The sequence below is a fragment of the Vibrio rumoiensis 1S-45 genome (assembly GCF_000286955.2).
Taxonomy (GTDB): Bacteria; Pseudomonadota; Gammaproteobacteria; order Enterobacterales; family Vibrionaceae; genus Vibrio; species Vibrio rumoiensis_A.
In genome coordinates this window covers 1-41,798 of sequence record NZ_AJYK02000093.1, presented here as the reverse complement: position 1 = coordinate 41,798, position 41,798 = coordinate 1, and the positions used below count along the sequence as shown (strand labels likewise).

The following is a 41,798-nucleotide window of genomic DNA, read 5'->3' as shown; positions in this document are numbered from 1 at the left end:
CCGGATAACTCGTCCCTCGTTTCCGGAATGACGATTTTGAGTGACGCTTGATTTGTGCTTTTTTGGGGGAGGGATTTTTTTAGGGCATAGACGCTTTAGAAATAGTAGCAGTATTGACTGCGATCACTGCCATTTTAGTATGAAGCTTTATTACTTGGCATATCAGAGAAAAAATAAGGCCCCTGTCGAGCCTTATATTATGTTGTCAATTTTAATCCCACTCAGGTGCGAAATCTGGATTCGCAAGACGATGATTACGATCGAGCGTGGCGATCTGTTTCATGTCATTTTCAGTGAGTGTCACTTTTGAATATTCTAAGTTACTCGCTAGGTTCTTTTCCTTGGTGTTGGAAGGAATGGTGACAAACCCTTGTTGAATAATCCAAGCGAGTACCACTTGAGCTGGTGTCGCTTGATGATTTTTTGCAATGGCACAAATAACGTCATCTTTTAGCACATCACCGTAAGCAAAAGGCATGTAGGCGGTGACTAAGATATTGTGTTGCTGACAAAACTCAACCACGGCTCGATTTTGCAAGTAAGGATGAATCTCCACTTGGTTCGTGAAAATCTTACCGTCACCTAAAATCTCAATGGCCTGCGTCATTTGCGCATTAGTGAAGTTAGACACCCCAATGTGACGGGCTAAGCCGAGATCCTGCGCTTTTTTCAGCTCAGTTAGGTATTCCGTCATAGAAACGGATTCATCTTTTAATGGCCAGTGGATCAAAAGCAGATCCACATACTCCGTTTGTAGCTTGTGTAAACTCTCTTTTAAACTTGGTAAAAAATCGGCTTGGGCAAATTTATCCATCCAAATCTTTGTGGTTAAAAAGAGCTCTGAACGATCAAGTTGGCTATCAGTGATAGCTTGACCCACTTCGGCTTCGTTACCATAAATTTGCGCGGTATCGATATGGCGATAACCAAGTTTTAGAGCCATCTCAACCGATTGATAAGCATCTTGACCTTTGAGGCGAAATGTACCCGCGCCTAGTGTTGGGATTTGCATGTTTTCTATATTTGACATTATTGATGTCCTATAACGGTATAAATTGTATTAGGTTTAGCATTGAATGACGTATTTCAGTGCTTTTCTTTGATGTTCAAATTCATTAATAGCAAGATCAAGTTTTGCAAAATCCATCATATGAATTGGATTTGGTATAATTTGTTGGTTCGAGATTTGCTTCATAAGTTCAGTCCCCATTGAAGTTAACTCTTGCCAATCGCTATCTAGTCCTTCTTGATGTAAGGCACCTAGTGCTATTTCATGCAACGAGATACAACGTTCAAAGGCTGACAGAGGTTGCTCTTCTAATCTGCCTAAAATTGAAACGAGATGTCCGTTGGCTTGCAAGGTTGGTGCGAGTTGCTTAGCGGTTTCTCGTGAACGAGTGTCTATAACGGCGAAAAATGTTCTGTCGCTAAATGTTTCGTCCATTGAGAAGCATTGTTGAGCACCAAGCTCTTCAAGTTGTGGGTGGCGATTTGGATTTGCCGTTGCAACAACGTTGAATCCTTTGTGTTTTAATAACTGAATTAAATAACGCCCCACAGCACCAGAGGCACCGCTTACCAAAACAGTCCTATTTGGTTTGATTGGCAGTTTATCGACAGCCTGCCAAGCAGTGAGCAATGGACAAGGTAGGCTCGCTGCAACTTCAAAGCTTATTTTGTTTGGGAGCGGGATTGTCACCTTTGCTTTAATGTTAATGTGCTTGGCAAAGCTACCGTTCAAATGCAGGTTTTGATGATAAGCCACACGAGTGCCAATAAGGTGAGAAAGCTCACTTGAACCGACAGCGGTTACCATTCCTGCGCCATCAACGCCCGCTACTTGTCCATCACTTAACACACCGTTGTTAATGACTTTGAAATCAACGGGATTAAGACCAATGGCATGATTTTCAATTTGAACTTCATCACTCGCTAAAGGCTCAAGCGCTTTGTCAGATAGCTTTAACTGATTGGTTTTAGATTCCACACACCAAGCTTGGGTGTTGATTACGATATTGTGTTTGTTCATTGGATCCCCTTAAGCTTCAGAATACACAGGGTAGTCGGTTAACCCTTGCTCAGCGCCACCAAACAACGTATCTGGATTATGCTCGGCGAGTGGGTACTGATTTTTGATTCGAGTGACTAAATCTGGGTTTGCCACAAATGGACGACCAAACGCCACCATATCGGCAAAGCCTTGCTCTAACGCTTGCTGGGCTTTTTCTGGATTATATTTACCCGCTAGAATGATGGTTTGATCAAAAGCCTGACGTAGGTTTTGTTTAAATGAGATTGGAGTATCTGGAGCGTCATCCCAATCCACTTCTGCGATGTGGATGTAGCCAATACCTTTGCTATTAAGTAATTTCGCCGCTTCGATATAAGTCGCTTCAGGATCAGAATCTACTGTGCCATTTAAGCAAGTGAATGGGGCAAGGCGAACACCGACGCGCTCTTTACCCACGACTGAAACCAGTTGATCGACCACTTCACCTAGGAAACGCAGGCGGTTTTCAGTACTGCCACCGTATTCATCATCGCGAAGGTTAGCTTCTGAATCGATAAATTGATTCACTAAGTAGCCGTTTGCCGCGTGCAATTCAACACCATCAAATCCAGCTTCTAGGGCATTTAACGCCGCTTGATAATATTCACCTTTCACATGCTCGATGTCGTCGTGAGTCATGGCTCTTGGTAATACGGTATCGACAAAGTTTGGTTGGTCTTCTTCATCAATGAATACTTTTACGCCTTTAGCGGCTTGTTCGCTGGACGAAATAGGTTGTACACCGCCAGTATTACTTGGATGAGTGACTCGACCTACATGCCAAAGTTGAGCGAATATTTTACCGCCTTTTGCGTGTACAGCATCAGTGACGAGTTTCCAGCCTTGAATTTGCTCAGGAGAATAAATACCCGGAGTCCAAGCATAACCTTGACCTAGTTGAGAGATTTGCGTGCCTTCAGCAATGATCAGTCCCGCTTCTGCACGTTGCGCGTAATATTCCGCCATCATGGCATTAGCGCAGCCATTTTTTGCACGAGAGCGTGTCATTGGAGGCATGACGATACGGTTGTTTAAGGTTAAACCACCGAATTGGATTGGCGTAAAAAGAGACGTTGACATAGGGTTCCTACTATTTGTTTTCTTATGAATACAAGCATGGTATCAGAGCCTTATCTTTTCACTAACATCAAAAGATACAAATTACTTTTGAATAATATGCAATAAATGTATTCTCTTATTACGGTATATGAAAGAGCATTCGTAAATGATTAAAACAGAAGATTTAATGGCTTTTCTGGCGGTGGCAGAAAGTGAGAGTTTTTCAAAGGCTTCGGTAAAGGAAGGGATTCAAATTGCTACCTTATCAAGAGCGATAGCCAGATTGGAAAAGCAACTCGATACCACCTTGTTTAATCGCACCACTCGAAAGTTAGTCATGACCGAAGAAGGTGTCGTTTTTAAAGGGTATGTGCAAAAGGCTTTAAATACCCTTGAGCTTGGTCAGCAACATTTATTGTCCCATCAAACCGAGCCCGTTGGTAAATTGCGTGTTGATTCTGCTTTTCCATTTATGATTAATCAGCTTGCTCAGGTTCTGCCTGAATTTAAACAGCAATACCCTAAAGTGGAATTAGAACTCACAACCAATGATACCGTCGTGGACTTGCTTGAAAATAAGGTTGACGTAGCAATTCGTATCGGTGATTTAAAGGATTCTACTTTGCATGCAAGAGCCTTAGGGCAAAGTCCATTAGTGTTGGTGGCAAGTCCAGATTATTTGCAAGCGAATGGTACGCCAACGCATAGTGGTCAACTGTCAGAACATAGTCTTATTGGCTTCTCACACGCTTCTCACTTGAATAACTGGTACTTAAAAGAGCCCAATAATGCGATTAATTTTGAATTAAAAGCCAGTAGTGGAGAGGTCATAAAACAGCTGTGCGTTAATGGAATGGGGATTACCGCTTTATCTTATTACATGATTCACCGTGAATTGAACGATGGTTCGTTAGTCGAAGTGTTACCTAATGCAATACACCACCCAAACCGAAGGGAATCGATTCAAGCGGTGTATTATAAGCAAAGTGCGTTAGCATCAAGAATTTCGCTATTTCTAGATTTCATTCAAGATAAGCTCATTTTAGAGCCGTAAATTGCAACAATATCTAAAATTAAAAGGGTTACTGTGTCGCCGCTTTAGCAAAGTTCGCTAAGGCGTTAGACACTTTATTTAATACTTCGTCACAACCTTGGATCTGGTGGCGTGAAGCTAAATATTTAGGGTCGTTATAAGTTAACCAAACTTTGCCACTTTCATCTTCTGAAATCAGTGCTTTTTGTGGTAGATCAATGGCGGCGGATTGTTGGCAAACCATAAGTGGAGAACCTACTTTAGGATTACCAAAAATGATCACTTTCGTTGGACGCAATTCAATATCGACTTTCTTTGCGCCAGCTGCGTGATCAACCTGCGCAAAAACCGTCATTCCTTTTGAGTTTAACGCCTTAACGAGTTTATCGGATGTCTCTTGCACGCTATGTTGACTTTGCACTTGTACCAGTCCGTTGTCTGCATTTGCCCAAGCGAGAACTGGGCTTAATAGTGCCAAGGTGCTGAGTATCACGGTTGTCCATTTTTTCATGCTCTATTCCTTAATATCCGGTAGTTAATGCGCTTGGCGTTCTTGGATCCGACGATCCAAAGAAGCCTTTATCCGTATGCATAATTGATTGAGTGCTACCCATTGCACTTTTTTCGACGACGTTTTGTCCTTTCGCTTGCAGTAGTTTGATTGTGTCTTGATTCAAGCCTTTTTCAATACGTAGTTCGTCAGGCAACCATTGATGATGAACACGTACCGCATGGGTCGCTTCGGCGATATTCATATTATGATCAATCACATTCATGATGATTTGTAGAGTAGTCGTAATAATTCGGCTACCTCCTGGGCTACCAGTTGCCAGAATAGGCTTACCGTTTTTAAATACTAGCGTCGGGCTCATGGAAGAAAGTGGACGTTTACCGCCTTCGACCGCATTCGCTTCACCACCAATCAATCCATAACCATTCGGTACACCGGGCTTGGCAGAAAAGTCATCCATCTCGTTATTGAGTAAGATCCCAGTGCCATTGGCGACCATACCCGTACCGTAAGAAAAGTTTAAGGTGTAGGTGTTAGAAATCACGTTGCCATCTTTATCCATGACAGAGAAGTGGGTCGTCTGGTCACTTTCATAAGGCATCGGCTGACCATGTTTAATCTCTTTGGCTGGGCGCGCTTTGTCTTGTGAGATTTGTTGCTGCAAACTATGAGCGTAGTCTTTGTTGGTTAAACCTTTCATGGGTACTTTTACAAAGTCAGGATCGCCCAAGTATTCTGCGCGGTCTGCATAAGCGAGTTTCATTGCTTCAGCCATCACATGTATGGTCTCGGCGGTGTTATGTCCCATTTCACCGATGCGGTAGTTTTCCAAAATATTTAAGATTTGAATAATATGAATCCCGCCCGATGATGGTGGTGGCATAGAGGCAATGCTGTAACCGCGATAACTTCCCATTACCGGTTCACGTATCACAGCTTTATAACTCGCTAAATCTTCGACTGTCATTAAGCCGCCTGCCGCAGTCACTGAATCGGCAATCGCTTTGGCGGTTTTACCTTTATAAAAACCATCACGGCCATTTTCTGCAATGAGTTTAAGGGAATTAGCGAGATCGTTTTGAATCAGTTTATCGCCAATTTGGTAGTCGGATTGACCGCCATCTTTAAAAAATACAGGTTTGCTGCTATCCCATTTTTGTAGCCGTTCTTTGGCACTTTGTAGCGAGGTATATAAATCAGGGGTAACGATAATGCCTTGTTCTGCTAATTTGATTGCCGGAGCCATTACGGTTTTTAAGTCCATGCTGCCGTAGTTTTCGAGAGCCGTGATTAGGCCCGCTACGGTACCCGGTACGCCAACCGCTAAACCATGAAAACGCGACAGTTCTTCAACCGCATTGCCATCTTCATCAAGGTACATATCTTTGTACGCTTTTGAGGGACCCATTTCACGATAATCTAAGGCAAAGGTGCGTTTCTTTTTAGCATCGTAAATCATCATAAAACCACCGCCGCCAATGTTGCCGGCGCGGGGTAAGGTAACGGCGAGCGCAAAACCAACGGCCACGCCAGCATCGACGGCATTACCACCTTTTTTTAAGATATCGACACCGACTTTGGAAGCAATCGCTTCTTGGCTGGCCACCATGCCATTTTCTGCCCAAACGGGATGATGAATACTCTCACTGGAATAAATAGCGGGGGCTTGTGCTGCAACATAGAAAGGGGGAAGTAGAAAAGAAACACAAAGTAAAACATTTGATGTGAATCGCATGTATTTTGGCATAAAACGACCTCTTGTTTGAAACGAAAGTAGGCTTTAGATGCATGACTGGGGAATCATACAGCTAAAGCCAAACGAGTAATGTAATACCAATTGCTTGATTGGTATAACAAGCTGAGCAGCCAAGTAATGAAAGTAAACAAGAGTGCAGTTGGCTGTGCTTGTATTTCATCAGTGATTAAACCGACACTAATCAGTGTGGTAGATAAATGCCTATTTAGGTAGGGAAAAAATAGAAAAGAAGAATTTTCGTACAAACTTTATTGAGAAAATTCACGATAGTATTGCTGGAAGTAAACATTAAGTGCGATGGTTTCACTGAGTTCTAAACTTTGATCTTTTAGCGCTAAAGTGAGCTGATCGTTAAAATTTTGAGCGTGTTGGCAAAACGCGTTATCGCGTGGTAAGTGAGCGTTAATAGATAGTTGGCACGCTTGATTGAACTGGTATTGATTTTGCTTTAAAGGCTTCAGAGCTTGACGTTCAGTGAAAGTAGAATGGATGTGCCAAAGAACGCCCATTGAGAGTAAGACGGTCATCAATAAGAAAAAATATCGCTCATTGCGGCTGAGCGTAAATGCTGGTTTATTTTTATGTTTAGGTAGATATGTCGCCATAAGATCATCCTTAACCAACCGGCAAGCACCAATTACATAATCATAATCGGTATTAATGAGAAGCTTCTAGTTATTTGAACCATAGGTTCATTAGTAACATCATCGTTAATAATATGCCATGAGTGAACTCACGTTAATTATCTAAGCCTGAGATTAGTCTTTGAATTTGAGGTTAATGCGCAGTAAACCCCATCAAATGGATTAATTGTTCTGCCGTTCGAATAGCGTGTTGACGATTATCTAAGCCCATTTTTTGATACAAATTGCGAATGTGTGTTTTGATGGTGGTTGGGGCAACATCAAATTCAGACGCGATTTGGTCATTGCTAAAACCGGCATAAATTAAGCCTAAAACCTGCCACTCTCTTTGAGTAAGTGGGCTAGTGCGGATCAGTTCTGGTACATCGGGTAGCGTCAGCAGTTTTTCAACAAAAGCCTCATCAAAATGAACAGAGCGAGTACGTTCTTTGCTCGACATTAATTGCAATAGGCTTTGCGCGCGATGTTGTTCAAGCTCACCTAATTGCTTATTTTTTACTAAGGCTTTAAGCAAAGGGGTTACGTGTTGAGCATCACACAAGAAATTACCTATCATTCCTGTACTGTTAGTGAGTGATAGTGCATCACTAATGTGTTTCAGCGCAGATTCTTCATCATCTTTTTTAACGGCAAGTACGGCTTCTAATACTAAATTGCGGTTTCTGTCTGCTTTTAAATTTAATGAAGTAGATTGCTTTTGAAGTTTGCTCAATATGTGTTCTGCGCGAGTTAAATCGCCGATTAATAAAGAGGCTCTGGCAATATTTCGCCATTGCAACTGTTGGAAATGGTTGACGGCTGCGCGAGGTTCTTGGCTCTCTTGTAACCACTTTTGAATTGCTGGGTTGTCATTGGTAGCTTCCCAATATAATAGATTGGCAAAATCGGCATTGGCGCGCCAATCAATATGATAACGATTGTTCGCTTGCAGTTGATTGGTTATTTCTAAATAACGAGCCGCTTTATCTAATTCTCCTCGTGAAACTGCAATTCTTGCTAGCATGGAATAACAATGAAGCGATTTCGATTTTTCATAAGGCGACATGATTTCGATACCCGCATGAGCACATTGCTCTGCTTCGTCTAATCGATTCCAACACCATAAAATTTGCGCTTTGATGCGTAACATAAATTCATGTAAAGGAAGTTGGTGAAGGTGTTGTGCTTTGACTAATTGATCCGCTTTGTTCAGTAATTCAAAAGCCGCTTGTCCATAACCTCGGGCTAATTGAATTTCACTTTGTTGTAAAATTGCCCATAAGGCTTGGTGGTAAACACCATCTTCCAACGCCATTAATTCAGTTTTGTGCATCGTCTCGAACGCTTTATCCAACTCACCGATAACATGATAGACCTCGCCAATAACAGACGTTGCCACAATGCGGCTTCTGAAGCTGGTTTCGGGTAATTGTTGTAAGGCAAACTCTGCCGTTTCAAGTGCCAGTGCGGGGTTGTCTTGGTTGATCGCTACTTGAGCAGCGAGCGCTTTGAATTCACCAATTTGGCTATCGGTTAGCTCTATGTTTCGTTGAGAAAGTTCTTCTTCTGCTTCTAAAATAAGGTTGGAAACTTGATGGTAACGATGCTGACTTTGCGCTAACCATGCACGTAATAAACATAAACGTGGTGACGTAAATAAGGCTTCGTCACTTAAGGCATTAATGGCGGATTCAAGCACTTGCAGCTCGCCTAAATTAAACATTTGCCAACCGTGATTAGACAGAATTTCAACAAGCAAAGCTTCATCCCCACTTTTTTGAGCATGAGTTAACGCTGCTTGTGGGCGATTTTGTTTCAGCCAAGCATTCGCCGCATTGTGGTGAAGATTACTGCGTTGCCCTGGAATTTGCGTATATCGTTGGTGGCGTAAAAATTCAGCAAAAAGATTGTGGAAGCGAAACCAGTTATCTTCGCCTTCCATTGGTTGAATAAATAGCCCGAAGCGATTGAGTGAATCGAGCATGGCCAATGCGTCAGAACGTCCTGTTAACTCAGTGACTAATTCAGCATTAAACATATCCAATACAGAGCATTGCAATAAGAAGCTTTGCAGATCAGGGTTAAGCTGGTCGAACACTTCTTCTGCTAAGTAATCCCAAATATGGTCTTGATTGAAGTTGGCGATAGACACCGCAGAGTTTTCTAACGTGCCGGGATACTGCTGGGCATGTAAAGCGATCAGCTGCAGAGCAGAAGCCCAGCCTTCAACTTGGGCACGTAATGACTCTAAAACATTCGTTTCATAACGATTATTGGCGATACGTTTGTGGAAAAAACGTTCGGTTTCTTCTTGATCGAATGCCAGTAAAGCGTTGTCGACTTCCATCAATAAATCGCGCACACGTAAATTGGCAATATTGAGGGGAGGGTGCGTTCGACTGGTGACAACGAGCGTAATGCTATCAGGCATGTGTTTTAAAAAGAAACGCATACCGTCATGAAGCTCATCATTGGTGATTAGGTGATAATCATCGAGCACTAAATAGGTTTGTGTTTCATTAAATCCAAACTCGGCAAATAATTCGCTAAATAAGCTAGTGAGATTGGCAAATTGTCGACGCTCAGCAATGGCTTGGGTATTCGGACAAGCATTATTAGTCGCTTTATTAAAGGCTTGCAAAAAATAGTTGGCAAAGCGAAATGTATCATTGTCGTTTTCATCAATGTTAAACCAACCAAGGTTAGGGTGATTATTTAACCATTGTGCTGCCATGGTGGTTTTGCCATAACCGGCCGGAGAGCGAAATAAGACCAACTTATAATACGGAGCATGAATCAGCGCATCGAGTAGCCGTGAGCGAAGAATAGCATTGTGTAATCGCGCAGGGCGATTGAGTTTGGAAGGTATCCACATGGCGGCGTTGAATCTCTATTTAATAGGTAAGCGAATAATTATAAAAATAAAATGTGTTATACAGATCTTGGTTTTATATTTTTTTATCGTCTGTATTTTGTAAGAACCATCTTTAATAACATATCACGCAGTGACTAAACTGATGTGATCTGACTCTGGTTTATATAAGAAACCATGCGATAGATCTCGTTTTGTTTGAAGATTTCATCTCCTACGCCCTGCTCCTCCTCCCTTTTACATTAGAGAAGGGAGGATGTTAATACGGTGATAAATCGGCAAAATTGATATCAATCAGATGAACTCAATTCCCTCAGGAATATTGTCTATGGAGTATTCAATGCAAGAGTCAAATCGCCAATCAGAATCGGTACTAAAACAAGTTGCAAGCCAAGAAGGCATCGTTGATCGTTATATTAGCGCGTGGGGAGAAGAAGCCTACGTGAGTGATACAACTATTGAAGAATTGCTACAAGCGTTAGGCTACGATACGAAGGACGAACAGCAATTATTGAACCAAGCAGAACAGCGCCATAAAGTGGATGTGTTGCCTTGTGTCAAAGTGGTTCACGCGACTAACGATGTGCATATTGAATTGCATATTGCGCCATCGGCAAGAGTGAGTGAATTCTCATGGTTGCTGATCACCGAGCAAGGTGAACGGTTTGAAGGGTATCTAGAATCTCAAGTAATTGATGATAATCGTGAGACTTTAGGTTACTTAACGTTTTCATTACCTAACACTCTACCTTTAGGCTACCACCAGTTTTCATTGTTTCGTAAGCGCCGAAATAAGCCATTTGAAATGTCATTAATCGTTACACCACAGGCGTGTTTCAAGCAAGCTGAATTGAATGAAGGGAAGCGTTTATGGGGCCCGAGTATCCAACTATATTCGGTTACCTCTGAAAACAACTGGGGTATTGGTGATTTTACTGACTTGAAATATTTGGTTAGTAAGATTGCAGATGGTGGTGGAGATTTTGTTGGGCTAAATCCGATACATTCTTTATTTCCAGCCAATCCTGAAGGAGCAAGCCCTTACAGCCCATCATCACGTCGTTGGTTAAACGTGATGTATATTGATGTTCAAGCCGTCCCTGAATTTGAACTGTGTTCAAAAGCTCAATCGATCGTTAACAATGATGAGTTTCAGAAACGCTTAGAAGCAAACCGACAAAAAGCATGGGTGGATTACACGGAAGTGTCTGCATTGAAAATGGCAGTGCTACCAGCATTGTACGAAACCTTTGTTGAATTTGAATTGGTGAACGACTCGCCCCGCGGCCAAGATTTCCAACTATTTGTACAACAAGGTGGCGAAAGTTTACTTCATCAAGCCGCTTTTGATGCTTTGCACGCGCAACTAAAAGCAGAAGATGAGTCTGTGTGGGGCTGGCCGGTTTTTGCCAACGAATACCAACATTTTCATTCACCAGAAGTACAAAGCTTTATTAAGAATAATTTTAATAAAGTTCAATTATTTATGTATTTACAATGGGTGGCTGATCAACAGCTTACCCAAGTTCAAGCATTAGCCGAAGAAAAGCAAATGGTGGTTGGTCTATATCGAGATCTAGCTGTTGGTGTCTGTGATTCTGGGGCTGAAACCTGGGCCGATAATGGTGCACTTTGCCAAGATGTCAGCATTGGTGCACCGCCGGATATTTTCGGCCCACTTGGACAAAACTGGGGGCTGCCTCCATTCAACCCATATCAACTCAAAGCGATGGCTTACCAACCGTTTATTGATTTGCTGCGCGCTAATATGCGTCATTGTGGCGCATTGCGTATTGATCATGTGCTGGGTTTATTGCGTTTATGGTGGATACCAAAAGGTAAAACCGCAAAAAATGGGGCATACATCTATTATCCAGTGGATGATTTAATGTCGATATTGGCGCTAGAAAGTCACCGACATCAATGTTCGGTGATTGGGGAAGATTTAGGCACAGTACCAGACGAAATTGTAGAAAAATTAAATGATGCCGGTATTCACTCTTATAAAGTATTTTTCTTCGAAACTGAAGATGATGGTAAATACATTGCACCTGATAAATACAAGCAACAATCCATGACGGCTTTATGTACACACGACATGCCAACATTACGAGGGTTTTGGAATAGCGCCGATTTAACCTTAGGCAAAGAGATTGGTCTGTATCCTGATGAAGAGCAGTTGCAATTGTTATTTGAAGACAGAAACACACGACGTAACCACATTATTGAGACACTTGCTTCACATGACCGTTTACCTAAAGTTACTTATGATGATCAAGGTAATGTAATGATTAATCGTGCGTTAAGTGAGGCTATGCAAGTACATATGGCAAGCGGTTCGAGTGCGTTGCTGAGCTTACAGCTGGAAGATTGGCTTGAAATGGATACACCGGTAAATGTTCCTGGCACAATGAATGAATACCCCAATTGGCGTCGTAAGCTCGCTTCCACTCTGCAAGAAATGTTTGACCGTGAGGACATTCAAAAACTTGAAGAAAATTTAACCAAAGCGAGATTAAATCAATTGCAGTAACCATTCATTCCCCTCTGTACTTGAAGGTATCGGCTTGTTGACTGCGCTAATTCACCTTCTAATCATATAGTCTAACTATGTTTATGAGGCGACATTCATTTGTCGCTTCATTCAACTTGAATGACTTTTGATGATATATGCCACGGATCTACATCGAAGACATTAAATAATTATACCCTGAACATATTTTCTTCTTTCAAATGTTTTAAACGCTGTTCAACTTTGGTTCTAAAGTGATCTCTTAATAAACGCATAGCTGGAGTGATTGATTGTCGACTGGGACAAACAAACCAGATTTCAGTTGGGGTCAATTGATACTCTGGCATAACCGTCACTACCTTACCTGTAAGTAAATCTTCCGACATATCTAAAATGGATTTGGCTGAGAAACCGTATCCTTTTACGCACCACCGACGAACTAAATCACTATCATTGGCGGTACGGTTACTTCTTAATTTTACTTTATACTCGTTAGTTTCATTGGTGAAGTGCCAAGTATCGTGAACCATATCCGATAACTGATAGTGCAGGCCATTATGGTTAACCAAATCATTGGGGTGAGTAGGCGTGCCGTGTTTTTCTAAATAGTCTGGGGTTGCACAAAGCGCTCTTGGAATATCACAAATTTTAAAGCCATATAAATTCGCATCGGTTGGTGAGCCGTAGCGTACCGCCATATCAACAGAATCACGGTAAAAATCCACATTGCTGTCGCTGATGTGCGCTTTTAAGCTCAACCCAGGGTGTACATCCATGAATTCATCAATCCAAGGTATGATGACATTTCGCCCCAAATCGGATGAAACCGAAATTCGTAATTCACCTTCGATCTTCCCTAGGTCATGTTGCATATTTTGTTTGGCGTGAGCTAGCATTTGCATCGCTTCCTCACACTGAGGTATGTAGCGTTCCCCTGCATTAGAAAGTCTTAATTGCCTTGTAGTGCGAACAAATAATTCAGCGCCTAAGAAAGCTTCAACACGCTTTACTGCAGCACTTGCGGTGGCCGTGCGCATGTTTAAATGGGTGGCAGCCGCTGTGATACTTCGAAACTCGGCGACTTTCAAAATGACTTGAAGATCTTCTAATAGCATATTATCTAATTTTATTTGATAAACTTTCTAATATTCTACTGTTTATCGGCATAAGCGCAAAGGCTATTATTGATTTCGATTTTGAAATCATTGTAAAAATAATAATAGGAATGCCAATGAGTAAGTTAACGATTGTTGCTAACATTAAAGCCAAAGCTGATCAAATTGAATTAGTGAAAACAGAATTGCTTAAACTGATTGATATTACTCGTGCTGAAGAAGGGTGTATTCACTATGATTTGCACCAAGATAATCAAAACCCAGCACATTTTGTTTTTTATGAAAATTGGCAAAGTGAAGCCTTGCTGCAAGTGCATTTAGCCAATCAACACCTGACGGACTTTAGACAAGCTACAGAAGGGTGCATTGAAGAATTTACCCTAAATAAAATGACGCAGATTGGTTAATATAAGATCGCGTAGCCTTTGAAATAAAAACTATCTGCAATAAAAAACGAGATCGCAATGATCTCGTTTTTTGTTAGAAAAGCATCGGCTTTATGCTTAATTATTTGGAACTTTCGTGCCTAAATGCAGCCAAGTTTCGAGGACAGTATCAGGATTTAATGAGACCGAATCGATGCCTTGTTCCATTAACCATTGAGCTAAGTCATCGTGATCCGATGGGCCTTGACCACAAATTCCCACGTATTTTCCTGCTTTATTGGCCGCTTTAATTGCCATTGACAGCATGGCTTTCACTGCTGCATTACGCTCATCAAACATGTGGGCAATTTCACCTGAATCTCGGTCCAGACCAAGAGTTAATTGCGTCATATCATTAGAGCCAATCGAGAAGCCATCAAAGTATTTTAAGAAGTCTTCTGCCAAAATGGCATTAGATGGCAGTTCACACATCATAATGACTTTAAGGCCATCTTCGCCACGTTTGAGATCGAACTTCGCCAGTAAATCAATCACCGATGCCGCTTCTGTGGTGGTACGCACAAATGGGATCATGATTTCAACATTCTTTAATCCCATCTTGTTACGAACGCGTTTCATTGCTTCACATTCCAAAGCAAAACAATCTTGGAATTTAGGTGAAATGTAACGAGAAGCCCCACGGAAACCTAGCATTGGGTTTTCTTCGGTTGGTTCGTAGTTGATGCCGCCGACTAAGTTGCGGTATTCGTTTGATTTGAAATCCGACATACGAACAATCACACGTTTTGGCCAGAAAGCGGCCGCTAACGTCGAGATCCCTTCGGTCAGTTTCTCAATGTAGAACTCTACAGGATTAGCGTAACCGACAATGCGTTCATCGATTTCCGCTTTCAGTTCGTCTGATTGTTCATCGTAGTTAAGCAGGGCTTTCGGGTGAATACCGATCATCTTATTAATGATGAATTCTAAACGAGCAAGGCCAACCCCTTCGTTTGGAATACACGCAAAATCAAATGCGCGATCTGGGTTACCGACGTTCATCATCACTTTCAGTGGTAAGTCAGGTAAATCGGTTACTGAAGAACGTTTGATTTCAAAATCGAGCTCACCGTCATAAACAAATCCTGTCTCACCTTGTGAGCAAGAAACCGTAACAGACTGTCCATCTTTGAGTAGGCTGGTGGCATCGCCACAACCAACGACGGCAGGAATGCCAAGTTCACGCGCGATGATCGCCGCATGGCATGTACGGCCACCACGGTTTGTCACAATCGCAGCGGCTTTCTTCATTACTGGTTCCCAGTCAGGGTCAGTCATGTCCGCAACCAGTACATCACCGGCTTGCACTTGGTCCATTTCATCTAAGCTTTTTACAACGCGAACCACACCAGAGCCAATACGTTGACCAATGGCACGGCCTTCAATAAGGACTTTACTTGATGCTTGCTCGTTTAATTGGAAGCGTTCCATTACTTGCTGATCGTCACGAGAACGAACCGTTTCAGGACGCGCTTGTACAATCAGCAGCTCACCGGTAACACCATCTTTTGCCCACTCGATGTCCATTGGACGACCGTAGTGTTTTTCGATGATCATGGCTTGTTTCGCCAGTTCTTGAATTTCATCATCGTTTAAAGAGTATTGGCGACGTTCTTCATCGGTGGTATCGATTACTTCAACTTGAGTGCCAATTTCTTTACCATCGGCATAAATCATTTTGATCTGTTTTGAGCCGAAAGTACGACGGACTACCGCAGGATTACCTGCTTGTAGCGTTGGTTTATGTACGTAGAATTCATCAGGGTTCACTGCGCCTTGCACGACCATTTCGCCCAAGCCCCAAGATGAGGTGATGAACACAACTTGATCAAAGCCTGATTCAGTATCAAGGGTGAACATGACACCAGACGATGCTTTGTCTGAACGGACCATGCGTTGAATACCAGCAGACAGAGCCACGCCTTTATGGTCAAAACCTTGGTGTACGCGATAAGAGATCGCACGATCGTTGAAAAGAGAAGCAAAAACATGTTTCGCCGCTTCGATAACCGCATCAATGCCACGAACGTTTAAGAAAGTTTCTTGTTGACCGGCAAATGAGGCATCCGGTAAATCTTCTGCTGTTGCTGATGAGCGAACGGCCACAGGAAGCATGTCGTCGCCATTACCAAGTTGTTGATAATAATCTCGAATACCTTCTTCTAACTCTGGTGGGAAAGGAGCGTCCAATACCCATTGGCGAATGGTGGTGCCTGCTTTTTTTAATGCGTTGACATCATCGACATCCAATTCATCAAGTAGTTGATAAATTCGATCATTTAATTGGTTGGCTTCTAAAAATTGGTTAAAAGCAAAAGCGGTTGTGGCATAACCATTTGGCACTTTTACGCCAGCATTTGAAAGATTGGCAACCATCTCACCAAGAGATGCATTTTTGCCCCCGACTTTATCAACGTCGTTCATAGATAAAGCATCGTACCAAACCACATTCTGATCCACGGCATGTCTCCTAGACTTTATATTGGATTAAGTTTTGTTTCTTATACTATTAAATCGTGTTTCTCACTCGTAGAGTGTGGGCAAAGTCTCAATCAATTGCATTGCTGTAGCGAGAAATTCACGACTGATTCACAATGTAATTCACTTTAGCGACTTTACTGTAAATATTCTGTGAAATTATAGTTGTAAATATTTACAACTTTTAACTTACAGCACGCCATAAAGGATTCAACTTCTTATGCAGAGCAAAACAAATTTTCGTGATGTATTTTACATTTCTGATGGAACGGCAATCACTTCTGAGACATTAGGCCATGCGGTACTTGGGCAGTTTCCAATAGAAATTGCTCAAAAAACGTTACCATTTGTTGAAACGGTAGAGCGTGCGGAGCAAGTAAAAAACCTGATTAATCAAAAGGCTAGAGAATCTAATGTAAAACCATTGGTCTTCTTTTCTATTGTAGTACCAGAAGTTAAGTTGATCATTGAACAGGCCGATGCGAACTTTTACGATGTATTGAATTGCTTGGTGGAGCCTTTAAAGCACGATTTAGGCTTAGAGCCAAGCCCACAATTGCACCGTTCTCACAGTATTAAGAAAGATGCCGCCAGTTATCAAAATCGAATTGCGGCGGTTGAGTACACGTTGGCACATGATGATGGCGTGTCGTTAAATAACCTGGATCAAGCCGATATCATCTTGCTTGGTGTGTCTCGTTGTGGAAAAACACCCACCAGTTTGTATCTTGCAATGCAGTTTGGTATTCGAGCAGTAAACTACCCATTTATCGAAGATGATATGGCGTCATTAAAGCTACCAAAAGAGATAGAACCCTATCGTTTCAAGACATTTGGCCTCACAATCGATACTGAACGCTTAATGGCGATTCGACACGAACGTTATGCAAATAGCGATTATGCGAGCCAAGAACAGTGTGAAAAAGAGCTCAATCGAGTGGAATCTTTGTTTCGACGTGAAGCAATACCATACTTAAATACCACTACATTATCGGTAGAAGAAATTTCGACAAGGCTTTTAGAATTGAGTGGATTGAAGCGATCTATGTGGTAATAAAAATGTTCAATAGATAATTTTCATCAAAAATTAACAAGGTGTGATGGCGTGTTTTTTTGTTGGAAAAGACGACAAATGATGTAAGGCTAAAGCTAAAATACACCTAAGTAACATTTTAATGCTGCTGAGGTGTTTACCTAATTATTCTTCGTTCAATAAGCCATCCATTTAATTTTTTTCGTTAAAGTTATCAATTACGAGCACATTTATTTTTTGGCAGTTATAATCACGTTTTACTTGAGACTGACGTTGCTATGATCGACCTACTGCTCCATTTAAAACCTGATGCGCTGTCCACAACTCAATTTTTTTTGCTGATTGGATTAAGTGGCTTCACTTCCATGCTTAACACCATTATTGGTGTGGGAGGGGGCGCGACCTTAATTGCGTTTATGATCACTATGATGCCTGCTGCTGCGGTTATTCCTGTTCATGCGATTGTACAATTGGGATCGAATGCTGGGCGAGCGGTGTTAATGCGTCGTCATATTCAAAAGCAATACCTTGGTTGGTTTTTTGTGGGTAGCGTGGTTGGTGCGATCATTGGCGGTAATATTGCTTTAAATCTTCCAACAAAATATTTAGAGCTTATTTTAGCTGTGTTTATTTTGATCAGCAGCTGGGTGCCGATTAATTTGAGTTTTAAAGGTAGAAAAGGGCTGCTTGGAATTGGTGCATTTACGGCTTTTTTAACCATGTTTGTCGGGGCTACTGGGCCATTTTTGATTGCGACGGTTAAAAACCTTCTTCCTGATCGCCGTGAGCTAGGCGCGACCATGGCATGTTTCATGTCGATTCAACATGTGATTAAAGCGGTAATTTTTGGTTTACTTGGTTTTGCTTATCAGCAATGGCTAGGGGTAATCGGATTAATGATCCTCGTAGGCTTTGGCGGAACCTATATTGGTAAGCATGTCTTAGATAAAGTATCCAATAAGCACTTCCATGTTGTGCTCAAAGTTGCGTTAACCGTGATCGCTTTGAATTTGATTTGGAGCTTTTTTACGGCTTAATAAACCGATGATTTGGCTTGTGGAATAGGAAAAACTTTATCGTACGCCAAATTATAAACAAACGCATACACTAAGTAGAAGACCACCATGCCTAGGTCTAGAATTAGAGCATCAATAAGGCTAATCCCTAACCACCAAGCCAAGATAGGTAAGGTGATGAAGAGCAAGCCGAATTCAAATACGATAGCATGTATAATGCGTATTAAAGTGGTCTTATGAAGTTGCCCGGTATGCTTCAACATGGCTTGATCAAATAAGATGTTGTAGAAATAATTCCACACCGTCGCAATGATGGAAAACACCACTGCTAACACGCCTATTTTCCCCATATCCATATTGAATAGTTTACTAATACCAAAGATCAAAATAACTAATCCTATTAGTTCAAAGCCAATGGTGTGCCTTAACCGGTCTAATTTACTGCGCATTTTTCCTCACTGTATTCATTTCTATTCTCTAAGAATCGCTATGATTCCGTTTTCTTAATATCGCTATTATTAATGTTTATTTAGATATATGGTAGTTAGTAACCATCTATAAAAACGATAGTTGGCTTTGGTGACAGAGGGAGATTACATGCGCTTTTCTATTGAACAATTACAAGCTTTTGTCGTGTCGGCTGAGCAAGGGTCGTTTTCTGCGGCGGCTCGTCATTTGGGCAAAGCACAATCGGTGGTGAGTACCGCTGTTTCGAATCTTGAAGCTGATCTGAATTTAAGCCTGTTTGACCGAACCACTCGTTCACCTAAATTAACGGTGCACGGGGAAGTCTTGTTGGTCAAAGCCAAGCGAATATTGAATGAATGCGGCATCTTCTTATCTGCTGCTGATGCTTATCAGGTAGGTATAGAAGAGAAAATTACGTTAGTGGTTGAATCAATGGCGATGACGCATTCTGTTGCAGAAGCCTTAGCCCAATTTGAACAAGCTTATCCATTGGTGGAAATTGAAATACTGCACGTTAATGAAGGTGAAGTTTTAGAGTTTATTCGCGATGGACGCGCTCAACTCGCCATCATGCAGCAATTAGAATTTCTTTATCCTGGGGAAATTGAAGTCCACGGTTTAGGCTTGTTGGAGTTTTGGTGTGTGACAGGAATGTCTCATCCTTTAGCGCGTGAACAACAGGTTACTTGGCAAATGTTAGAGCGGCATCGTCAATTTATAATTTCTGGGCGTTATGGAAAAGATGCGCCACGTTGGCGAGTGTCTGATCAAGTGTGGCGAACAGAAAGCGCTTACTCAACCATTCCATTACTACAACGAGGATTGGGTTGGGCTTCCTTACCTGCTGATTTGGTGCGTGATCTTGTTGGATCTCAGCAACTTAAACGCTTAGATCTGGCCTTTGAATCTCAGCCTTGGCAGCAGGGCATTGATATTATTTGGTCAACCCAACATTCGCAAGGTCAAGCAACGAAAACATTATTAGAGGAGTTAAAGCGAATTACTCTGTAATTTGAAAAGTTGCATCAAGAGACATCCGTTATTTCTGAAAATAGAAAACGTATATTCACATAGTGAATGTTAAAAAGATTCTATATGATGAAGAAATAACAAAAATGATGACAAGGAAGCGTCATATACCATGAATGATCATACCCAGCTTGAACCGACTCCATCACCGCAACCGACATCTTGGTTTAATATCGGCCATATTTCTGCCGGATTTAGTGCGGTACTGATTGGCTACACCAGTTCGGTGGTGATTATTATTCAAGCGGCAACCGCAGCGGGAGCCTCTGCTTTGCAAATTGCCAGTTGGTTGTTGGTGTTAGGTGTGACGGTTGGTGTGAGTTCGATTGCTTATTCTTGGTATTACAAAATGCCGGTTTTGATGTCGTGGTCAACGCCGGGCGCAGCCATGTTAATTGCCGCAGTTGCTCAATATACCTTGCCACAAGTTATTGGCGCTTTTGTTATTTCTGGTTTCTTGTTGCTGCTCACTGGGCTTATCACACCGCTGAGTCGGTTGTTAGAAAATATTCCCACGCCATTGGCGACCTCGATGCTTGGCGCTATTTTAATTCCATTTTGTTTGAAAGCATTTACCCCAGTGACCACTAGCCCTGTTATTTTTGCCATCATGATTGTGACCTTTTTTATTGCTAAACGATATTTACCTCGTTACGCCATGATGCTTTTGCTGGTGGTTGGGATCGCGGCCGCTATATTCAGTGGGGCGTTTTCAGGCCAAGACATATCGCTAAATATCGCGGAACCAATATGGGTCACCCCAGAATTTGATTGGATGGCGATGGTCAATTTAAGCATTCCGCTTTATATCATTACCATGCTGTCTCAAAACTTACCCGGCTTTGCCATGCTCAGAAGTTATCAATATGAGCTGCCCGCGAAATCTTTATTTATTGGGACCGGTCTATTAAATATGCTGACTGCCCCTTTTGGTGGGTTTAGCCTTAATTTAGCGGCAATTTCAGCGGCAATGTGTATGAATGATGATGTTGATACTGATAAAAACCAACGTTACAAGGCATCAATGTGGGCTGGGGTGATTTTTATCCTTGCTGGATTATGGGCAACGGCGGTGGTGGCGATTTTCTTAGCATTACCGAAAGAAGTTTCACAAATTCTCGCAGGTTTGGCATTACTCGGAACCCTATTGATGTGTTTGCAAACAGCCTTTGATAATGCAGAGTATCGAGAGTCTTCACTTTATACTTTTTTAGTCACCTTATCTGGCATTACTTTGTTTGGTATTGGTTCCACTTTGTGGGGGCTAATGGCAGGTTTAGTACACCAAAAACTAATGCATAAGAAGAAGGGATAAAGCATGGTAATTCGATCATTAATCTGCGGTTTTAGTCTTTTCGTTTGTTTTAGCGTCAGCGCGACCACTGTGATTAATGTGACGGATTTTAATCAAGATAAAATCAAACGTTGGGAATCAAAATCCATCTTAGACGAGACTCATTATAACGTTGAAGAATATAAAAATCGGATTGCTTTAAAAGCGGTAAGTGACCATTCTGCTTCAGGTTTGATTTTAAAAGAGAAAATCGATTTATTGAAAACACCTAATATTAGTTGGAGTTGGCTCACGAGTAATACGCTTCCATCCCTTGATGAAACGACCAAAAAAGGTGATGACTATGTTGCGCGGGTATATGTTGTTATCGATGGTGGAATGATGATGTGGAACACCAAATCATTAAGCTACGTATGGTCAAGTAATCAGAGCCAAGGACAAGTGTGGGATAATGCTTTTACTGGTTCTAACGTTCAAATGATTGCGGTACGTGGCAAACAAGCAAAAATACAACATTGGTATGACGAAAAACGCAATGTGTACCAAGATTTGATCCAATATTTTGGTGATAAAGGCAGCGATAAAGCAAACCAAAAAGCTTATCGATACATCGACATTATCGCCATCATGACCGACACCGATAATAGTGGCGGTAAAGTAGAATCTTACTATGGCGATATTGTGTTTAGTAGGGAGTGATTGATTTAGGTTGCTTACTGCTAAGCAAAAAACATCCGCCACCATATCCCCGGTAAGCTGGTAAATCCGGTGGTGTAGTATTCAAGCTTTCCATTTTTAAAAACCATCAAGGTTGGTGTGACTTGCAAAGACCAATCACTGGATAGGCGGTGGTTGTTATCGTTAATTGTCTCGAATTGATATTCTTTATATTGTAAATATTGCTGTAGTTTTTGATCCTCACCAGAGCGCACCGCAACACTCACCACAGGGTAGTATTTCGATATTTGATTGACTGCCGGGCTGACGAAGTTACAAACAGAACACCATGTTGCCCAGAAATACACAAGCACGGCCTTGTCTTGACTCAGGGTTGCAATATCAACCGACTTACCTTGTAAGGTGATGCCTTGCAGTGGAGGCAAGTTATCGCGTGGAATGTCTTTGCCGCGCCATAAATCCATTGCAGTGGTAATGACGATGGCAAACAGCAGCCACAGCATTAATTGCTTTAACCAACCCAATAACTTTTTAGAACGTGATTTTGTTACTTTGTCAGTACTCATGTTTTGACTCGCTTATTTGGTGTTGATTAAGGTTTTGACGATGCTTTTTTAATGGCATTTAACACCAGATCGCTGGAGAGGATCTCGGGAAACTGAATGCCTTGAGGCGCGCTCGGGCCATAAACAATATTAAATGGCACACCAAAACGGTTATGGCTTTGTAGATATTGAGTCACTGATTTGGAAGGTTTGGTCCAATCCCCTTTTAATAACACGATGTTTTCTTGTTGCAGCGCACTATAAACAGGATCTTGTAGAAGAACGCCGACTTTATTCGCTTTACAAGTGATGCACCAATCGGCAGTCACATCGACAAAAACGGTCTTTCCTTGGGCAACGTACTGGCTGATGTGATCTTGATTAAGGGGGGTCCAAGTGAGCTCTTCTGGTAAAGGTTTTGCCCATTGATTCATTGTGCTTATTGCAATGATTGCGGAGAGTAAAACGCTGAGACCAATAAAACTGGCGACCGCGCTTGCCCCGTGTTTTTTCCCCATCAAAACCATAAAGGCCAATAGAGTGACGATGGCGATGATCCAAAGATAGCTTGCAGCCACAAAGTTGGCTAACAAAGTGATGAGCCATAAACTGGTCAGTAATAACAGAGCTGAGAAAAACACTTTGACGATGCTCATCCAGCGACCGGGCTTTGGCAAGTAACTAGCAATACGAGGGAAGGCGGCAACGATAAGCCAAGGAAAGGCCATACCGACTGCTAAAGCAGTAAAGATCACAAATAAGCTTAAAGTATCCGCACCAAGGGCAAAGGCAACCGCTGTACCCAAGAAGGGGGCGCTGCATGGCGTGGCTAATAACGTTGCAAACATACCTTGTAAAAAGTGCCCACGGTTATGGTTTCCGCCAGTGGTGGCCAATTTAGTTTGCATGTTGGCAGGGAGGTTGATTTCAAATGCACCTAACATGTTAAACGCAAATAAAGTGGTAACCATCGCCATAAACCCAATGAACCAAGGGCTTTGGAACTGTATGCCCCAACCGATAGCTTGACCGGTGAACTTGAGCACTAAAATGAACGCTGCCAATAACCAGAATGAAGTCAAGATGCCTAAAGCGGATGCAAGGAATTGTTGGCGAATTTGGTTGCGCTGCAAGTTGGGAGCCGCAATCACAGAATTCAGCTTCATCCCTAACACCGGTAACACACAAGGCATGATGTTTAATATCAACCCACCCAAGAAAGCCAGTAATATCATGCTCAATAAATTAGGACTGGTTAAAGTGATCAATGTTGGCACAACCGTGGCTGAATATTCTACGGCACGTTCTTTATCGAAAATGGTCACATTTAACGATTTATTGAGTAAATCTGGCTTGCCAAGCCAACTCTCACCACTAAAAACGGCCACCCATTGCTGGCTGTTTGTGTCGCCTTGGTTTGCGCTTTCATCTGCGTTTTGAGCTAAGCGAATCAATTTAAAACTGGTGTCGGGTTCGCCATCAATAATAATAGTCGGCTGTTGCCAATGGGGGTCATTAAGCCTCACTTCAAGTTGGCCTTTGCTATCATCCCACCCAAGTGTCACAGCCGGTTTTTGATTCTTTATGTCTTTTACTTTTAGGGGAACCAAAGATTCCGCTTTGTTATAAGCAAACATCGCATCAGGATCGGCTTGCAATGCATTCGCCGTAAAATCTAGGTTGATCTCATAGTCAGTAAGTACACAAACCGTGGTGCAAGTCGATAAAGTAAGCGTGCCGCGAAGTTGAGTTGGGGCTGAAATATCCTCCACATGAATGGTCAATGGAAAAACAGTATCGCCTTTGTATCCGTGGGTTTGCAGCCCTAATAAAGAAAAGGATTGTGGGATAGGCCATTGCCAATCGACGTGCTTTAAGTTGGTTGAATGATCCCATTTTATATTGGGTGCGATGCCTGCTTGACCGGGACTGCGCCAATAGGTTTTCCAGTCACCTTCAAGTTTTACTTCGAGTACCGCAGGTAAGGTTTTTGCAGCAGAATTGACTTCCCCTGTCAGTATTAAACGCGCTTTGGCGGGGGGATGGTTGTCATTGGTAAGCCAGCCGGTTGAAGCGGCTAATACAGAACTACTCGTATAGATCAGAATGAAGAAAGCGAAAGTACTGAGAATGTATTTTTTGATGGATAAAGTAATGATAGTCGACCCCTTTATTAGATGGTTTCATCATACGGTGGCAAAAAGAGAAGACCAGAGAAATGTAGATATTATTCATAAATAGATACAATCATTTAATGTTGAGGTGGTAATGATTTATGTATGAATGAATAACCAATGGCTTATTGTTACTCGTGTTTCAATAAGCCATTGTTCTTGATGGTGAAATTGCGCTTAATAATAAGGGCTAAGTTAACGCTACAGCGCTATAAAGAACTCACTGCCGCAAGGTGCTTTTCGTGTTTAAAGCTTAAATCCCCCCAATCGATAATATTGTCATTGTCAGACAGTTCATACACTTTATGTTGTGCTAAATGATTAATGATCTTGGCTGCTCGCCAAGCGGCTAAGCTGAGCTGTGGTTCGGCTATACCGTGGTTATCTGTGCCTGAATTTACAATGTAAATATTGTTTTTCCCCATACCTTTCCATTGCAAACAATAATCAGAAGAAAGAGCCATTCGATCATGTTCATCGGTGTGCATCTGAGGTTTAATCGATTCTAAACATTTTGGTAGATCATGGTTGAATCCAGTACAAAGTATGACGACATCAGCGGTTATCGTTTGCCTTTGTTTGCTGAGTCCGTGTTCAATATCTAATTGGTATTGTCCGTTTTGCTTACGACTTGAGATTAACGTTTGGTGAGGGCTTATTTTCCACCAACTTGGATTTCTCAGCACATATTTATCGTGATAGAGCGAACGGTAGATATTTTGCAAACAATCTGACGTGACACCGTCACTTGCAAGCTTTTGATGAGAAACTTCTTTCTGCTTGTTGGCACTGTCCAGTTGATAGAATTGATCCACATAGTCAGGCATGAAGTATTGATCGGTAAAGCAGCCTTCATCCAATTGTTCGATATTGGCTCGTCGTGTAATCCATTCAATGTGTGCGGGTTTGCCGAAATGTTGATCAAAGCTGTGTTGAAATATATCTGCGCCTGTTTGTCCACCACCGATAATTGCAACGCGTTTTCCAGTAAGATCGGGTGCTCGTAATGCTAATTCACTCGCATGAAAACAGGTGTCTGATACTAGCCCTTGAATACAATCGGGTACATGAGGCTGCATTCCTGTGCCAATGACAAGGTGTTGGCTGGTAAAGGTTTCGTTCTCGGTAGTCACACTGAAGTGATCGTCATGGAATTCGATGTTTTGTACATCACAATCAAATTGGGCATTCGGTAATTGGTGCGCTGTCCAAGCCAGATAATCAGAGAACTCAAGGCGAGAAATGACAGATTGACCAGAGGCACAAAATGGATAGAACTTTCGTTGAGTCACCAAATAATTTAAAAAACTATAAGGGCTCGTTGGGTCAACGGCTGTCACTAGATCTTTTAAGAATGAGGTCTGCATTTTCGCATCACTGAGTAATAGTCCCGGATGCCAACTGAAGTACGCTTTTCTTTCTAAAAATCGGGTACTCAGTTCGGTTTTTACTTTATCGGCGAGTGCAGCAATGCTTAAATTAAATGGACCTAATCCTATGCCGATACAATCAAGTCTTTGGCTATCATTGGCGCTATGGTTTGTTGGGCTAGTCATCATGTTATCCCTACGTTTATGTTTATTCATTAAAAGATGATGTTGCTAAAGAAAGCACCACGTTCACATTGCAATAATGCGGCTCTCTTGTGAGGAAAATCGAATTCAAATTGTTTTTGCATCCCAATGCGCTCGGTGAGTTTCACCACGCGGTGGTTTTTTGCGTTAGGCTCGCCATGTAAGCGCATGGTTTTTGGTTCACTTAAATAGCAGTAATGTAAGATGGATTTTCCCCACGCATCAAAGAAAGTGCCGCCTCGATAATCGAAATTACCCACGAGAATATGCACACCACGGTCATAATCTTGGTAATCGTAATATGGGCCTAAACGATCTTCTGGTGTCCAGTACACTTCAAAGTAACCAAAAGGCACACCATCAAATTCACCGATGACGGCAAATTGATGCGGATCTTGTTCCAGCTTGGCTAGATATTCTCGGTGCATAGATAAACTGCCTTCCAATTCCCAAATAGGGTGAATAAGAGGGTGGTTATGCCATTGATGGAATATTTCAAGATCACGATCAGCATCGATCACTCGGAAGGTTAATGTGCGTTTTAAGTGATAGCAGTAACGTTGAAATACTTGACCCACTGGCTTTTGAGGACGAAGCGGGTGTGAGATGCCATTGGTGGCGGTTTGTGCTTGATAGGGAATGTCAGTTTGTTCAAGGTGCCAAATAGGGGAAGCTTGCAAAAAAACCTCACGTTGCATACTTCCATCATTAGCAATGTGTTGTTGAGCAAAGCTAGGCCAAGTAATACTGGTTACTTTGTCGGTTTTAAAAGCATAAAAAGCATGCTCTAAAGCGCTCCACCACAATAACGGATCTTCAATGTTGGCATCAAAATAGATGTTGTCATCACGCGTGACGACATCAAACTCGGCTTGCTTTTGTCCAAATTCATACACAGTGAAGCTTTGGTGTGCAGGCTGTACTAGGGCAGAGTTATCTTCAATACTTGCATTCAGTTCTATGCATACATTGCGCTCGGTTGTAATCGGTTTATGTACTCTTTTTTTATCATTCTCATCGAAGAATGGATTCGAAATATCGCAGTAAATCTTACTTGGATCAGGCAAAGTAGCTTCGTTGAAATCGGAAAGAAAACATAAGAAATTGCGCTTCCAATATAAGGTTGGTGAATCAAGTAAGTAGTCGTAAAAGCTTGAGTCTTTAGGGTGCGCTTGGCGTAAAGCCGAAAACTTATGTTGGCAAATACGCCAAAGTAGCTGCTCTTTAATGCCATGATCGGCGGCAATAGCGGTAATCGTGTTTAATAGCGTATTGCCAATTAAGTAGTAGGCAAGGTAAGGGTTCACCTTGTTTTTTTGCACAAAGTATTCAGGCTTCAGACCATTAAACACCGATGAAAAACGGTTTAAAGCGATATCGGTGAGCCCAATTCCCTGACAATCACGATACTTCATGCCAATAGGTAGGTTGTCTGAAACCTCTAATAAAATGTTTTGCTGGTGGGCGAGTAACACAATGCCATAGTCACTGCGAGCAATGCATAATGGTTCAATGACGTTATCTAAAAAGTGCGATAACCATTGGTTGGCAGCATCAATAATAGAAATGTTTTTCTGCAAAGAATACTGTTTAACCCAAGTACCAATTTGACAGCTATTGTCGATGTTCTGATTTACGGTCGCTAATAAATAGGTATTCGCTGCTTTGTCTGATTGTGGTTTGGTGTGAGCGGAATTGTAAAAAACATTCTCCCTTAAACACACTAAAGGTAAATCAAGACATTCCCCTTGTTGATTTTGAATGGAACACCACACAGGTTCTTGCAAAAATTCGGTTGTGGGCATGCGTTGAAGCATTTCCTTGCCAGTGTTTGAATCGAGTAACTGGCTAAATTGAATGCCGCGTTTTGCTTCTTTTTCAGTTAATAAACGCAATGAATTGGTGAGTTTGACGGGTAAGGATACTTTCAACATCCAATTGAGTTTCGGATGATAAATGGCACGGCTTGATGACGTGGCCGTCCAACCTTGCGTGCTGAGCTGGCAATCGATCACATGTTCTGCTAAATGTTTTGCCTCTTTACTTTCTCGCCATGCTTGAGCTTGCAATGGATGCATGGGTAAGGCTAACCAACCTTGCTCAATTGAGTTGGGAATTGCCATTAATTCTTCATTACTTTCAGCGCAATCAAGCACAAGTGAATCCATCAATAGCTGTTTCATGGTAGAGAAAACGTCATGCTGTACGCCTTGTGAAACCACGTAATCTGGATGAACTGCAAACCATTCAATTGAAAACGATTGGCTAAATTCGGGCAGATAAGCGTGTTGCTCTTTACGGCTGAGCGGTTCACAGCTTTTTGGCGCAGGATGCATACTATGCCCACCAATTAAGGCTTGTTCTGAAGCAATAAACCCTGAGCTTTGAGAGATGAGTTTATCGGAAAGTGCTTGTTGAGCATGGCGAATGTAACTATCTGACTCTCCCACACGGTTAAAAAAGCGATCTTGAGATGCAGAATCTAAATCAGAGAAATAGTGGTCCACTAACAATTGTATCGCTGTTGGAAAATCAATACGTTGTTCAGGCCGTAAGTCAATGCGCCCGTTGCTCTCTGTATTTTGGGTTTCTAGTTGGAATATTTCTCCTTGGTAACGATGCCGACCAAGTTGTGAATGAAAACTTAGTGGAAGTGCCAATTGTGTGGATTTTACAGGAATAAATAATGTGTTGTGCTTAACCGTACAAGCATCAGTTTCCATCGCAAAGCTATTGAAAAAACTTTGAAGGCTAAGGGGATGATGCTGTGGAAAGGGGCGGTCTGGTTGCATGTTTCTTCCTTCTGAAAATAAGGTGATATTGATGGATCAAGAATTTGAATTTGATTAAGTATGTGAGATCGCTAGCCCATATTTACGCCGTAGCAAAACAGCGAATAAGATTAATGTGGTGATAAAAGCGATGAGTAAATACGCAATGTTGAGTTGGAAATAGAGAACGATCGAGGCGCAGCCAGTACCTAGAAGGTGGCCTGTGGAATGAGACTGAGCCAATAAACCACTTAACTTCCCGGTGTGGGATGGATTGGTGTCGATGGAAAGCAGTTGTTTGGAATACCAAGCAGGCAAATTAGACAGAGCAACCGTTAAAGTCATACTGAGCGCAAGCAATACGACTAAATGATAGCCGGGCAAGCTTAACAAAGTGGCAGTAATGAATAATGCCCAAACGGTGCTTCCCCAAATAAGTCTTGGGTAAGCCATCATGATTGGTATTAACCATAATTGATTAAACGCCATCATGACGCTAATACCCACCATTATGCTGGCAAGATAACGAGACACTTCTTGTTCGTTTAAACCCAGCTTTGATAAGTACGGAATCAGCATCAGTTGATAAACAGCCACAAGCAAGGTCGTTAAACTTGCGGTGATAAACGTTAAATAATGGCGCTTTGCTAATGTCCACATCGCGGTAGGAGTTACCGTTAGTTCACGGTTACGATTTAGATTACTTTGGTGTTTTTCTTCATATTTCATGCAGCCTTTAGCAAGCCATTTTACGAACAGTAAGCTTAAGAATATGGGGATAATGGTAAGCAATAACACATGAGATAAAGCTAGCGGTAAGAACACGAATGTTGGTCCTAATAGCCTTCCTAACGTTGCGATACCACTGAGTTGAGACAACTTATTTAAGGCCGCGGGTTCTTGACGTGCCATGTAAGTTTGCCCAATGGGCATAAAAGCACTGCTGAATAAACCTAAGCCTAAACGACTCAGTGAAGCCAACCATAGTTGTGGTTGCTCAAAATGAAATAGCGCGCTGATGAAAGCAATATGACAAGCAATATACCCAATGGAAGCAATAGCGTAAGCCGAAGTTAAGCTTATTTTTTGCAGATACTTTCCCCATAACCCAGAGCCAATCCAATAACTAATTAAATTAACATTTAAAGCAATCGCTAAAATTCCTAACTCATTGCCTTGAGGATCAATCCCAAAGAGCGTTGCAATTTGAGGAAGTAGGGCGATCAAAAGTGTTTGATTTATCCCTAGTGTCAATAAAGAACCAAATAACCACATAAAACCAACAAGAAATACGAATGATAATAATTATCATTATAGTTATTGATCTTTAGGGTGGATGTCAATACATTAGACGAAATGCTGACATTTATTTCGTGCTACAAGTTTTGATTATGGCGCTTTTTATATTCATCAAATTGTTAAATATTTAGGGGGAAGGGTGAATCAACAACATTGGGAACAAGCAAACCGTAAATTGGTGGCGAAAACCTTAAGTGAGCTCCATTTTGAGCAGTTATTAACGTTTCAAGTTGAACCGTCAAATGAGCAGAACACACTACAGGGTTACCAATTGGACTGTGAAAAATATGATTGGCACTTCAAGGCGAGCACCAGTGTGTGGGGGATGTTGGTGGTTAAACCTGATTCGATTCAATCAAGTCATGGCTCGATCCCATTGCTTAATGACTTGTTGCTTGATTTGCAAAGCACGCTTGATATTAGTGATTTGAACTTAGCGGGGTTAATCGAAGAAACACAACAAACCCTGTGGAGCGAAATAAAAAGTTTAGAGTCCAGTGTCGGCATAACCGCGCAAGATATAGTGCAGATGGATGAAGTTTCGCGTCAACAGTATTTGCAGTCTCACCCTAAATTAATCGCAAACAAAGGACGACTGGGGTGGGGTGAGCAAGAATTAGCCAAGTATGCCCCTGAATCAGGCTCTTCTTTCGGATTACACTTTCTGGCCGTGGATAAACAAATTTCGATTTCTGGCATTAAAAGCGGCTTATCTCTTCAGTCATTATTTTCATCATTTACATCTGAATCAGAATGGCAACGGCTCATAGATAAATTACCAGACGGCGGGTTAGAACGATTTGATATCATTCTGGTTCATCCTTGGCAGCTGCAACGTTATTTAAAAAGTCAGTTTTTACAGTATTTCGTAGAAGGTAAATTAATCGACCTTGGTGTAACCGAAATGCAATGGTTGGCTCAGCAATCCATTCGTACCTTAACGGCGGTCGATCCGACTGTAAATGTGGATATTAAAACGGCACTCACCATTCTTAATACTTCTTGTTATCGAGGGATCCCAGGGCAATATATTGCACATGGCGCACGTATTTCGGCATGGCTTGCCAATTTGGTGAAAAGCGATGCATTGCTTCAATCGCATGGTTTGCATGTTCAACAAGAAATCGGTGGTGTGTATTGTCCTCACCCTTATCAATCTAAGTTTGATGGCGCTTACCGTTACAACGAAATGCTAGGTTGTATTTGGCGTGAGCGAGCAGAATCCATTTTGCCTTCTCATCAAAGACCATTATCAATGGCGACATTAATGCAAGCCGACGATCAAGGCGTTTCATGCATAGAAGCATTGATTGAGGTGTCTGGTAGAGCGCCGCAAGATTGGCTAAAAGCCATGTTTAAACATGTTGTGGTACCGATTTATCATTTGATGGTGAAATATGGGGTTGGTATTGTGGCACATGGACAAAATGTCACCCTTGTATTGCAAGACAACTTTCCTGTTGGCTGCATGATCAAAGATTTTCATGGAGATTTACGCTTAATTGACCAACCTTTTGAAGAATTAGACTCTTTGGATCGAGACATTCAAGATAATCTAGTTCGCCTGCCTGCTCATTACCTGATCCATGATTTATTAACCGGACATTTTGTGACGGTTCTTCGCTTTGTTTCACCGTGGCTTACCAATGTTGGTGTGTCTGAAACCCAATTTTACCGCTATCTGAATCAAGCTCTTCAAGAATATCAAAGCGAAAATCCTGAATTGGCTCCCCGCTTTAAGTTACTTAACTTGCTCACAGAAAAGATCGATAAAGTTTGCCTGAATAAAGTGCGTTTTAAAATTGGCTTAGGTGATAGCAGTGAAAGACCGCTACCAGAGCTTGCCGATCCGATTGCCAATCCACTATTGCTTTAAGGGGGATCTACCGGAATAGCGAATGGGTGAGTGATTTTTAGCATGGTGATAATAAAAGAGTAATAAAATAACACATTGGTATTGATACTGGTTATGATAATCATTACTATTTACGAAATTTTATATAAGTTCAATTTAGGTTGTTATTTTTATGTTCAAGTTAACGAACGTTGAGTTCGGCACTCAAGACAAAACGATTTTAAGTTCGACCTCGGTTGAATTTGAAACGGGTAAGGTGACGAGTTTACTTGGGCATAATGGCAGCGGTAAGTCGACGTTAATTAAAATGTTGGCCAGACAACAAGCCACCACTAAAGGCTTGATTGAGTTGGGCGGTCAGAATATTGACGCGCTTTCAGCGAAAGAATTTGCGCTTAAAGTGGCGTATTTACCGCAACACCCACCGGTGACCGATGGGGTGAAAGTTCGGGAGTTAGTGCGTTTTGGTCGTTACCCGTGGAAAGGTTTATTTGGACGTTATAGCTCACAAGATGATCATTATATTGACCAAGCGATTGAGCAAGTGGGGCTCACCAATATGCAAGATCGCTTTGTGGCGACCTTATCCGGTGGTGAAAGGCAACGTGCTTGGGTGGCGATGTTATTGGCGCAACGCAGCGAATGTATTTTACTTGATGAGCCAACCTCGGCACTGGATGTGGCGCATCAATATGAATTGTTGGCGCTTATCCGTGAGTTAAATCAAAGCCTCGATCTGACTGTGATTATGGTGTTGCACGATATCAATATGGCTGCACGTTTTAGCGATCATATTGTGGCGCTTCATTCTGGAAAAGTTTTAGCCAGCGGTTCACCTGATGATCTGATGCAACAAGATGTTTTGCATTCGATTTATGGTATTGATTTGGATTTATTTATTCACCCCAAAACCGGTCAATCGATCAGCTACATACGCTAGTTCGGTATTTCACATTCATCAATTTACCTTTATCAGTTGGAAAGCATTCACATGGAAGTAGGGTTAGTGGCAATCAAAAGCGTATTGAATCGATTCATTATGGTGATGAGTTTGATGATGCTCAGTTTAAGCAGTCATGCGCAAGTGTTTAAGCATGAAATGGGCGAAGTAGATCTGCCTAAAACGCCCGTTAAAGTGGTGGCATTGGATTGGGTATTAACGGAGCATTTATTAGCACTAGGAGTGACGCCTTACGGTGTCGCAGATGTGAAAGGCTATCAAGGATGGGTAGTTGAACCTGCATTACCTGAATCGGTGATCAGTGTGGGATCTCGCCGCGAACCAAACTTAGAGCTGTTAGCGCAGATAAAGCCTGATTTGATCGTGATGAGCGATGCCATGAGCCCGGCTTATGAAAAGCTCAATGCGATTGCACCAACGATGGTGTTGAGTGTGTATACGGATGCTCATCAACCACTTGAAGCGGCTAAGCAACAATTACTGACTTTAGGTAAGGTGCTCAATCGAAGCGCACAAGCTGAAAAAGTGATTGCTGATTTCGATCAAACCATACAAACCAATAAACAAGCTTTAGCCGCCGCCAAACAACCTGCTTCACCTTTGTTATTTATCCGCTTTATTGGCGACAAGCATATCCGAGTGCACGGTAATCAATCTTTGGCTGGCGAAACCATTAGCGCTATGGGGCTTACCAATGCTTGGATTCAAGAGGGAAATACCTGGGGATTTAGTTCAACCACGATTCAGCAACTGGCGCCTTTGCAAAATGCTCAAGTATTTTACTTTGGCCCTTTAAGCGAAGACGACAACAAGGTGTTAACCACCAATCCGATTTGGAATGTCATGGGGTTTGTCAGAGAGCATCGAGTACATGAACTGCCAGCGGTTTGGACCTTTGGTGGGGTGAAAGCGGCTCAAAGGTTGAGTGAACTAGTGACTAAACAGTTGTTGATCTCTGAGTCAGGTCAAGAATAACCATGGATTTAGCAGCTCACGTTGTAAAACCTATTCGTATCCGGTTAAACGCTGTGTTTTTCATTGCGTTAGCCGCTGTGCTTTGCGTGTTTTTGATGCAATACAGTTTGCCTTATCCGTTGCCAATGTCGCAATGGGGGAGTGCTATTTTTGCCCCTGATATGAACAGCTATCAGCAAGTGATTGTGCATTATAGCTTTTTTCCTCGCTTAACCATGGCGCTGCTATGTGGCGCAGGGCTTGCAATGGCTGGGTGCGTTATGCAAACCGTGTTAAGAAACCCATTAGCCTCCCCAACCACGTTAGGGGTGGCATCTGGGGCACAATTAGGCATTGCGATAGCTTTATTATTACCCTTACAAAGTTGGACGGCATGGTCACCAATATTAAGTGGGCTTGCTTCTTATTTAACGCCGCAATGGTTCGCGTTTATCGGTGGGTTATTCGCGACGGGGTTAGTGTTTTTATTAACGGCGAAAAAGGGTTTTGCGCCTTTGCAAATGGTGTTAGCAGGAATGGTGGTGACACTATTTCTGGGTGCATTAAACATGGTGCTGATTTTATTTAATGAACAACAACTGACCGGCTTATTTATTTGGGGAGCGGGCGCGCTCGATCAAAATGATTGGCAAGGCGTTGCCATGTTGTGGCCTCAGTTATTGGTCGCCTTTGCCATTTTACTGGTGATCCAAAGGCCACTATCCATTATGCAATTAGGGGAGGAAGTGGCTTCATCTATTGGCATTAAAGTAGCGGGATTACGCATTGCCGCCTTAGTGGTGTCGGTTTTCATTACGGCAAGCATTGTGAGTGAAGTCGGCATCATTAGTTTTATTGGCTTGGTTGCGCCTGCATTAGCTAAGTTATTGGGTGCTCGTAAAATGATCAGCCAATTGTTGTTAAGCACCTTGGTTGGGGCATTGTTATTACTGTTCACGGATTTACTTGTTATGCCTTATGCCGGTATCGCAGGGGATTTATTACCCACTGGCGCGGTAACCGCATTAATTGGCGCGCCGTGTTTATTGTGGCTATTAAATCAAAAGTCGTGGTCGGCCAGTCAACGTTTTGAAGCACCAAGTAGCCCCCATTTCATTGATAAACCATTTCTTCCAGTCTTGAGTATGGCGGTTGTGGTGTTAGTTGGGCTTTTTTGTCTATCGCTATTTGTTGGTCAAACGCAGTTGGGGTGGAGCGCCACGTTATCTGCAACGGTGTTTGATTTGCGTATGCCAAGGATTGTCGTCGCGATCTTTGCCGGTTGCGCGTTGGCATTAGCCGGCACCATTATTCAGCGAATTACCGGGAACCCTATGTCGAGCCCCGAGGTAATTGGCATCAGTTCTGGCGCGGCTTTTTCGTTAGTGCTGGGTGTATTGTTATTTGGGTCGATTACGCGCTCAGAACAATTATTGTTAGGGGGTGCAGGCGCACTTTCTGTGATGTTTTTAGTGTGGTGGTTGAGCCGAAAAAGCCAGTTATCACCCGCCAGAATGCTATTAACCGGTGTAGCATTAAGCGCGTTTTTGGATTCGCTAATTCGTATTTCACTGGCCAGTGGTAACGATCAAGTCAAAGCATTACTGGCATGGTTATCGGGCTCTACGTATTTAGTGGCATGGCCTGATGTGAGCTTTTTAGTCGCGGGAACGCTTTTATTGGCGGGGCTATTGTTTACAGGGCATCGCTGGCTCGATCTGATGGCGCTTGGCAATGTGACGGCAAGTGCCATCGGCGTGAATACTTACCGAGTGCGCCAGTGGTTAATGTTACTGGCCTCTTTATTAACCGCATTGGCAGTCATTGTGGTGGGGCCGTTGAGTTTTGTTGGCTTACTTGCCCCTCATATGGCGAAATCATTAGGGCAATATACCGCGCGTCATCAAATGTTATTGTCGTGCATTATTGGCAGTAACATCATGGTGTTAGCCGATTGGCTTGGCCGAAATATTTGGTTTCCGTGGCAAGTCCCAGCCGGGTTGTTAGCTTCACTTATCGGTGGTGGGTATTTCATTTATCTGCTGAGAAAAGAGAAGTAAAAGTTTTTTAATATAAAAATCCCGATTCACTCGTCATTGTAGAGTTGAACAAAGGGATCAATTTAGCTCATATATGGTAATAGTTATCATTGGTATTCTTATTATCATAAAAGATGAGCAGTACATGCGGAGTGTGTACCTAAAAAAGGTACAAGATGAGTATTTATTGAATTCAATATAGAGAGAGAAGTTTGTAAATGGAAATTAACACGTTAAAAGGATTGAAATTGAAACCGTTAACTTTTGCAATAGCACTCGCGGGGACAAGCAGTTATTCCGTATTGGCTGATGAAAAAGCCAGCTCACTAGACACCATGGTTGTGGTTGCCAGTACCGCTCCTAAAAGTATCAGCGATATTCCTGGTACCGTTTGGTATGTTGACTCAGAGCGTATTGAGCAAGAAGCGCGAACCGGCAAAAGTTTAGGGGATATTCTTGCTGCGACCATTCCTTCGTTGGATGTGGGTAGCCAAGGACGTACGAACAATGGCCAAAATTTGCGTGGTCGTTCTGCATTGGTGATGATCGATGGGGTTTCTTTGAATTCATCACGCGCTATTAGCCGTCAGTTTGATTCTATCGACCCATTTAACATTGAGCGTATTGAAGTGTTATCGGGTGCGACATCAGTCTATGGTGCTGGTGCAACCGGTGGCGTAATTAATATTGTGACTAAAAAAGCGCAAGCGGGTGATGGCGTTCAAGCCGAAACTTACGTTGGTGCAGGGTCCGGCTTTAATAACAGCGATGATTATGACGGTAAAATCGCGCAATCTATCAGCGGTGGTAATGATAAAGCACGAGGTCGCATTTCTGCGGTGTATCACGAGACTGGTGGTAAATATGACGCCAATGGTGAGATCATTGTGCCTGATATTACCCAAGGTTCATTGCAATACAATACAGTGCTCGATCTTATGGCATCGGGTGAAGTGGACTTAACGGATACTCAAACGATCTCTATTTTGGCTCAATATTACGACAGCCAACAAGATAGCCCATACGGTATCAATTTTGGTCAAAACTTTGCCGGATTAAGAGATCCAAGCCAACTGGATGTTCGCAGTAAAGGTTATGAGTCGGATCAACAAGGTGGTACTGAGCGTTATATGCTCAATATGAACTATTTGAATTCTGATTTCTTAAACCAACAACTCATGGTTCAAGCGTCGTACCGTAAAGAAAATCTATCTTTTATTCCTTTTATTTACGGAACGTACATGGCGGCATCTGAGCAAGACACAGAAGTGGTGAGCTTGCGCATGGCATTGTTGAAAGATTTTGGACGCTTCAATTTAACTTATGGTGTTGATGGTTATATTGATACTTTAGAAAGCAGCCAAACGATTTTTGACCGTGCAACAAGTTACGCATCGGGTGGAATGGTCAATCGCTCATACGCGACAATAGGTCGTTACCCTGGTACGGAAGTGGCATCTGTTGCCGGTTTTATTCAAGGCGAATTTAACATTACCGATGCATGGTCAGTGCAAGGTGGTTATCGCTATCAGTACATCAATAACACGATTGATGATTTCGTTGGTGCGGATCAACAAGCCTTAATTGCGCTTGGCGGCGCGACATCGGCCGATAGCATTGATGGTGGCAGCACAGATTACAACGTCGGTTTATTTAACTTAGGTACTATTTACCGCATTAATAACACAAACCAAGTATGGGCAAACTTCTCGCAAGGTTTTGATCTTGCAGACCCGGCTAAATACTATGGCTCTGGTGAGTATCAAAGTAATGCATCGGGTCATTTAGAGTTAATTGACAGTATTAATGTGGCCGATTCACAGCTAGCTGGCATGAAAACCAACAGTTATGAGGTTGGTATGCGTAATCAAATTGGGGAATTGAGCATTCAAACTGCCGCTTATATTTCTCTGTCTGACAAAGTCATTTCATACAATAAAAAGAATCTATTATTAGAAGAAATCGATTCTGACAAACGTGTTTATGGCTTAGAAACAGAATTAAATTATTGGGTTACGCAAAACTTCCAAATCGGTGGTTCTGGTCATATTGTTCGTACAGAAGAAAAAGACACGAACGGAAATTGGGTTAAATCGGCAGTCACCAGTGCCAGTGCATCTAAAGCCAGTGCTTGGTTAGGTTGGTTTGATGATCAATATGCCATGCGCTTACAAAGTAACACCATGTTTGATCTGAGCGATGATTATGATGGTGAGCTTGATGGTTACACAACGGTTGATTTCTCGAGCTCAGTGAATTTGCCAGTAGGCAGTATTGCTCTTGGTATTCAAAACTTATTTGATGAGGATTACACCACAGTTTGGGGGCAACGCGCTCAAATGTACTACGGTGGCTCGGCTCCGGCTTCAATCTTTGATTACAAAGGACAAGGTCGTACTTACATGTTGAGTTATCAAGTGAAGTACTAATCAACAACGTCATGAAATGAAATTGAAACAGGTGCCTTGTGTGCCTGTTTTTTTGGGGCAAAATTTTCTCTGTCAACCATACTGGCACTATGGATGTTTATTTCAGTGTGACTAAGCTGAGGGGAAGTAGTATGCAACGTGTCGTTTTTAAATTTTCCTTAGAGGAGTACCAGCAGCGCTTACTTAAAGTTCGTCAATCTATGGAAGTCAACGAGTTAGACCTATTGATCATTCACGATCCTGCCAATATGGCATGGTTAACGGGTTATGATGGTTGGTCTTTTTATGTCCCTCAATGTGTCGTTATTTCCACCAGTGGCGAGCCGGTTTGGTTTGGCCGCCTTCTTGATGCCAATGGTGCATTCCGCACCGTGTACATGGCGCCAGAAAATGTCTTTTATTACCCCGATCATTATGTAATGAATCCAAAGCTTCACCCGATGGAGTTTTTAGTTAAAGCTGTACTCGCCCCAAAACTGTGGGACAGAGGGCGTATTGGGGTTGAAAAAGACAACTATTATTTTAGCGCCACAGCCTTTGAATGGTTGCATGATAGTTTGCCAAACGCTCAATTAATTGATGCAACAGGGTTAGTGAATTGGTGTCGCGCAGTGAAGTCAGAGCAAGAACTGTTGTATATGTATCATGCAGCAAAAATTGTTGAAAACATGCATCGAGTCGCTTTCGACATGATTGAGCCGGGCTTACCAAAACATCACTTGGTGGCTGAAATTAACCGTCAAGCAGTACTTGGTTGTGAAGGGCACTATGGTGATTACGCCTCTATTGTTCCTATGCTTCCTTCTGGGGCGGACGCTTCAGCGCCCCATTTAACTTGGGATGATCAACCTTTTAATACTGGTGAAGGCACTTTTATTGAAATGGCGGGAGTGCATCGTCGCTATCATTGTCCACTATCACGGACCATTTTCTTAGGTGAGCCTAATGATGAATTTAAACGTGCCGATGAAGCATTAACCATCGCGCTTGAAGCAGCTATGGAGGTTGCGAAACCCGGGAATACTTGCGCAGATGTCGCAAATGTACTGCAAACCATTTTAGATAAAGTTGGATTTGATCGTGCTGGGGCTCGTTGTGGTTACCCCATTGGTTTAAGTTATCCGCCCGATTGGGGGGAACGCACCATGAGCTTTCGTTCCGAAGATCAAAGCATCTTAGAAGAAGGGATGACGTTTCATTTAATGCCCGGATTATGGTTCGACACATGGGGATTAGAAACAACAGAAAGTATTTTAATTACGTCGTTAGGGGCGACCGCGTTATGCGATTACCCTCGTCACTTGTTCGTTAAACATTAGATTTTATTTTCACGGTTCTTGCTTTTGAATGGAGGTGTCATGCAATTAGATCAGTACGACATTAAGATTTTACAAATACTGCAACACCAAGGTCGGATCACTAAATCGAATCTAGCGGATGAAATTCATTTATCGGTAAGCCCCTGCTGGGAACGTGTGAAAAAGTTAGAACAAGCGGGCATTATTGAAGGCTATGGCGCTCGGGTAAATATTAATAAGTTTTTAAAGCAAACCTCAGTTTTGGTCGAAGTATCTTTAAAAGAACATCATTCTCAAGCCTTTAAGCGTTTTGAAAGCCTTATGTGTCAATCCCCTGAAGTGACAGACTGCTATGCCACTGGTGGCGGTGTCGATTATATTTTGAAAGTTCAAACCCAAGACATCGATCAATATCAGCGTTTAGTGGATGTTTGGCTGGATTCGGATTTGGGGATTGAGCGTTATTACACGTATATCGTGACCAAAACCATTAAACAAAATATGTCCGTTGTTGAGTTTAAAGTTTAACGTTTTCTTGGTAAGAAACCGTCGAGCGATCAATTGAGAGAACCAACAGAAAAAAACGACACTGTGTAGCGACCACACAGAAAAAATTCCACTTTTAGCGGCAGCATTAAGAAACAATCCACAGTGACTTTTCTTATCCTTAATTGATACAAGTACGGTATGTATTAAGGTAAGGAGACGGTGATGGGATACGTTGAACGTGGTCACTATAATCAATTAGATCAATCGTCTAAGCAGCAATTCTTGGAACAACAACACTCGGAACAGCAACTCCCTGAGCATAAAGCGTCGCATGACTTAATGGGCATGCTTGATGATGTGCGGTTAGTCAGGAATCATGCTTATATAAACGGCAAGTGGGTATGTGGAGACGCATTTCAAGATGTAGAAAACCCCGCCGATAATCGCCCCCTTGGCTACATTACCAAACTCAATCAATCACAGGTCGAACATGCAATCGAGTCCGCTGACACGGCTTTTCACTCATGGCGGCAGTTAAGCGCCGATCAACGTGCTGATTATTTAATGCAATGGTATCAAGCCATTTTAGAGGCTAAGCAGGATCTAGCGCACCTTATTGTCATGGAGCAAGGGAAGACCTTATCAGAAGCATTAGGGGAAATTGATTATGGGGCATCCTTTATTCGCTGGTTCGCTGAGGAAGCTCGCCGAAGTTATGGTCACACCATGCCTAGCCATATATCGAATGCGCAGCTTTCCACACTTCGAGAGCCGATTGGCGTTGCGGCATTAATTACCCCATGGAATTTCCCCAATGCGATGATCACTCGAAAAGCGGCCGCAGCGTTAGCGATTGGTTGCACGGTGATCATTAAACCTGCTTCTACAACGCCTTTTTCGGCCTTGGCATTAGCTGAACTGGCGGACAGATGTGGCTTTCCTAAAGGTGTGCTGAATGTGATCACAGGCGATGCCTCCATGATATCCAATCGGCTATGTGCTTCACCTGTTGTAAAGGCGTTATCTTTCACAGGTTCGACCGCTGTAGGTAAATTACTTCTAGAGCAATCGGCCAAAACGGTTAAAAAATGCAGCATGGAATTGGGTGGCAATGCACCATTTATTATGTTGGCCGATATGGATATTGACCAAGCGGTTGAAGCCGCCATCGAGGCTAAATTTCAAACATCAGGTCAAGATTGTTTAGCCGCAAACCGTATTTTCGTACCTCGCCAACATTACGATGCATTTTTAGACCGCTTTGCTACCGCGATGAAATCTATCGTGGTGGGTAATGGCTTGGATCCAGCGGTGACGTTAGGGCCATTAATTTCACCTGCTGCGGCGAAAGAAGCAGAACGTCTTGTACAAGATGCCTTGGCAAAAGGGGCTCGGATTGCTGCGAAATATCAAGGTCATTTATCTGGGCCGAATTTTTATCCAGATCGGAAGAGCGGT

General features: G+C 42.4%; 31 protein-coding genes. 16 read left to right on the top strand and 15 right to left on the bottom strand.

All coding sequences use genetic code 11. The annotated features are described in order from the left end of the window. Positions 1-211: 211 nt before the first annotated feature. From dkgB to A1QC_RS13010, 3 genes are read right to left on the bottom strand one after another with little or no spacing between them, the layout of a single operon-like run. Positions 212-1,012: a 2,5-didehydrogluconate reductase DkgB gene (gene dkgB / locus A1QC_RS13020; protein ID WP_026025697.1), complete on the bottom strand. Its 801-nt coding sequence runs from the start codon at positions 1,010-1,012 to the stop codon at positions 212-214. Between the two features lie 54 nt (positions 1,013-1,066). Further along, on the bottom strand, positions 1,067-2,029 hold the full coding sequence (locus tag A1QC_RS13015; RefSeq protein ID WP_017024098.1) for an alcohol dehydrogenase catalytic domain-containing protein: 963 nt from the start codon (positions 2,027-2,029) through the stop codon (positions 1,067-1,069). A 9-nt stretch (positions 2,030-2,038) separates the two neighbouring features. Beyond that, complete coding sequence (locus A1QC_RS13010) at positions 2,039-3,130, bottom strand: alkene reductase (protein WP_017024097.1); 1,092 nt, start codon at positions 3,128-3,130, stop codon at positions 2,039-2,041. Positions 3,131-3,275: 145 nt separating this feature from the next. Here A1QC_RS13010 and A1QC_RS13005 point away from each other — a divergent pair, with 145 nt between their 5' ends. Then, positions 3,276-4,163 (top strand): LysR family transcriptional regulator, encoded by an 888-nt coding sequence (locus tag A1QC_RS13005; protein ID WP_017024096.1) that lies wholly within the window; start codon positions 3,276-3,278, stop codon positions 4,161-4,163. Positions 4,164-4,191: 28 nt separating this feature from the next. Here A1QC_RS13005 and A1QC_RS13000 read toward each other — a convergent pair whose 3' ends face one another. The 4 genes from A1QC_RS13000 to malT all read right to left on the bottom strand — a co-directional run bounded on the left by A1QC_RS13000 (position 4,192) and on the right by malT (position 9,907). Then, complete coding sequence (locus tag A1QC_RS13000) at positions 4,192-4,653, bottom strand: DUF302 domain-containing protein (protein WP_017024095.1); 462 nt, start codon at positions 4,651-4,653, stop codon at positions 4,192-4,194. A 10-nt stretch (positions 4,654-4,663) separates the two neighbouring features. Then, positions 4,664-6,400, bottom strand: a complete 1,737-nt coding sequence (ggt, locus tag A1QC_RS12995) for a gamma-glutamyltransferase (protein ID WP_017024094.1) — start codon at positions 6,398-6,400, stop codon at positions 4,664-4,666. A 257-nt stretch (positions 6,401-6,657) separates the two neighbouring features. After that, a complete protein-coding gene (locus tag A1QC_RS12990) occupies positions 6,658-7,014 on the bottom strand; it encodes a hypothetical protein (RefSeq protein ID WP_017024093.1) in 357 nt (118 codons plus the stop codon). Positions 7,015-7,186: 172 nt separating this feature from the next. Further along, positions 7,187-9,907, bottom strand: coding sequence for an HTH-type transcriptional regulator MalT (malT, locus tag A1QC_RS12985; protein WP_017024092.1), 2,721 nt, complete (start codon positions 9,905-9,907; stop codon positions 7,187-7,189). A 337-nt stretch (positions 9,908-10,244) separates the two neighbouring features. Between malT and malQ the strand changes: the two genes are divergently transcribed. Further along, entirely contained in the window at positions 10,245-12,437 is a 2,193-nt protein-coding gene (gene malQ / locus A1QC_RS12980; protein WP_017024091.1) for a 4-alpha-glucanotransferase, read from the top strand. Positions 12,438-12,607: 170 nt separating this feature from the next. Here malQ and A1QC_RS12975 read toward each other — a convergent pair whose 3' ends face one another. After that, positions 12,608-13,531 carry a LysR family transcriptional regulator gene (locus A1QC_RS12975; protein ID WP_017024090.1) on the bottom strand — a complete coding sequence of 308 codons (924 nt, stop codon included), beginning with the start codon at positions 13,529-13,531 and terminating at the stop codon, positions 12,608-12,610. Between the two features lie 116 nt (positions 13,532-13,647). On the opposite strand from A1QC_RS12975, the gene A1QC_RS12970 reads away from it, so the two are divergent. Beyond that, positions 13,648-13,938, top strand: a complete 291-nt coding sequence (locus A1QC_RS12970; protein WP_017024089.1) for a putative quinol monooxygenase — start codon at positions 13,648-13,650, stop codon at positions 13,936-13,938. Positions 13,939-14,034: 96 nt separating this feature from the next. Here the strand turns inward: A1QC_RS12970 and ppsA are convergent, their stop codons facing one another. After that, on the bottom strand, positions 14,035-16,416 hold the full coding sequence (gene ppsA / locus A1QC_RS12965) for a phosphoenolpyruvate synthase (protein ID WP_017024088.1): 2,382 nt from the start codon (positions 16,414-16,416) through the stop codon (positions 14,035-14,037). Between the two features lie 238 nt (positions 16,417-16,654). On the opposite strand from ppsA, the gene ppsR reads away from it, so the two are divergent. Together ppsR and A1QC_RS12955 are read left to right on the top strand one after the other, a co-directional pair. After that, positions 16,655-17,488: a posphoenolpyruvate synthetase regulatory kinase/phosphorylase PpsR gene (gene ppsR / locus A1QC_RS12960; protein ID WP_017024087.1), complete on the top strand. Its 834-nt coding sequence runs from the start codon at positions 16,655-16,657 to the stop codon at positions 17,486-17,488. Between the two features lie 257 nt (positions 17,489-17,745). Next, positions 17,746-18,504, top strand: a complete 759-nt coding sequence (locus A1QC_RS12955) for a sulfite exporter TauE/SafE family protein (RefSeq protein ID WP_017024086.1) — start codon at positions 17,746-17,748, stop codon at positions 18,502-18,504. Here A1QC_RS12955 and A1QC_RS12950 read toward each other — a convergent pair. After that, a complete protein-coding gene (locus tag A1QC_RS12950) occupies positions 18,501-18,932 on the bottom strand; it encodes a PACE efflux transporter (protein ID WP_017024085.1) in 432 nt (143 codons plus the stop codon). The two genes, A1QC_RS12955 and A1QC_RS12950, sit on opposite strands and share 4 nt — an antisense overlap. 148 nt (positions 18,933-19,080) lie before the next feature. On the opposite strand from A1QC_RS12950, the gene A1QC_RS12945 reads away from it, so the two are divergent. From A1QC_RS12945 to A1QC_RS12935, 3 genes are all read left to right on the top strand, one after another. Continuing rightward, complete coding sequence (locus A1QC_RS12945) at positions 19,081-19,962, top strand: LysR family transcriptional regulator (RefSeq protein ID WP_017024084.1); 882 nt, start codon at positions 19,081-19,083, stop codon at positions 19,960-19,962. A gap of 130 nt (positions 19,963-20,092) precedes the next feature. After that, on the top strand, positions 20,093-21,295 hold the full coding sequence (locus A1QC_RS12940) for a benzoate/H(+) symporter BenE family transporter (protein ID WP_017024083.1): 1,203 nt from the start codon (positions 20,093-20,095) through the stop codon (positions 21,293-21,295). Between the two features lie 3 nt (positions 21,296-21,298). Further along, positions 21,299-21,973: a DUF3047 domain-containing protein gene (locus A1QC_RS12935; RefSeq protein ID WP_017024082.1), complete on the top strand. Its 675-nt coding sequence runs from the start codon at positions 21,299-21,301 to the stop codon at positions 21,971-21,973. 20 nt (positions 21,974-21,993) lie between these two features. Here A1QC_RS12935 and A1QC_RS12930 read toward each other — a convergent pair whose 3' ends face one another. The 5 genes from A1QC_RS12930 to A1QC_RS12910 form a co-directional block, all read right to left on the bottom strand. Then, positions 21,994-22,518 carry a protein disulfide oxidoreductase gene (locus A1QC_RS12930; protein ID WP_017024081.1) on the bottom strand — a complete coding sequence of 175 codons (525 nt, stop codon included), beginning with the start codon at positions 22,516-22,518 and terminating at the stop codon, positions 21,994-21,996. Between the two features lie 26 nt (positions 22,519-22,544). Continuing rightward, positions 22,545-24,641 carry a protein-disulfide reductase DsbD family protein gene (locus A1QC_RS12925; protein WP_431305852.1) on the bottom strand — a complete coding sequence of 699 codons (2,097 nt, stop codon included), beginning with the start codon at positions 24,639-24,641 and terminating at the stop codon, positions 22,545-22,547. 239 nt (positions 24,642-24,880) lie between these two features. Further along, a complete protein-coding gene (locus tag A1QC_RS12920) occupies positions 24,881-26,227 on the bottom strand; it encodes a lysine N(6)-hydroxylase/L-ornithine N(5)-oxygenase family protein (protein ID WP_017024078.1) in 1,347 nt (448 codons plus the stop codon). Positions 26,228-26,256: 29 nt separating this feature from the next. After that, the gene (locus A1QC_RS12915) at positions 26,257-29,037 is read right to left on the bottom strand and encodes a GNAT family N-acetyltransferase (RefSeq protein WP_017024077.1); all 2,781 of its coding nucleotides are present in this window, start codon (positions 29,035-29,037) and stop codon (positions 26,257-26,259) included. Positions 29,038-29,091: 54 nt separating this feature from the next. Further along, positions 29,092-30,291 carry an MFS transporter gene (locus A1QC_RS12910; RefSeq protein ID WP_017024076.1) on the bottom strand — a complete coding sequence of 400 codons (1,200 nt, stop codon included), beginning with the start codon at positions 30,289-30,291 and terminating at the stop codon, positions 29,092-29,094. Positions 30,292-30,454: 163 nt separating this feature from the next. Between A1QC_RS12910 and A1QC_RS12905 the strand changes: the two genes are divergently transcribed. The 8 genes from A1QC_RS12905 to A1QC_RS12870 all read left to right on the top strand — a co-directional run. Continuing rightward, positions 30,455-32,191 (top strand): IucA/IucC family protein, encoded by a 1,737-nt coding sequence (locus A1QC_RS12905; RefSeq protein WP_017024075.1) that lies wholly within the window; start codon positions 30,455-30,457, stop codon positions 32,189-32,191. Between the two features lie 151 nt (positions 32,192-32,342). Next, positions 32,343-33,110 (top strand): ABC transporter ATP-binding protein, encoded by a 768-nt coding sequence (locus tag A1QC_RS12900; protein ID WP_017024074.1) that lies wholly within the window; start codon positions 32,343-32,345, stop codon positions 33,108-33,110. Positions 33,111-33,161: 51 nt separating this feature from the next. Continuing rightward, positions 33,162-34,106, top strand: coding sequence for a Fe(3+)-hydroxamate ABC transporter substrate-binding protein FhuD (fhuD, locus tag A1QC_RS12895; protein ID WP_017024073.1), 945 nt, complete (start codon positions 33,162-33,164; stop codon positions 34,104-34,106). A 2-nt stretch (positions 34,107-34,108) separates the two neighbouring features. After that, the gene (gene fhuB / locus A1QC_RS12890) at positions 34,109-36,145 is read left to right on the top strand and encodes a Fe(3+)-hydroxamate ABC transporter permease FhuB (RefSeq protein WP_017024072.1); all 2,037 of its coding nucleotides are present in this window, start codon (positions 34,109-34,111) and stop codon (positions 36,143-36,145) included. Between the two features lie 197 nt (positions 36,146-36,342). After that, positions 36,343-38,553: a TonB-dependent receptor gene (locus A1QC_RS12885; protein WP_017024071.1), complete on the top strand. Its 2,211-nt coding sequence runs from the start codon at positions 36,343-36,345 to the stop codon at positions 38,551-38,553. A gap of 131 nt (positions 38,554-38,684) precedes the next feature. Continuing rightward, on the top strand, positions 38,685-39,872 hold the full coding sequence (locus tag A1QC_RS12880; protein WP_017024070.1) for a M24 family metallopeptidase: 1,188 nt from the start codon (positions 38,685-38,687) through the stop codon (positions 39,870-39,872). A 39-nt stretch (positions 39,873-39,911) separates the two neighbouring features. Next, positions 39,912-40,379, top strand: a complete 468-nt coding sequence (locus A1QC_RS12875; protein ID WP_017024069.1) for an Lrp/AsnC family transcriptional regulator — start codon at positions 39,912-39,914, stop codon at positions 40,377-40,379. Between the two features lie 300 nt (positions 40,380-40,679). Continuing rightward, on the top strand, positions 40,680-41,798 hold a 1,119-nt coding region (locus tag A1QC_RS12870), incomplete at its 3' end, for an NAD-dependent succinate-semialdehyde dehydrogenase (protein ID WP_241796608.1).

Bases quoted from the DNA above. Each gene is read 5' to 3' on its own strand.
- A1QC_RS12910 (WP_017024076.1), bottom strand. From the start codon at position 30,291: ATGTGGTTATTTGGTTCTTTATTGACACTAGGGATAAATCAAACACTT.
- A1QC_RS12955 (WP_017024086.1), top strand. From the start codon at position 17,746: ATGATCGACCTACTGCTCCATTTAAAACCTGATGCGCTGTCCACAACT.
- A1QC_RS12930 (WP_017024081.1), bottom strand. From the start codon at position 22,518: ATGAGTACTGACAAAGTAACAAAATCACGTTCTAAAAAGTTATTGGGT.
- malQ (WP_017024091.1), top strand. From the start codon at position 10,245: ATGCAAGAGTCAAATCGCCAATCAGAATCGGTACTAAAACAAGTTGCA.
- A1QC_RS12875 (WP_017024069.1), top strand. From the start codon at position 39,912: ATGCAATTAGATCAGTACGACATTAAGATTTTACAAATACTGCAACAC.
- A1QC_RS12940 (WP_017024083.1), top strand. From the start codon at position 20,093: ATGAATGATCATACCCAGCTTGAACCGACTCCATCACCGCAACCGACA.
- A1QC_RS12900 (WP_017024074.1), top strand. From the start codon at position 32,343: ATGTTCAAGTTAACGAACGTTGAGTTCGGCACTCAAGACAAAACGATT.
- A1QC_RS12935 (WP_017024082.1), top strand. From the start codon at position 21,299: ATGGTAATTCGATCATTAATCTGCGGTTTTAGTCTTTTCGTTTGTTTT.
- A1QC_RS12990 (WP_017024093.1), bottom strand. From the start codon at position 7,014: ATGGCGACATATCTACCTAAACATAAAAATAAACCAGCATTTACGCTC.
- A1QC_RS12945 (WP_017024084.1), top strand. From the start codon at position 19,081: ATGCGCTTTTCTATTGAACAATTACAAGCTTTTGTCGTGTCGGCTGAG.
- A1QC_RS13015 (WP_017024098.1), bottom strand. From the start codon at position 2,029: ATGAACAAACACAATATCGTAATCAACACCCAAGCTTGGTGTGTGGAA.
- A1QC_RS12885 (WP_017024071.1), top strand. From the start codon at position 36,343: ATGGAAATTAACACGTTAAAAGGATTGAAATTGAAACCGTTAACTTTT.
- A1QC_RS13000 (WP_017024095.1), bottom strand. From the start codon at position 4,653: ATGAAAAAATGGACAACCGTGATACTCAGCACCTTGGCACTATTAAGC.
- A1QC_RS12880 (WP_017024070.1), top strand. From the start codon at position 38,685: ATGCAACGTGTCGTTTTTAAATTTTCCTTAGAGGAGTACCAGCAGCGC.
- A1QC_RS12950 (WP_017024085.1), bottom strand. From the start codon at position 18,932: ATGCGCAGTAAATTAGACCGGTTAAGGCACACCATTGGCTTTGAACTA.
- A1QC_RS13005 (WP_017024096.1), top strand. From the start codon at position 3,276: ATGATTAAAACAGAAGATTTAATGGCTTTTCTGGCGGTGGCAGAAAGT.
- ppsR (WP_017024087.1), top strand. From the start codon at position 16,655: ATGCAGAGCAAAACAAATTTTCGTGATGTATTTTACATTTCTGATGGA.
- A1QC_RS12920 (WP_017024078.1), bottom strand. From the start codon at position 26,227: ATGACTAGCCCAACAAACCATAGCGCCAATGATAGCCAAAGACTTGAT.
- A1QC_RS12975 (WP_017024090.1), bottom strand. From the start codon at position 13,531: ATGCTATTAGAAGATCTTCAAGTCATTTTGAAAGTCGCCGAGTTTCGA.
- ggt (WP_017024094.1), bottom strand. From the start codon at position 6,400: ATGCCAAAATACATGCGATTCACATCAAATGTTTTACTTTGTGTTTCT.
- dkgB (WP_026025697.1), bottom strand. From the start codon at position 1,012: ATGCAAATCCCAACACTAGGCGCGGGTACATTTCGCCTCAAAGGTCAA.
- fhuD (WP_017024073.1), top strand. From the start codon at position 33,162: ATGGAAGTAGGGTTAGTGGCAATCAAAAGCGTATTGAATCGATTCATT.
- A1QC_RS12970 (WP_017024089.1), top strand. From the start codon at position 13,648: ATGAGTAAGTTAACGATTGTTGCTAACATTAAAGCCAAAGCTGATCAA.
- A1QC_RS13010 (WP_017024097.1), bottom strand. From the start codon at position 3,130: ATGTCAACGTCTCTTTTTACGCCAATCCAATTCGGTGGTTTAACCTTA.
- A1QC_RS12915 (WP_017024077.1), bottom strand. From the start codon at position 29,037: ATGCAACCAGACCGCCCCTTTCCACAGCATCATCCCCTTAGCCTTCAA.
- malT (WP_017024092.1), bottom strand. From the start codon at position 9,907: ATGTGGATACCTTCCAAACTCAATCGCCCTGCGCGATTACACAATGCT.
- fhuB (WP_017024072.1), top strand. From the start codon at position 34,109: ATGGATTTAGCAGCTCACGTTGTAAAACCTATTCGTATCCGGTTAAAC.